We start from the raw sequence: 57671 nt of genomic DNA on the forward strand, positions 1-57671 counted from the left end.
CCGGAGGAGTCCCCCGGTGCCACGCGGAATCGAGAGCCCCAAGCATGCGGCGCCCACACATCGTCGTCCGCGACGTGGCCAAGACCTACCGCACGCCCTCGGGCCCGGTGCGCGCGGTCGAGGCGGTGTCGTTCGAGGTCTACGAGCAGGAGTTCCTGACGATCCTGGGGCCGAGCGGATGCGGGAAGTCCACCGTGCTGGGCATGCTGGGCGGGCTGGTCCGGCCCGATGCCGGCACGATCCTCATCGACGGGGTCGCCACCAACGGACCCGACCCCCGGGCGGTGGCCATGGTGTTCCAGGACCCGGGGCTCTTTCCCTGGCGCACGGCACTTCACAACGTCTGCTTTGGCCCCGAGGTGCGGGGGGTGCCACGCCGCGCGCGGGAGGAGGAGGCGCGCCGCCTGCTGGAGGCGGTGGGGCTCAAGGGGTTCGAGCACAAGTACCCCCGCGAGCTGTCCGGGGGCATGCGGCAGCGGGTGGCTATCGCGCGCGCGCTGGCGCTGGGGAGCCCGATCCTGCTCATGGACGAGCCGTTCGGGGCTCTGGACGAGCAGACGCGCCTGTTGATGGGAGAGTGGCTCGGCGAGATCCGCGCCCGGGCGCGGAAGACCATCGTCTTCGTCACCCACAGCATCCAGGAGGCGATCACGCTGTCGGACCGCATCGTGGTCATGACGGCCCGCCCGGGCCGCATCAAGGACGTGGTGCCGGTCGCCCTGCCGTTTCCCCGCGACCTGAGCGCGCCCGATGCCGTGGCGCTCCGCGCCCGGCTGTGGCAGCAGATCCGGGAGGAGTCGATGCGGGCCATGGCCGAGGGGCAGGGATGAGGCTGCTGCTGTGGCGGGCGGCGTTCCTGGCAGCGGCCCTGGGGACCTGGGAACTGATCGCCCGGCCCCTGAACCCTGTGCTGTACGTGACGCCGTCCGCCCTGCCCGGTGCCGTGGTACGGCTGCTCTCGCAGCCCGACCTGCCACCGTTGCTCGAGCACCTGGGCATCACCCTGCGCACCATCGCCGCCGCCTACGCGTTGGCAGTGGCCGTAGGCCTGACGCTGGGGTTCCTGATGGGCTTCTGGCCGCTCCTGGCGCGGGCGTACGAGCCCATCCTCGCGGGGCTGTATGCGGTGCCCAGCGTGGTCTGGTATCCGTCGCTGATGTTGCTGTTCGGGCTGGGGCCCGCTTCCAAGGTGGCGTTCGGCTTCCTGCTGGGGTTCTTCCCCGTGGTGCTGGCGGTGCTGGCCGGCATGCAGCAGACCGACCGCCACCTGGTGACGGTGGCCCGGGCGATGGGCGCCAGCCCGTGGGCGATCTACTGGAAGGTGATGCTGCCGGCCATGGCGGGCACGCTGGCCAGCGGCCTCCGGTCGGGGCTGGCGTTGTGCACCGTTGGGGTGCTGGCGGGAGAACTGCTGGGATCCCGCGCCGGCATCGGCTTTCTGATCAACCACGTCTACAACCTGCTGCGGACGCCAGAGTACGTGGCCCTCGCAGTCCTCATGGCGGCGGTGGTCGTGGTCGTCGACGTGGCGGCGGGGCGTCTCGAAGCCCGGGCGAAGCAATGGAGCGGGTGACGGTGCGCGTGCTGCAGGGCGCCACGCTGGCCGCCATCGGTCTCGTCTGGGAAGCGGCGAGCCGCCGCGGCGTCCTGGACCCGCTGTTCGTTCCACCGCCGAGCGCGGTGGCGGGGGCGCTGGGACCCGTCGCCGCGCTGGCGCTGCCCCGGCTGGGCGAGACCCTGCTGAAGACCCTGGGTGGCTACCTGCTGGCCGTGGTGTGCGGTGTGGGCCTGGGCCTGGTGGTGGGGTCGACGCGCACCCCGCGCGAGGTCGTCATGCCCTACGCCATGGCGCTCTACAGCCTCCCCAAGATCCTGCTCGTGCCGTGGATCGTCCTCATCCTGGGCGTCCGCCCGCAGGCGGCCGTGATCGGCGGCGCGCTCTTCGCGTTCTTCCCGATCATGGTGCAGGTGGTGGGCGCCGTCCGCGACGTGGAGGGGATTCTGCTCACGGTGGCCCGGTCCATGGGCGCCACGCGGTGGCAACTCTACGGCAAGGTGATCGTCCCGGCGGCGCTCCCGGCGATCCTGGCCAGCCTGCGCGTGGGCGCCGTCTTCGCCTTCGTGGGCGTGCTGTTAACGGAGATGTTCGCGGGGATCCGCGGCATGGGCTTTCTCATGCAGCAGCTGGCCCTGGCGTTCAACGCGCCGCAGCTGTTTGCCGCCACGGCCATCATCTCCGTGTTCTCCGTGGCAGCGGTGCTATGGCTCGAACACTGGAACCGGCGTCTGGGGGCATGGCGGTGACGCCAATCGCATTGAGGGGGTGGAGCGATGATCATGTGGACACGACGAGGGTTCCTCGGGCGGGTGGGGACCGCGCTGGCGGCCGCGACGGCACCGTGGCTGCGCATCGGCGTCGCCTGGGGCCAGCAGGCCGTCCCCTTCAAGCTCGGCCCGGTGGTGTTGGGCGATCTCGCGATCATGGCCCCTGTCCTCGTGGGGGTGGAGAAGGGGTTCTTCCGTGAGGCCGGCATCGCGCCCGAGGTGATCACCTTCACCGGCGGTCCGCCGCTCCTGCGCGGCGTGCTGGCGGGTACCGTCGACCTCGGGCTCACGGGCGCCACCGATGCGTTGGTGTTCCGGGCGCAGGGGGCGCCGATCCGGGCCGTGGCCGTGATCACCGAGAAGAACCACTTCACCCTGATCGCCGCGCCGGGGATCGCCCGCGTGGCGGACCTCAAGGGGAAGGCCATCGGCGTGACGGCGGTGGGGGCGACCACGTGGGTGTTCGCCCGGATGCTGGCCAGGCAGCAGGGGTGGGATCCGGTGCGCGACGTGCGCATCGTGGGCCTCGGGGGCTTGGATGCGCAGATGGCGGCCCTGCGGCGCGGGGAGATCCAGGCGTTCATCTTCGGCGACGCCGGGGCCCTGGCCGAGCACCTGGGGGTGGGGAAGATCCTCCTGCGCCTTGACGAGGTCACGCCGAAGTGGATCAGCGAGCTCGCCTACACCACCAGCGACGTGATCCGCAAGCGGAAGGACGACCTGCGCAAGCTCCTGCAGGGGTACTTCAGGGCCCAGCGGTTCTGCCGCGACAACGCCGACGAGACGATCCGGATTGCGGCCAAGGGCATCGGGTGGCCGGAGCCGGCCACCCGGCGCGCCTACGAGAACACGCGCCCGCTCTGGTCGATCGACGGCCGCTTCGACCTCGAGGCGCTGAAGTTCATGCAGGATACGCTGCTGGAGCTGGGCGTGCTGACGGTGCGCTGGCCGCTGTCGGATCACTACACCGCGGAGTTCGTGCCGGTCAAAGTCTGATCGTCATGCCGGGATCCGGGGGAGGCGACGCGCCATGCGCTGCTGGCTGTCATGCTCCTACGCCATGAAGTTGCTGGCGCGCGACCTGGAGACCGTGAACCTCGACGCGATGTTGCCGGCAGTGGGGGGGCCCACGCTGGTGCTCCATGGCGTGCACGACCGCAAGCAACGCTACGGCGGCGCACTGGCGCTGGCCCTCCGCATCCCCGGCGCGCGCCTGGTACCCTTCCACGAGAGCGGGCACAACCCGCAGCTGGAGGAGGCAGAACGGTTCAACCGGGTGCTGGTAGAGTTCATCGAGGAGACGACGGGGGCCGGGAGGCCGATCGCCGGCCTCCCGGCCGCCCCACCGGCGATCTGAAGGAGCCAGCGCCTAACGCCGCGGCACCAGGGCGAGCGGACGTACCGGGCTGCCGGTGCCGCCCTCGACTTTCATCGGCAAGACCACGAGCACGGCGCCCGTGGCCGGCAGCCGGTCGAGGTTGAACAGCGACGTCAGGCCGTACTTGCCGGCTCCGTGCATGATGGCGTGGTTGGGAAACGGCGGGTTCTCCTTGAACGCCTGGCCGGCATCGGTGCCGATGGTCTCCACGCCGACGCCCACGATGTCCCGTTCCGTGACCAGGAAGCGCGCGCCGGAGGCTCCCATCCCCGGCGTGTGCGGTCCGTCCGGTCCCACGTTGAAGTAGGCTTTGGGGTCCGCGTACTTCTTGGACCAGCCACTGCGCAGCAGGACCCAGGCGCCCTTGGGGATGCGTCCCCAGCGGCGCTCCCAGCCCAGCAGCGTCTCCCTGGTGACGACGAAGTCGGGGTTGGCCATAGCTTCCCGCGTGATGTCGACTACGGCGATGGGACCGACCAGGGTGCGCGGGTCGAGCCGGTGGAGGCAGGGCTTGTCCTTGCCGGTGACCCAGTGACATGGCGCGTCGAAGTGCGTGCCGACGTGCTCGCCGACCTCGTACCAGTACCAGGTCCAGGCCGGTCCCTTCTCGTCGAAGGCCGAGATCACGTGCTTCTTGAACCCCGGCGTGTTGGCAAACGGCGGCGGCAGCTGGATGACCGGCGTACTCTCCTTCAACGTCCCGCCCAACTCCACGACGTCGACGCGGCCGTCGCTCAGGGCCGCCAGCAAGTCGCCCAGCACGGCCCGGCCCCGCGCCCTGCGGGCGGCATCCGCCGCCGACACGGCGCTCGCCGCGACCAGCGCGGTGACCAGCACACCGGCCACCCACACTCCCAGCGCCACCCTCCTCGTGTGCCTGCGCATCGTCGCACCCCCCCTTGTGCGGGACGCTATTCGCCCACGGCGGGCCGGGTCCTGTGCGCGCGCCGGGTCGGACCGCAGGGCACCAGCTGCCGCCGGGCCGTCTGACGCCCGTGTAGCCGGCGCAGCGCCCCGATGCTAGACTGAAACCGACAGCGTGGTGCGATGGTTCGTCACCGGCCCGCGCCAGGAGGCAGCGCATGTTCGGTCGCCAGTCCGGTCCCACCCGGGAGCAGGTGCTCGAGGCCCTGCGCGACGTGCAGGACCCTGAGCTGCACAAGAGCATCGTCGAACTCGACATGGTGCGGGAGGTGGCCGTCCGCGACGGCGTGGTGCGGGTCGACGCCCTGCTGACCATCAGCGGCTGTCCGCTCCGGGAGACGATCGTCGACGCCATCCGCGATCGCCTGCGCGGCCTGCCGGGGGTGCGGGACGTCGAGGTGCACCTGGGAGTCATGACGCAGGAGCAGCGGCAGGCGCTGATCGCCCGGCTGCGCGGGGGGGAAGGCGCCGGGCAGCGCCGGTCGTCGTTCCTGACGCCGGAGGCGCCTACCCGCGTCGTGGCCGTGGCCAGCGGCAAGGGCGGCGTCGGCAAGTCGACGATCACCGTGAACCTGGCCGTGGCGCTGGCCGACGCCGGCCGCATCGTGGGCATCATCGACGCCGACGTCTACGGCTTCTCCATCCCGCGCATGCTGGGGGTCGCGGGCAGACCCACCGCCATCGACCAGATGCTGATCCCGCTGGAACGGGACGGCATCCGCGTCATGTCCATCGGCTTCCTGCTGCCCGGCGAGGACGAAGCGGTGATCTGGCGCGGGCCGATGCTGCACAAGGCGCTGGTCACCTTCATCCAGGAAGTGCACTGGGGCGACGACCTGGAGTACCTGTTCATCGACCTGCCGCCGGGTACGGGCGACGTATCGCTGTCGATCGCCCAGACCCTGCCCCAGGCCTCGATGCTGATCGTCACCACTCCGCAGCCGGCCGCGGCCAGCGTGGCGATGCGGGCCGCGAAGATGGCCGAGAAGGTCAACATGGACGTCGTGGGCGTCATCGAGAACATGGCGGGCTTCGTCCCGGCGCCGGGGGCCGCGCCCATCGACGTCTTCGGCCGCGGCGGCGGCCTGCGTCTGGCCGAGCAGCTGGGCGTGCCGCTGCTCGGCGAGATCCCCCTGGACGTGGCAGTGCGCGAGGGCGGAGACATCGGCGCACCGGTGGTGCGCAGCCGGCCCGACAGTCCGGCCGCGCAGGCGCTGCGCGAGGCGGCCCGGCGGCTGGCCGACCGGCTGCCCGTGGCCACCCGCGCGTAACGCGGTCCGGCGAGCCGCAGGAGGGGTGCACGGCGATGCTGGAGGTGCTGTCGGTCCCGCAGGGGCGCAACTACATCGCCGGCCAATGGGTCGACCCGGTCGGCGAGCGCATGCTGACCTCCGTGAATCCCGCCACAGGCGAGGTGCTGGGCGTGGCGCCCGACTCGACCGCGGCTGACGTGGACCGCGCGGTTCAGGCGGCTGCCGACGCCTGGCCGCGGTGGCGCGCGACCCCGGCGCCGCGCCGGGCCGAGATCCTCTTCCGCGCGGCGGAGCTGCTGGTGCGGCACAAGGAGGAGCTGGCGCGGCTGGCCACCCGCGAGATGGGCAAGATCCTGACCGAGACGCGCGGCGACGTGCAGGAAGCCATCGACATGACCTACTTCATCGCCGGGGAGGGGCGGCGCCTGCACGGCTACACCACGCCCAGCGAGATGCCGCGCAAGGCCGCGTACTGCGTCCGCCAGCCGCTGGGCGTCGTGGGCGTGATCACGCCGTGGAACTTCCCGGTGGCGATCCCGTCGTGGAAGATCGTCCCGGCGCTGGTCTGTGGCAACACGGTGGTGTTCAAGCCGGCGCCCGAGACCCCGCTGACGGCCGCAGCCTTCGTCGCGCTGCTGGTGGAAGCCGGCCTGCCGCCAGGCGTCCTCAACCTGGTCACCGGTGGCGACGAGACCGGCGCGGCGCTGGTGGACCACCCGGGCATCGCCCTGATCTCCTTCACCGGCTCCACCGAGGTGGGACTGCAGGTGGCGGCCCGCTGCCAGGCGCGCGGCGTGCGGGTCTCGCTGGAGATGGGCGGCAAGAACGCGGCGATCGTCCTCGACGACGCCGATCTCGAGCTGGCGGCCGACGCCCTGACCTGGAGCGCGTTCGGCACCACCGGCCAGCGGTGCACGGCCTGCAGCCGGATCGTCGTGACGCCGCGGGCGCACCGCGAGGTCGTCGAGCGCCTGGCAGACCGCGCCCGGCGCCTGCGCCTGGGCGATGGGCTGGACCCCCAGACCGACATGGGGCCCCTGGTGAGCGCCCGGCAGCGCGAGCGCGTGGAGACCTACGTGGAGATCGGGCGGCGCGAGGGGGCGACCGTCGTGCTGGGGGGCGAGCGGCCCCACCTGCCCGGCCTGGAACGGGGGTTCTTCTACGCGCCGACGATCCTGGATGGTGTCGCCCCCGGCATGCGGGTCGCCCAGGAAGAGATCTTCGGCCCGGTGGTGGGCGTCATCGACGCCGCCAGCCTGGACGAGGCCATCGAGATCGTCAACGGCGTGCGCTACGGCCTGTCGGCGTCGATCTTCACCCGCGACGTCTTCGCCGCGATGCGCGCGGTGGAGGAGATCCGCACCGGCATCGTCTACGTCAACCACGGCACGACGGGTGCCGAGGTGCACCTGCCGTTCGGCGGCACCCGGGCGACCGGCAACGGCCACCGGGAGGGCGGCCTGCAGGTGCTCGACGTGTTCACCGAGTGGAAGAGCGTGTACATCGACTACAGCGGCCGCCTGCAGCGTGCGCAGATCGACCGCGACTAGATGCGTGTCCCGATCGTGAGGCGGTGGCGTGCGTGGTGGGAGCGCCAGCGCGCAGGGGGGCGTCAGCGGGTGCTGCCGGTGCGCGGCGTGACGACCGGTGTCGCGGTCCTGCTGGCCTTCGCCGGGGTCGCGTCCCAGCCGGAGGTGCTGCGCGCGCACGCCGCGCCGGCGCCCGCCGTGCAGCTCACGGCTGGCGAGGTCACCCTCGACGCCGCCACCGGCGAGGGGGAGGCCGCCGGGGGCGTGCGCCTCACCGACGGCCGCACTACCGCGGTGGCCGCGCGTGCGCGGCTTGCCCGCCGCGCCGGCCTTGCGGTGCTGAGCGGCGGGGCGCGGGTAGTGGCGCCCCAGGGCACGCTGGCCGCCCGGGAGATCACGGTGGCTTTCACGCGCCAGACGATCACCCGGATCGTGGCCCGCGGCGAGGCCATCCTGGACGCTCAGGACCTGCGGCTCCGGGCGCCTGGGATCACCATCGTCCCGGCGCGCGAGGAGGTGACGGCGGACGGCGGTGTCGCGCTGGTCGTTCCGCCCGACGTCACCGCCACCGGGCAGCGCTTCGTCTATCGGCGCGCCGCGGGCGAAATGGTGCTAGACGGCGACGCCCGGGTGGTCACCCGCGACGGCAGCGTCACAGGCACGCGGGTCGAGGCGGACCGCCGGGTGCGCCGCGCGCGCGTCAGCGGTCCGGTGCGCGCTGTCTGGGGTCAGCTCGCGGTCGAGAGCCAGATGGCCCTGCTCGATCACCAGGCGCAGGTGGCGGTCTTCACCGGTCAGGTGCGCGCGGCTGACCCCCACCGCCGGCTGGCGACCGAGCGGCTCGTCGTCTGGTACACGCACCGTCGCCTGCTGGCCGAAGGGCCCACCCACATCGTGGTGGAGCCCGCCCCCTGACCGGCAGCACGACACGGGGAGGAGGAGGAGGCGACGACACGAGGAGGAGGCGACTGAGATGGTGATCGAGCGCGTCCGGCGTCCCGTGCTGGACGAGCTGCCGCTGGCGCAGGGCAAGCGCGCGCGGCTGTACCGGCTGCTGTACGCCCACGGGCCAGGCCACGGCACGATGCTGGTGCTGCCGGTGGACCAGGGACTGGAGCACGGCCCGGGCGATTTCCTGCCCAACCCGCCCAGCGAGCGCCCCGAGTTCCAGATCCGGCTCGCGCTGGAGGGTGGCTACTCGGCGATCGTCTTCCACTACGGCATCGCGGCACGCGCCCTGGCGCCGTTCGCCGGCCGCATCCCACTCATCCTGAAACTCAACGGGAAGACCAACATCCCGCCGGAGGACCGGCCGCTGTCGGGGCTGACCGGCAGCGTGGAGGACGCGGTGCGGCTGGGCGCCGACGCGGTGGGCTACACGCTGTACGTGGGCTCGCCGCGCCAGGACGAGGACATCGCCCAGCTGACCCGCGTGCGGCAGGCGTGCGACCGCTACGGGATGCCGCTGGTGGTGTGGGCCTATCCGCGGGGAGAGGCGATCGAGCGCAAGGGCGGCCGTGATAGCCTCTACGCCGTGGACTACGCGGCGCGGGTGGCGGTGGAGCTGGGCGCGGACGTGGTGAAGCTGAACCCGCCGGTCCTGGAGCCCCGGCGCGAGGGCCTGCCCAAGGCCTACGCCGAGCTGAGCCTGGATCCGCGGGCCGCGGTGGAGAAGGTGGTGCGCACTGCGGGGGCCGCGTTCGTGCTGTTCTCGGGCGGCCAGCGCCTCGACGACGCCGACCTGCTGGCCCGCGCGCGGCTGGTCATGGAGGCCGGCGCCACCGGACTGATCTTCGGCCGCAACCTGTGGCAGCGCCCCATGGCCGAAGCGCTGCGCCTGACCGCACAGATCCGCGAGATCATGCTCGCGACCGCCCAGTGACGGCCTCTGGCGCTCCGCACACCGCGACGAGGGGTGGGCCGCCGCCCTGGCTGGCGCCCCTGCAGGCGCTGGTCACCAACACGCTCCCCGCGCCCCGGGCCATGGGCCTGGCGGGCCTGATCGGCGACCACCCCTCGACGTACGCGCGCAGCCCGCGCATGTGGATGCGGGCGTTTGCGCTGCTGGACATCGACGCGGTCTACCTGCCGCTGGACGTGCCGGCGCACGCGCTGGCGGCCGTCCTCGACCTCGTGCGGCGCACCGACGGCGCCCTGGGCGTCAACGTCACGGTGCCCTACAAGGAAGCGGTGATCCCCCTGCTGGACGCGCTCGATCCCCAGGCTGCTCGCATCGGCGCCGTGAACACCATCACGCGCACCCGCAACGGCCGGTTGCTGGGCGCCAACACCGACGCCGCCGGCCTGCTGGAAGCGCTGCTGCACCCCGGCGATGGGCCGCCGCTCGTCGACCGTCTGGAGGGACGTACCGTGTTGCTGATCGGCGCGGGCGGCGCCGCGCGCGCGGCGGCGTTTGCGCTCGCCCCGCACCTGCGCGGCGGGCGGCTGCTGATCACCAACCGCGACATGGCACGGGCCGACGCGCTGGCCGCAGCGGTGCGCGCGGCCGGCGGCCCGGCCGAGGCCGTCGACGACGCCGCCCTCGACCACGTGCTCCCGGGGGTGCAGCTGGTGATCAACGCGTCGGTGCGGGGCCAGGCCGGCATCGTGCCCCGGGCCGGCGGGTGGACGCTCCTGGAGCCCTACTCGGCCCTGGCGCCCGCGTCGCCGCCGGTGCTGCCGGCAGGCGACGCCACGACGTTCCCGGCGGCGTTCCTGGCGCAGGCGGCCGCCGACATCGCGGCGAACCACGAGCGCTCGCAGGCGCGCATGCGGCTGCTGCCGCCCGGGGCGGTCGTCTACGACATGATCTACGCGCCGCAGGAGACCACCACGATGCGTCACGCCCGCGCAGCCGGGTTGCGCGCCGCCGGCGGCCGGTGGATGAACATCGCGCAGGCGGTCTGCGCCTGCCTCGATCACGTCTGTCGGGAGGCGCTGGCAGCCCGGGGCGTCGCGCCGGCGGCCGTCCGCCCCGCCGTCGCCCGCGCCATGGCCGACGCCTGGGGGCCGTGAGCCGATGCACGCCGTGCGCATGCATCAGCACGGAGGGCCGGAGGTCCTGGTCTACGAGGAGGCCCCCGACCCGCGCCCGGGCCCCCTGGAGGTGCGCGTGCGGGTGCGGGCCGTGGCCCTGAACCACATCGATCTCTGGGTGCGGCGCGGGCTGCCGCGCCTGCGCCTGCAGTTCCCCCACATTCTCGGCGCCGACATCGCCGGCGTGGTCGACGCCGTGGGCGAGGGCGTCGAGGGCGTCGCGGTCGGCGATGCGGTGGTGCTCGCGCCCGGGGTCTCCTGCGGGCAGTGCCGGTGGTGCATCGCCGGCGACGACACGCTGTGTCCCCAGTTCTCGATCTTCGGCGAGCACATCCCCGGCGGCTACGCCCAGTTCGTGGTGGCCCCGCGGGCCAACGTCCTGCCCAAGCCCGCCCGCCTCGACTTCGCCCGCGCAGCCGCCGTTCCGCTGGTCTTCCTCACCGCCTGGAACATGCTGGTGACCCACGCGCGCCTGCGCAGCGGGGAGACCGTGCTGATCTGGGGTGCCGGGAGCGGCGTGGGGAGCGCGGCGATCCAGATCGCCCGCCTGCACCACGCGCGCGTCATCGCCACGGCTGGCGCCGACTGGAAGCTGGAGCGGGCACGCGCCCTGGGCGCCGAGGCGGTCATCAACCACACCACCGAGAACGTCTACGACGCGGTGCGGCAACTGACGGACCGCCGCGGTGTGGACGTGGTGTTCGACCACGTCGGCGCCGCCAGCTGGGAGACCAGCCTCCGGATCCTGACCCGCGGTGGCCGGCTGGTGACCTGCGGGGCCACCACGGGCGCCCAGGCGCCCACCGACATCCGGTACATCTACGGCCGCCAGCTCAGCATCTTCGGCACCTGGGTGGGTGCCAAGCGCGAGCTCCTCGACGTCACGGCCCACGTCGAGGCGGGACGCCTGGAGCCGGTGGTGCACGCGGTGCTGCCGCTGCGCGAGGCCCGCGCCGCCCACGAGATGCTCGAGCGGCGCGAGCAGTTCGGCAAGGTCGTGCTGGCGGTGGCGGAGGAGGACGCCTGACGACGTGCCTGCCCGATCTCGCCAGCGCGGGAGGCGGTGAGGGCGTGTCGTGCGGGCCTGTGTGCGTGCGCCGCTAGGGCGACGGGTCGCGGGAGGTCGTGCTGGGAGCCGGAGGGTCCGGTGCCTGGTCCTCCTGGCCAATCCACTGCGCGCCGGTGGCCCACACCTCTTTCTTCCAGATGGGCACCGTCTGCTTCAGGGTGTCGATGGCGAACCGGCCGGCCTCGAACGCCTCGCGCCGGTGGGGCGCCGCCGCTGCGATCGCGACGCTGATCTCGCCGACGGCCAGCGTGCCGACGCGGTGCACCATGGCCACGCGGGCGCCAAAGCGCCTGGCGGCTTCGGTGGCGATCCGCTGCATCTCGGCGCGGGCCAGCGTCTCGTACGCCTCGTACTCCAGCCGCTGGACCTGCCGGCCACGCGAGTGCTCGCGGACCGTGCCCAGGAAGAGGACCACGGCGCCGGCGTCGCGGTGCGACACCGCCTCCAGGAGCGGGTCGAGGCGGATCGGGGTGGCAACGAGGTCGACGTGGACGACGGCCGCCAGCGCCGCGTCGGCGTCGGTAGATGGAGACGGGGCCGGTGGTTCGCCGGCGCCACCGCTCACCGGCGCCAGCAGCGCCACCTGATCGCCGGCGGCCAGCGGGTGCTCCGGCGGCCGCACGACGTCGTTGATGGCGACGGCTGCGGGCGCCGGCAGCCCGTCGAGCCCGGGGTAGGCCTGCCGCAGCAGCGTCCACACGTCGCCGGCGGTAGCGCCGTCGGGCATCTCGAGCACGAGCGCCGGCGTGCCGACGGCCTCGCGGTAGGCGGCGAAGAGACGGACGGTGATCCGCATGGACCGGATGGTGTTTCGGGCGCATCGTAGCACGGGCACCCGGCCCTGTAAAGGAACGACGGGCGTTCGCCGCCGGCGTGTCAGCTCACAGCGCAGGCGCCGTGGTGCAGGGCTCCTGACCGTCGGGCCGCGCTGCGGGGTCGTGGCGGTGCTGGTCCTGCTGGTCTGTCTGGCCTTGCCTGCGCGGCCGGCGCAGGCCGCGCTGATCAGCGAAGCCCAGGAGATCCGGATCGGGCGCCAGGCAGCGGCCGAGCTCGAGCAGCAGTATCCCGTAAGCCCGGATGCCGGCCTGCGCGCCCGCGTCACCGCCATCGGGGAACGGATCGCCGCGCGCTCGGCGCGGCCCGGCCTGCCCTACACGTTCAAGGTGCTGCGGGTCCGCGAGGTGAACGCCATCTCGCTCCCCGGCGGGTTCATCTACGCCACCGAGGGCCTGGTGCGGTTCGTGGAGTCCGACGACGAGTTGGCCTTCGTGCTGGGCCACGAGATCGGACACGTGGCGGCGCGCCACCACGTCCAGCTGCTGGAGCGCCATTTCTTCCTGGCGCTGGTGGCCCAGCTGTTGTTCGGCGGCGACCCCACCGCAGCCCAGGTGGCCGCCATCGTGCGCTTCTTCGTCCAGCGGGGGTTCTCGCGCGAGTTCGAGTTCGAGGCCGACCGCCTGGCCGTCGCCTATACCCACCGTGCCGGGTTCGACGCGTCGGCGGGCCTTGCGTTCATGCGCCGGCTCCGGGCCGCCGAGGGCCGCGACCCCAGCCAGTTCGAGGTGTTGTTCCGCACGCACCCCGGCCTGGCCGACCGCATCGAGCGCGTGCGGCGCGAGCTGCGACAGCTCGGCTACGAGGTGGGAGCCGACGGGCGCCTGCGCCGGAGCCTCAGGCGGCCGCCCGCAGACCGCCCGGGGGCACCGCGCGCGTGGGTGCGGGACCCGGCGGCCGCGTGATCCGGATCGCCGACCCCTACGCGGGCCCCGGGCGGTGGTGTCGTGCCCAGCTCCACTGCCACACCCACCACTCCGACGGCCGCCGCTCGCCGGCAGACCTGGCGCGGCGCTACCGCGATGCAGGCTACACCTTCGTCGTCTTCACCGACCACGACCGCATCACGCGCTGCGACGACCTCAACGACGCCACGTTCCTGGCGCTGCCGGGCGTGGAGGAGACCGTCACGTGGGGGATCTGGCCCCTGGGACCGCACCTGGGCCGGCTCCTCGTGGAGGACGTGCTCGGCGCCGGACCGCCGGAGGAACGCATCCGGCACACGCTGGCCTGTGGCGGGGTGCCGAGTCTGCACCATCCCTCGTGGACGGGCAACTTCTGGACCGGCGCCTGGACGGCGCAGGTGCTGGCGCGGTTGCCGACGCCGTTCCTGGTGGAGATCTGGAACCCACACTCCCACCCGGAGGAAGACCTCCGGCGCTGGTTGCACGCAGTGCGCGCCCATGGCCCCGGCGTCATGGTGGTCGCCAGCGCAGGCGACGACTACCACGTCGACGCGCAGTTCGACCGTGCCTGGGTGGTGGTCAAGGTGGACGCAGTGACCCCAACCGCCCTGCGCCGGGCGCTGTTGGGTGGGGCGTGCTACGCCTCCACCGGGGTGACCGCGACGTTCGGCGTCGAGGGCCCCGCGATCGTCGCCCACGCAGAGGCCGACGAGGTGCTCGTGCTCGATGCCGCCGGGCGCCTCCGCCGTCGCCTGGGATCAGGCGGCGGTACGTACCTGCCCGAGGGCGATGAGGGGTTCGTGCGGCTGGAGTGCCGCGCCGGCGTGCGCCGGGCCTGGAGCCAGGTATTCTGGATCAGCGCCGCGGAGGGAGAGGCTGGCCGTGCAGCACCGGTGGGCTAGCCGGCCTCGATCCTTGAGATCGGCGCCGCGCGGTGTGCCTCCCCCGGCATCCCCTCGAGTAGGGGAGGCGTCATGGCGAGAGAGGGACCTGCAGGTGCTCAGGGAAGAGGACACAAGGGAGGACACGAGGTGAGCATCACCCCCGCGGCCGCTGCGCGCGCGGAAGACGAGGCCGCAGCCTACGAGGCGTTCCTCGCCGCGTACCCGGAGTACGCCGACACGCGCCTGCTCGACGACCTGCGGGCCAGCGAGTACGCGCGGCTGGACGCTGTCGGGCACGTCTACCTGGACTACACCGGCGCGAGCCTCTACGCCGCCTCGCAGCTGACCGAGCACCACGCGCTGCTGCGCCAGCGCGTGCTGGGCAATCCCCATTCGCAGAACCCCGCCTCGGCCGAGGCCACCGCGCTGGTGGAGGAGGCCCGCCAAGCGGTGTTGCGCTTCTTCAACGCCCCGCCCGAGGAGTACGTGGCGATCTTCACGTCCAACGCCACGGGCGCCCTCAAACTGGTCGGGGAAGCCTACCCGTTCGGCCCCCAAGGCCGCTACCTGCTGACCTTCGACAACCACAACTCGGTGAACGGCATCCGCGAGTTCGCGCGCGCCCGCGGCGCGACGGTGACCTATGTACCCCTGGTGCTCCCCGACATGGGCGTCGACGAGGCACATCTCGAGGCGCAGCTGCGGGCGGGACCGGGCACCGCCGGCCTGTTCGCCTATCCCGCGCAGTCCAACTTCTCAGGCGTGCAGCACGCGCTGGCGTGGATCGACCGGGCGCACCACTACGGGTGGGACGTGCTGCTGGATGCGGCCGCGTTCGTGCCCACCAACCGGCTCGACCTCGGCCGGTGGAAGCCCGACTTCGTAGCGCTGTCGTTCTACAAGATGTTCGGATACCCCACGGGGGTCGGGTGCCTGCTGGCGCGGCGCGCGGCGCTGGCGCGCCTGCGCCGTCCCTGGTTCGCCGGCGGAACGATCACCGTCGCCTCGGTCCAGGGCGACCGGCACTACCTGGCAGAGGGCGAGGCGGCCTTCGAGGACGGCACCCCGGACTTCCTGGCGATTCCCGCGGTGCCCATCGGGCTGCGGCACCTCGAGCGCATCGGCCTCGAGCGCCTGCACACGCGCCTGCACTGCCTGACCGGATGGCTGCTCGACCAGCTGCAGGCGCTCCGGCATCGGTCCGGTGCGCCGGTGGTGCGGATCTACGGCCCCACGACCACGGTTGGCCGGGGCGCTACGGTCACCATGAACTTCTACGACGCCCGCGGGCGGTTCGTGGACCACCGGGCGGTCGAGCAGGAGGCCGCGGCGGCGGCGATCGCGCTGCGCACGGGCTGTTTCTGCAACCCCGGGGGCGGCGAGGTGGCCCTGGGCCTGGACCGCACCGAGCTCGTCGCCTGCTTCAGCCGGCCGACCGACCGGTTGACCATGGAGGACTTCCGGCGGTGCATCGATGGCAAGAGCAGCGGCGCCGTGCGCGTGTCGCTGGGGATCGCCAGCACCTTCGCCGATGTCTACCGGTTCGTGGCGTTCGCACGCGGGTTCGTCGACCGGGGCTGAGGGTGGGGGCACCGGCTGCCCCGGCGGGTGCGGACACGGCCACTCGCGGGTGCGGCGGGGCATGACGGGGCGTCATCCGTGACCCACCGCGCACGGGTGCGGTTCGAGCGCGGGTCGCTGCGGCTGGACTTGCCGTCCTCGGTCCGCATGCCGCCCTACTGCGTCTGGGACGCCCGCGTGGGCGCGTGGCGGACCGAGGCCATGCGCTACGGGCAGATCCGCGAGGACGCCCCACGGTACGGCCTCGACGTGGTGGACGAGGCGGCGCGGTTCTTCGACCTGCCGCCGCTCCGCCCGGTGCTCCCGTCGCTACGGCCCGACCAGCAGGCCGCCATCGACGCGTGGGAGCGCGCGGGCGGGCGCGGGGTGGTCGTCAAGCCCACCGGCACCGGCAAGACCGAGATCGCCCTGGCCATCGTCGCGCGCCGCCGCGTCTCGGCGCTGATCGTGGTGCCGCTGCGCGACCTGATGTACCAGTGGCACCGTCGGATCCGCCAGGGCCTGGGGGTGGATGCCGGGTTGCTGGGCGACGGCCACCGCGCGATCTTGCCGGTCACGGTCACCACCTACGACAGCGCGTACATCCACATGCGGGAGATCGGCAACCGCTTCCGCCTGGTGGTCTACGACGAGGCCCATCACCTGCCGGCGCCGGCGCTGCGGGAGAGCGCGCTCGACTGCCTGGCGCCGCTGCGGCTGGGGCTCACGGCCACACCCTGGCGCGCCGACGGCGCCGACCGTCTGCTGGAGACGCTGATCGGCCCCGTGGTCTACGTCGAGCAGATCCCCCAGGCGCGCGGCCGCACCCTCGCCGACTACACCATCGTGCGGGTCCCGATCTACCTCACCGACGCCGAGCAGGCCGAGTTCGACGCGCTCTCCCGCCGCATCCGCCGGTACGTCGCGCGCTGGCGGCAGGAGCAGACCGCCCGGCGCGCGGCCGGCGGCGGCGTCCCCGTCGACCCTCCCGCGCCGTCCGCCTTCGACTGGACGCGCGACCTCGCCGTGCGCGCGCGGACCGATCCCGAGGCGCACGCGATCCTGCGGGCTTATCGGCGCAAGCTGGCCCTCGTGCACCGCTCGGCGGAGAAGCTGCGCGTGGTGGAAGATCTCCTGCGTCTGCACCCCGACGAGCAGATGGTGATCTTCACCGCGTCCGCCCGCATGGCCCTCGACGTGTCGGCGCGGTTCCTCATCCCGGCGCTGACCACGTCCTCGCCGGCCGAGGAGCGTCGCCGCGTGCTCGACCTGTTCGGTCAGGGGCGCGTGCGGGCTCTTGTGGCGTGCGAGGTCCTCAACGAGGGGTGGGACGCGCCCGCGGTGAAGGTCGGGGTGGTGCTGGGCGGCGAGAAGGGGACCCGCGAGGCCGTCCAGCGGCTCGGTCGGCTGCTGCGGAAGACCGGCGACCGCCGGGCGAGGCTGTACGAGGTGGTCGTGCAGGAGTCGCCCGAGGTGCGCCGGGCGCGACGGCGCCGCCACACCGATGCTTACCAGACAGCACCGCATCTATCACTGGATCAGGCCCGGCAGGGCGATCTCTTCTGATCGCCTGGAGCCCGACTGCCTGCCGCACCTGGTGCGCGCCATCGCGGTGTACCGGCGGCTGGTCGGGCGGCCACGGGCTCAGGTACGGGAGGCCGCGCGTCACGCGCTGGCGGCGCTGCGGCCCGACCGCGTGGAGGCGCTGGTGAAGCTCCTGGAGGATGCGGCCACCTACGACTGGCCGCGGGGGCCCGAGGCGGCCGCACGCCGGCTGCGCCTCTTCGAGGCTGCCGCGCGCGAGCATCCCGTGCTCGACGCCGCACGCGCCGCCGCCCTGGTTGCGGACGTGGCGCAGGACTGGGCAGATGGAGGGGATGTGCGGTCGAGATCCGGTGTGCCCGCGCCGACCGGCGCCCGCGCGTCGAGCTCGCCGCGGACGCTGGTTTCCCTGCTCTACGCCGACTACCCCGAGTTCCACCGCCTGCGCGCCTTCCCTCCCGACTACACGCCCGAGGACCTGCGCGACGACTACGCGCTGGCCCAGGCGCAGGCCCTGCTGTACGATGCGGTGCGCGTTACGGTGGAGGCGACCGACGCCTTCGGCCACGTGGTGCGCGCTGTGCGTCTGGCGCGCCTGATCCACCAGATCGAACGGCTGCCGGCGGGCTACCGGCTGGTCCTCGACGGTCCCGCCTCGGTGCTGCGCCACACCCACGCCTACGGCGTGGACTTCGCGAAGTTCCTGGCCGCGCTGGTCGCGGTCTCCGGCTGGACGCTGACCGCTGAGATCACGTTGCGCAAGGGGTGGCGGCCGGTCCTCTTCGCCCTCTCCGACGCCCACGGGCTCCGGTCCCGCGTGTCCCCGCCGGCGCTGTTCGACTCGCGCCTGGAGGAGCGGTTCGCCCGCAAGTTCGGTGCGGCCCGCGACGGCTGGCGGCTCGTGCGCGAGGGCGCGATCCTGGCCGCGGGCGAGGCACTGCTCGTGCCCGACTTCCTGTTCCGCCACGAAGACGGCACGGAGGTCGCCCTGGAGATCGTCGGCTACTGGACCCCGGAGTACCTGGAGTACAAGTTCCAGAAGCTGAGCCGGGTGCGCGGGGTGAACCTGCTGGTGGCTGTGCGACCTCAGCTCGCGGCGCGGGCCGGCACCCTGCCCGCGACGGTGCTGTCCTTCCGCAGCGGCATCCTACTGCGGGACTTGCTGCCGCGGCTCGAGGCGTTCCGGCAGCAGGGCAGCCGGGCGGGGCTTGCGCAGGGACGTGCGGGTGATCCCGTAGGGTGACGTGGGAGCCGGCACCCCGGGTGCAAAACGGCTCGGTCACGCGGGCGTCTGTGGATCGTGCGCGACGCACCGCACCCCGTTGTTATGCCCTCTGGCGACACCGCCCGGCGCTATGCCGCGGGCGACGCTGTGCTGTGACTGGTGGGGGCGTCGGCGCCGCGTGGGCAACGGCGGACGTGACGTGGTGCCCCCGTCGGCGGTTACGGGAGCAGGTCCGCCACGACCAGAGGGCCCAGCGCACAGAGCGGCACGACACGGTCGTGCGCCCCCAGGCGCCGGATCGTGCGATAGGTGCCCTCCAGCGGGTCCCGGTAGACTTCGAGGACACGGTCGACCAGGTTGACGATCCAGTACTCGGGAATCATCGCCCGGGCGTAGAGCGCGAGTTTCCGGGTGCGGTCGAACTCGAGGGTGGTGTCGGCGACCTCGACCACGAGCGCAGCGGTGGTTGGGTGCTGCGCGGTGCGGCTCCGCGGGTCACCGGCGACGACGGCCAGATCGGGTTCTGGCTCAGAGTCGGCGCCGAGCGCAAGCGGCATCTGCACGCGGACCGCCTGCTCCGGCCCCACGAGACGCAGCAGCGCGCGTTGGACCAGCTCCACCGCCGCCGCGTGGGCGGCGCTCTGGGGTGTCATCTCCACGATCTCTCCCTGGACCAACTGCACCCGGCTGCCCGGGTCGAATGCGCCGGCGCGCACCAGCCGCTCGTACTCGTCGCGTGTCCAGACTTTGGCCCGAACGGTCACAGCCTGCCTCCGTACGTCCTCAACTATAGAACATAGCATGAGAACATAGCATGCGCGGTGGGCCGGCGCAGGCGCCCGACGTCACGAGGCCTTCCTGCCCGGACCCTCGCGGGCCATCTCTGCCAGTGCTGCGGCGATGCGCGCCGCCGCGCCCGGCGGTCCCATCAGCGCGCGGCCAGCAGCCCCGCGGCGTTCGCGTTCGGCCGGCGCGCGCAGCAGGCGCACCGCGGCAGCGGCAGCCTCCTGCCACGTGCGTGTCGTGATCAGCGCGTCGCCCAGCAACCGCGCCTGGGCCGCCAGGAACGCCGGCGAGAACTGCGGCCCGCGGCTGGGGAAGGCCACCACCGGCCGCCCCATGCCCGCGGCCTGCTCGTGCGCGGTGCCGGCGAAGCCCATCACCAGCGCCGCCCGCGCCACCGCGTCGGCGAAGGCGGTCGTCACGTGGATCGCCGGCGTCTCGGGCAGCCGTGCGCGCACGCCGTCTTCGGATATCGTCGGCGCCAGGACCATGAGGAAGCGGACCTCCGGCACCGCCGCCGCGACGGCGCGTGCGGCCTGCGCCAGCACCGCGGCGTTGTCCGGCGCATCGTGGCGGCTGCCTGGCAACAACGCCACCACCGGCGCGTCCGGGGGCACCGGGAACGTCGCGCCGCGAGGCCGGACCAGGTCCATCATCACGTTGCCCAGGCAGTCCGCGGGCACGCCCAGCCGCCGCAGGGCTGCTGCGGTCTCGTGGTCGCGGGCGAAGACACGCGCCGCGAACCGCCGCAACCCCACCCTGGCCAGGAACCCGAAGGGCGCGATGCGCACCGAATCGGCCGTGGAGACGAAGGCCACGCGCGGGGCGGCGGTGCTGGCCATCCACAGGCAGTAGGTGTCGCCGACGGCCACCACCAGGTCGGCGTGACCGTACCAGCGGGCCAGCGTGGCCCGCTGGGCGACCCACAGGCCGATCACGCCGGCGCGCAGGTCCGCGCCCAGCCCCCGCAACCCCGCCCGAAATGCGAACCCTGCGCTGGGCAGCGTCCGACGCGGGTCCAGCAGCCGGACGTCCGGAGGGTACGCGCCGGTCCCCACCAGCGGGTAGGCGGTGATCTCGGCGCCAGGCAGGTGCCGGATGATCTCCGCCGCGATCAGGTCCTCGGCGTAGCCGTTGCTGACGAAGAGCGCCCGCACCGCTGGGTTACTCCTCTTCACCACCTGGGTCGCTCCTCATCGTCACCGGAAGACGCCACCTGGCGCAGCGCCGCGAACACGCCCTCGTAGTACCCCCGCCACAGCAGGTGGTTGTAGCACTCGTTGAGGATCAGCCATCGCTGGCGACGCTCGGCCCACGGCCGCACGCGCTCGACCAGGACCGCCACCGGGCGCGTGCGGAAGACCAGCCACTTCAACGGGAGCAGCACCGGGTGCAGCTCCAGGTGGAACGCCAGCCACGCCGGGCCGCCGTGCTTGCGCCACAGGTAGACGGCTGCGCGGCCATTCTGACGCTGGCGGGCGGCGGCCGCCTCGATGGTCAGCGGGTGGGAGTGGACGCCCACCAGCCCCGGGTCGTAGACCAGGCGCCCGCCGGCGCGACAAAAGCGCAGCGCGTAGTCCACGTCCTCGAACCCGTAGCCCTGGAAGCGTTCGTCGAAGCCCCCGGCGGCCTCGTGGCCGGCGCGGGTGACCGACAGGTGGCGGCCGACGACGCGCAGCGGCGACAGGCCTCGCACCGACGACAGGCCTCGCACCGCCGACAGGCCCCCCGGCGACAGCCCGCGGACCGACAACAGGCGACGGCCCCGCCGGCCGAGGTGCCACCTGCCCGGGCCGTCGCGCGACAGGCTGCGCCCTTGGGTCGGTGGGATCAGCCCGTCGGCCGGCGCTCCCCTGCGGTCAGGCATCCGGTGGCTCGTGCGGCCAAACGGCGTGGCCAGCGTCACCGCATCGGGGACGGTGCGACCCTGTACCGCCAGCAGCGCGCGGCTGTCGGTGTGGTGCGCCAGGTGCCGGCGCACGAGGTCCGGGGCGGCGAGCACGTCGGCGTCGAGGAACAGGAGCACCTCGCCGCGTGCTGCTGCCGCGCCGGCGTTGCGCGCGGCGGCCAGCCCGCGGTGGGGCTGCGTCACGAGCCGCACGCGGGCCGGCCCGCCATGCGCGGCCGCAATGGCCGCGCTGTCGTCGGTCGAGCCGTCGTCGACGACGACCACCTCGAACGTGTCCGCCGGCACGTCCTGGGCATCCAGCGCGACCAGCACGTGGGGCAACGTCGCGCGGGCGTTGTGGCAGGGCACGACGACCGAGAGACGCACCGGCGTTCGAGGCACGTCAGCCAGCGACGGCGTCGTCGGACGCAGCGTCGCCGGCGCCAGCAGGCTCTGTGCGCCGATACCGGTCCAGCGCCCGCAGGTAGTGCCGGTTGAGCGCGCCCCGCGCGACCAGGAACGCCAGCGTCGCCAGCCCGCGCCCCCGCAGCCAGCGCGCCAGGCGCAGGGCATCGTCAGCCGGCAGGAGCCCGCCCGCAGCCATCGCGAAGTGCACCGCCCGCTGCACCGGCGTGTCCTGGACCAGCAGCCGCGTCCGCCAGCCAGGGTGCTTGCGCAGCAAGTAGACGGCGGTGCGCGCGCGTTCCTCTTCGCGCGCCAGCGCGGCTGCCAGGGTCTCGGGTAGGGGCAGCGGCTGCACGTGGAAGGCCACCGCCTCAGGGGCGAACACCCTGGGAAGCCCCAGCGCCTGCAGGCGCAGCCCCAGGTCGACGTCCTCCCACCCGTAGGCGCGGAAGCCCTCGTCGAAGAGCCCGGCGTCGAACACCGCCTGCCGGGGCACCGACGCGTTGGCCGTGTCGAGGAACGCCGGCGACGGGCGAACCATCGGAAGCCGCGCGGGCACCTCGGGACGCGGCACGAACACCACCGGCCCGCGGCCCACCACCGGCCGTCGCGCAGCCCGATGCAGGGCGAGGTGACGGGCCAGGAAGTCCGGCCGGACCAGCACGTCGCTGTCGATGAACACCACCAGCGGCGCCCGCACCGCCCGGAGCGCGGCGTTGCGGGCGGCGGCCCGGCCCCGGTTGGTTTCCAGACGCACCACCCGCAGGGGCAGGCGCGCCGCAGCCGCGGCCAGCACCGCGGGCGTGGCGTCGGTCGAGCCGTCGTCGGCCACCACCACCTCGAACGCCGCGCGCGGGAGCGTCTGGGCGGCAAGGCAGTCCAGCGCTGCGGCCAGCAGCGGGGCGTGGTTGTAGGTCGGGATGACGACGCTGAGCAGCGGCGCGCCCGTGGGCGGGGCGGTCTCCGAGGGCGTGCCAGCCTCGCCTGGAGCAGCCTCGCGTGGAGCCGCCTCGCGTGGCGACGTGGCCGAAGACCTCACCGGACGTCCTGCGGCGTCACGTGGCGCGGCCTCGGACGCATCGACGCGCCCCGTCCTTCCCCGGATCCCGCCACAGGCGCCGGTCGCCGCCACGCGCCGAACACGCCCTCGTAGTACGCGCGCCACAGCAGGTGGTTGTAGACCTCGCCCGCGACCGCCAGCAGGCCCAGGCGTTCTGCCAGCCGCAGCACCGGCAGCAGCGGCGCCGTGAGCAGCCCGCTGCGGTAGACCAGCCACTTGACCGGCAGCAGCACGGGCAGGATCTCCAGGAACAGCCCCAACCGCCACGCCCGCCCGTGCTTGCGCCAGAAGTACACCGCCCCGTCCCCGGCCTGGCGCATCTTCTCACACAGGTCGTCCAGCGTCTGCACGTGATGGTGGTAGGCGAGCGCCGCCGGCTCGTAGCGCAGCACGACCCCGTCGCGGACCAGGCGGTAGGCCAGCTCGATGTCCTCCCAGCCGTAGCCGCGAAACGCCTCGTCGAAGCCGCCGGCGCGATGGAACGCCGCGGCGTCGACGGAGAAGTTGCGGGTGACGACGTGGTAGGGCGAGAGGCCCTCGCGGCGGCGCCGCGTGGTATCGAGCGCCACGCGGTGGGTGGCGCGCATGAAGAAGGTCGCCAGGCTCGCCGGGTCGGTGGCCAGCCGTCCCTGTACCCCCAGGCCCGGGCGCCCGGCGTGGTGCGCCAGGTGCGCGCGCACCAGCCCGGGCGTCGCCAGGATGTCGGCGTCGAGGAACAACAGCACGCGGCCCCGGGCTTCCCGGGCGCCGTAGTTGCGCGCGGCAGCCCGACCGCGGGGTGGCTGCCGGACGACGCGCACGGGTGCTGGCCCCGCCATCCCCTCGAGGGAATCGCACGAGCCGTCCATCGACCCGTCGTCGACGACCACGACCTCGAACGTCCCCGGCGCAGCCTCCTGGGCCTGTAGCGCCCGCACCGCGCGGTGCAGTGTGGCCCCGGCGTTGCGGGCCGGGATGACCACCGAGAGCTGTGGCGCAGCCGGCGCAGGAACAGGGTCCGGGGCAGCCTGCGTGACCTGCAGGGAGGGGCGCGCCATAGCTACGGCTGGGACACTGCCGCACGCTCCACAGCCGGGAGGTCCAGCATCTGCAGGCGGAGCAGCCGGGCGTAGATCCCGTCGCGGGCCACCAGCTCGTCGTGGCGGCCCTCTTCGACCACGGTCCCCTGGTCGAGCACCACGATCCGGTCTGCGGTGCGCACCGTCGAGAGGCGATGGGCGATGATGAAGGTCGTACGGCCCCGGGTGATGCGCTCCATCGCCTCCTGGATGAGGGCCTCCGATTCGCTGTCCAGCGCCGAGGTGGCCTCGTCGAGGATCAGCAGGCGCGGGGCGTTCAGCAGCGCCCGGGCGATGGCCAGCCGCTGGCGCTGGCCTCCGGACAGCTGCAGCCCGTCGTCGCCCAGCAGCGTCTCGTAGCCCTGCGGCAGGGCCATGATGAAGTCGTGGGCGTTGGCCGCCCGCGCCGCCGCGGTGACCTCGTCCAGGGTGGCGTCGGGGCGGGCGTAGGCGATGTTGTCGCGCACGGTCCCCCGAAAGAGCACCGTCTCCTGCGGTACCAGCCCGATCTGCCGGCGCAACGACCGCACTTTCACCCGGCGGAGATCGTGGCCGTCGATCTCCACCGTGCCCGTGGTGGGATCGTAGAAGCGCGCCAGCAGGTTGACCAGCGTGGTCTTGCCGGCGCCGCTCGTCCCCACCAGCGCCACGCGTTCCCCCGGCCGCGCCTCCAGCGACACGTCGCGCAACACCCACTGCCCGGGCTCGTAGGCGAAGGAGACCTGGTGGAACCGCACGTGGCCGACGATGGGCGGCAGCGCCACCGCCCCGGGGGCGTCGCCGGGCGCTTCCGGTTCTTCCAGCAACGTCCGCACGCGCGCGAACGCGCCCAGGGCCTGGCGCAGGCCGGCGTAGTGGCGTACCAGCGCCTGCGCCGGCTCGATGGCCAGCGCCACGTAGGCCAGGAACGCCACCAGCGCGCCGGCGGTCAGGTGGCCTGCCGTGACCCGCTGCCCGCCAACCCACAGCACGATCAAGGCGCCGAACGCGGTGAGGAAACTGGTCACCGGGACCTGGATCGCGATCATCCGGGCGATCTTGAGGTTGGCGCGGAACGTCCGCTCGTTCACCTGGCGGAAGCGACCGATCTCGCGATCCTCGCTGGCGAAGGCCCGGATGATGCGGGCGCCGACGAACGCCTCCCGGATCAGCCCGGCCAGGCCCGCCACGTGCTCCTGCGCCCGGGTGGCCGTGCCCTGGATCTCGCGGCCGAACGCCCGGGCCAGCAGCAGCACCGCGGGAATGATCAGGGCGATCACCGCCGCCAGCTGCCAGTCGATCCACAGGAGCATCGCCACGATGCCCCCCAGCATGAGCGTCGTGCTCGCCGCGTCCACCACGCCGCCCAGCAGCTCCGTCTGCACCAGCTGCGTGTCCTGCAGGCTGCGGGCGATGGCGTCGCCCGACTGCCACACGGCGAACCGCGCCAGCGACCACCGCTGGATCCGGGCGAACAGGTCCTGGCGCAGGTCGGCGGTGATGCGGTGGCTCATGTAGTACGTGGCGTAGAGCTGGACGAACAGCGCTACGCTGCGGACCCCGAACAGTCCCAGCATCACCAGCGCCGCGCGGTTGAGCACCGCGAAGTCGCGCGTCGCGATCAGCCGGTCGATGAGGCCGCCGGCGTAGCTCGGGGCGACGAGGTTCGCAGCGGTCACGAGCGCCATGGCCACGAGCGCCGTGACCAGATGCCCCAGGTAAGCGCGCACGTAGCCGGCCAGGCACGCCAGATCGCTGGTACCTGCCGTGCCCGCGCCGCGGTGTGCGCTCACCGTGTCCTCCGCCTGCAGTCCCTCACGCCGTCCCCCACACCGGCCGCAGGGTCTCCACGATCCGACGCGACGCGCCCGCCTCTGCCGGGATCACCGTCAGGGCCTCGGCCAGCGCCTGCCGCGCCGCCGGGTCGCGCAGCAGGCGGGCCGCCTCGGCGGCGACCTGGGCCGGCGTCACGGCGCCGACCAGCTCGGGCATGATGCGTCGGCGCGCCCACATGTTGGGCAGCGCCACGTAGGGTGCCCGCCGCAGGTACTGCCGGGCCAGGAAGAGCTTCAACGCCGGGCCTACGGCCGGGATGCGGCTCAGCCACTCGATGGCGCCCTCGGCGGGAATCTGCACCGAGAACGTCGTGGGGAGCACGACGATGCTGGGAATGCGGAGCAGCGCCAGCTCCAGCGTGTTCGTCCCCGGCAAGGTCAGCACCAGGGCGGCACCCGCGATGGCCGCCCAGCCCGCGCCGTCGACGCGCACGCCGGCGGCATCCAGCCGCGGGCGGTACCGCGCGACGAGTGCGTCGCGCACCGCGGGCGAGACGAACGGCGAAACGACGATCACCGGCTCCACGTCCGGCACCTGCGCGCGCAACGTGGCCGCGGTCTCCACCCAGAACGGGAAGAACGCCGAGAAGACCGTGTCCCGGCTGCCGGCCAGGAACGCCACGCGCAGGCCAGACGCCCGCACCGACGCCAGACGGCCGCGCACGGCCTCCAGGGCGTCGCGGCGGGGGTCGCCGGTGATGGTGACCTTCGCCGCGGGCACGCCCCGGCGGCGCAGCCGGTCGGCGATGGCCTCGGTGGGCACGAAGATCCGCTCGTAGGCCCGATGCTGGCGGGCGATGTGCGCCCGCTCCACGAACGCGAACGCCCGGGCGCGCCACCGCCGCGTCAGGCGCCGCGAGTACCAGAAGTCGCCGCCCACATGCAGCACCGCCACCCGATCTGCAGGCCGCCAGTCGTGCAGTCCCAGGCCCAGGCGCAGCGTGGCCCGCGGGTCGAGCACGCGGTCGAACACGCCCGCCGCCGCGGCGGCCGCCGCCTCCTGCCCGCTGGCGAACTGGCACGGCGGCAGGCACAGGTGCACCGCCAGCGCACGTCCGACCGCCTGGGCCCAGCGCCGCGCCTCGGCGGCGATCGGCACGGCCCAGCCGGCCACTTCGCCGGGGCCGTTGCCCACGATCACCAGCGCGTGGCGCGCCCCGTTTCCAGACGCGTGCTCTTTCATGCTCCTCCGCTCATACTCCTCGACTCATCCCTCGGTTCATCTCCTCGGCCCATCCCCTCGACCCATCCCCTCGGCCCATCTCCTCGACCTATCTCCTCGACTCATACTCCTCGGCCCATATCCGCGCCTACTCCTCGCTCGTGCTCCTCGGCCAATATCCTCGCCTCGTCTTCCTGCGCAACATACCTTGCCAAGGTTCCTCCGCCTGACATGCCTCCACCCGGTATTCCTTCGCCTCATGCCCCTCCGGTCGCCCGTCCGCGGTCGGTGCGCCCGTGCGCTGGAAGCGGGCAACGCGCCGGCCCGTGCCACGGCCGCACGCGGCGTCTCCGTCTTTAGTGTCCGATCAGCCGGTCGCACCAGTGCGCCACGAACTCCGCATCCTCCAGCGCCAGGGCGGCGTCGTGTTCCCCGTAGAGGTCCTGGGGCGCCCTTGCGGTGGCTTCGTCGCCGTAGAAGCTCCGTTCGCGCTCGCGGCCCAGGCGACGAGAGATCGCGACGAACCGGTCGAGGTGCGCGCGAAACGCAGCGGGGAACCGGCTCTGGTGATCGACCAGCGCATCCCCGACGTCGCGGACTCCCGGGACCTCCACGCCCGCCCAGCGCAACGCCGCCTTGAGGGCCAGATCCACCGCTTCCTGCGCCCGGCGGACGACCAGGTTCCACACGCCCCGGGCGTGCAGGTCCCGTGCCTCGGCCAGGATGGCGCGCGCCTGGCGGAGGTGGGCTTCGGCCATCTCGTGGTTGGTCACAGCTCGAAGATCTCCCCCGGCCGAAAGTCGGGCTTGAGGTCCCAGTACCATGCCTGGCCCCTGCGGACGCGGCGGGCCCCCAACGCCGCAAGACGCTCCCGAAGCCGTCCGAGGACCCCCGCAAAGAAGCCGTCACGGTCGTACAGCAGGTCCGCGTCCTCCACCATGTCGAGGTAGAGGGGGGTGATCCGCTGCGCCTCCTCCGGCGTCTTGAGGATGGGACGGACGTCGGTCACGATCCCCTCGCGGCGTAAGCGCACGCGCTCAGGCTCGATGCACGCGTCGGCCGCCTGGAGCACGTCGTGGCGGGCCAGCTGGGAGGGCGGCAGTCCTTCGACCACGAGCAGCAGGTCGATGTCGGACACCGGGCCTGCCTCGCCCCTGGCCACCGACCCGAAGAGGACTGCCGAGACCAACGCCGGCCCCGCGCTCTCCTGGAGGGCAGCCACGTACAGCCTGGCCAGGTCGCGGAGCCGCTGCGCGAGCTCCGGACCGTGAGGGCGGGTCCCCGCGTGCATCGGTCTTACCATATCATACCCGCGTGAAGATACCCGTACTTCGTCTGCCGATGCCCGCACCCGCGTGACGATGTTTGCGCCCATGCAGCGGTGCCCCTCCGTGCCAGCCTCTCCCACCCGCGGTGGCTGCGATGGCGCTTCCCCGGCGCGTGCACGGCCCAGACCTCCGCCGCATGGCGGCACAACGCATCCGCGACGCCCCGTGGCGCGACGCCGCCGCGCAGCGAGGCCCCGCGCAGCGACGTCCCACACAGCGACGTCCCGTGCGGCGAAGCTCCCGCAAGAGTGCGCCGGTGGCAGGAACGACCCTCAGGCACCCGAATACCGCGAGAAGGTCGCGCGCGTAGAGCCCGCACCTGAGGACCACGGGACTGCGACCGCTCGGAGAGGTGTGGTGTGCGGTGGAGCCTGTTGCTGGCGCTCGGGCTGGTCCTAATCGTCGCCGGACGCGCCAGCGCCCAACCGATCCCGATCACGGTGGAGGCCGACGTCATCACCTATGACGCCGTCCAGCAGGTCGTCACCGCGCAGGGCAACGTTCGGGCCATGTTCCGCCGCTACCGGCTGACCGCTGACGCCGCCCGCGTGGACCTGCGGACCGGCGTGGTCACCGCGCGCGGCCGCGTTTTGCTGGTCGATGCCGAGGGCCGCCAGCTACGGGGCGCGGCGTTGACGTACAACAGCCGCACCGAGCAGGGCGTCCTCGAGCCGGTCGAGGGGCACTTCGAGCAGCGGGTGTACCTGCGCGGACAGCGGCTGGAGGCGGCGCCGACGCTGCTGGTGGCGCACGAGGCGACGGTGACCCCCTGCGACCCCGCGCAGCCGCTCTTCCGCGTGGTCGCCCGCCGCATCGAGATCGTCCCCGACCGCGAGGTCGTCGCGCATGACGCCAGCCTCTACCTGGGCACCCGACGTCTGGTGACGCTTCCCCGGTACGAGATCTCGCTGCAGCCCCCGGAGGTGCGCACGCAGTTCCCGGGTTTCGGGGCCAACGCCGTCGAGGGCTTCTGGGCCGACTACCGGTTCCCGTTGCGCGTCGGCGCCGCTCGCGGGCGCGTCCACCTGCGGGCCGGGACCCTCACGGGCCTAGCGGGCCTGGCCACGCTCACCTACGACGGGCCCCGCTACACCGCATCGTTTCGCGTCGGCCGCACCCAGACCGTGGACGACCGCCCGAGCTTCGATGGGTTGCGGTACGACGTGGCCGAGGTGCAGGTGGCCACCGCCAGCGCGCGCCTGGCGGGCCTGCCGTTCTCGTGGACCGCTACGGTGACCGGCGGCTGGTACAGTGAGCTCGCTACCGGCACCGCCACGACGCGCCTCGACGGCCAGCTTCGCCTGGTCACCGACGTCTTCCCGCTGGGCGAGCGGCTGACCGTGGCCGCCGTTGCGGGCATCCGCTTCTCCGCCTACGGCACCGGCGCGGTGCGGACCGTCGCCTCGTACGGGGCCACGCTGACCTACCGCCTCGACCGGTTCACGACCGCGACCCTGGGTTACGGCCGCGACGTGGTGCGCGGCGTCACGCCGCTCCAGATCGACGTCATAGACCCCGCCGACACTCTCAGCGTGCGCGTGGCTCGCGTGGTGCCCGACCGCTACCGCATCGCCGCCGGCGTCGCCTGGAACGCCGCCCTGGCCGAGACCAAGTACAGTGCGTCCGTGAGCGTGGTCGTGGCGCCCCGGTGGGAGCTGGGCCTGGCCGCAGTGTACAACACGCGGCTGGCCGCCTTCGAGGATATCGACTACACTGTCCGGTGGGTCTGCGACTGCGTGGACGTGGTGGTGGGCTACCGCCAGATGCGCCAGCAGGTCGTGCTCGAGGTCGGACTGTTCGGCCTGCCCCCGCGAGGCGACCCGTTCGTGCCCCGCACGCCGCTGCCCATGCGCACCTTCGAGCCCCAGCAATGACCGGTGGCAGTCCACCCGTCGTGCCGTCAGTCGGGATTCCGGCTGGTATCGTTGCAGCGGCGGGTACCGCCAGCAATGACCGGTGGAGTCCGCCCGTGGCGCCGCGGCGCCGTCGGTACGCCGTGATGGTGTCCCGTCGTTCGAGGCGATTTCGGCCGCCGGGAGCAGAGGGAGGACCGTGGTGAGGACGTGGCCATGAGCATCGCTGCCGAGATCTTCCGCGAGTACGACATTCGAGGGGTCGTCGGCACCGAACTGTCCCCCGAGGTCGCCCGGCGCATCGCGCGCGCCTACGCCGCCGAGCGCGGCCTGGCCGGGCAGGCGGTCGTGCTGGGCCGCGACAACCGCACCCACTCGCCCGCGCTGGCCGCCGCCGTGGCCGAGGGCCTGGCCGCCTCCGGCTGCCGGGTGCTCGACATCGGCACCGTGATCACGCCCACGTTCTACTTTGCCCGCGTCCACTGGGAGATCGACGGCGGGGTCATGGTCACCGCCAGCCACAATCCTCCCGAGTTCAACGGCTTCAAACTGGCCGGCGGGTTCGGCACGTTGTACGGCGACCAGATCCAGGCCATCCGGCGGCGGGCCGTGGAGGGACCGTTCGTCGACGGCGCCGGCACCGTGGAGTCCCGTGACGCGACTGGGCCGTACCGGGCGATGCTGCGCGAGCGCATCCGCCTGGGGCCGCGCCGGGTGAAGGTCGTGCTTGACTGCGGCAACGGCACTGCCAGCCTGGTGGCCCCGCAGGTCTTCGCCGACTGGGGCGTCGAGCTCGTCCCGCTCTACTGCGACTCCGACCCGCGCTTTCCCCACCACCATCCCGACCCCGTCGAGCCCCACAACCTGGCCGACCTCATCGCCACCGTGCGCCGCGAGCGCGCCGACGTCGGCATCGGCCTCGACGGCGACGGCGACCGCATCGGCGTCGTCGACGATCAGGGGCAGATCGTCTGGGGCGACCGCCTCATGGTGCTCTACTGGCGCGAGATCATGCCCCGCTACCCCGGCGCCCAGGTCATCGTCGAGGTGAAGTGCTCGCAGGCCCTGGTAGAGGAGGTCCAGCGGCTGGGCGGCCGGCCGTTCTTCTACCGCACCGGGCATTCGCTCATCAAGGCCAAGATGCGCGAGATCGGCGCCGTCTTCACCGGCGAGATGTCGGGCCACATGTTCTTCGCCGACGAGTACTACGGCTTCGACGACGCCGTCTACGCCGCCGGCCGCCTGCTGCGCATCCTCTCCCACACCGACCGGCCGCTGTCGGCGCTGCTGGCCGACGTGCCCCAGTACCCCGTCACCCCCGAGGTGCGCGTCGCCTGTCCCGACGACCGGAAGTTCGCCGTGGTGGCCGCGCTGGTCGAGCAGTTCAAGCGCGACCACCAGGTGATCGACGTCGACGGCGCGCGGGTACTGTTCCCCGACGGGTGGGGGCTCGTGCGGGCCAGCAACACCCAGCCGGTGCTGGTGCTGCGGGCCGAGGCGACCACTGAAGCGGGGCTGGCCCGAATCAAAGCGGCCATCGAGGAGGCGCTGCGCCGCTTCCCCGAGGTCGGCCGGCCGCGGTGGTGAGCGGTCTACCCGAGACCGAGCCCTTCTGCCTTTGCCGCTGCTGTCAGCTGGGCGTCGAACGACAGGACCCGCACTTCGGGCAGGTCTGCCTGGAGGGTCTTCGCGGTGGCGAGGTGCCACAGGTCAGCGCCTCGTAGCGGCCATCGCGTCGACAGGGTACGCACGAGCGCCCAGTCGGGCGAGGCACGCACACGCCGCCAGGGCCCACGTTCCAACACGTCGCGAGCTGCGGTGAGCAGGACGGGCGGCAGCGCACGCTCCCTGCTAGCTCTGCCGATCACCGCATGCGCCTCAGCCCACGCCAGACTCGACAGGAGGTGGAGCCCCGGCCGCTGGGCCCATCGGTGCGCCGCGACGCTGTGGGCGTCGCGAAACAGCGCCGCCAGCACCGCCGAGGTGTCCCAGTAGAGGACGACCTCGGTTGCGGATCTCACGGTGACCGCTCTCCCCAAAGCCGCCGTCGTGGCAGGTCCCACCGGGACCGCGCTTCCTGAAGCCACCGCAGCGCGAGCCCTCTTCGCAGCGGTAATGGCGGCGGCAGCGGCTCCGCGGGACGGGCAGGCTCGAGCACTCCGGCGTCCTCCAACTGCTTGATCCGCTGCGCGAGCGACAGCGATGCGGGCGTGACCGGCGCCAGCCTGGCCACCGGTTTGCCCCGCGCCGTGATGATCCACTCCCGGCCCCGGCTGACCTCGTCCACCAGTCTGCTCAACCGGGCCTTGGCCTCCCGAATCCCGACGGTTCTCGCGCCCATCGCGCTCCTCGGATATGGTATTGTGGTGCTGTGAACTACATAATTATTGTGATCCTCGAGACCACATCTGTCAAGCGCCGTCCCGGCGCCGCACGTGCCCTGCGCGCCCGGCATCCGCCGCCAGCGCCAGCAGGGCGAAGAAGCCAAACCCCAGGTGCACCGAAAGCACCGTGCCGTCGAACATCTGCGTCACCAGGAGCGTCACCAGGGCGGCCAGTACCGCGGTGGCCACAGTGCGCTCGCGCGAGCCCGAGGGACTGCGGACCGTCCAGCGCCAGGCGGCCCGAAGGCCTGCGCCGCAGAGCGTGACCAGGCCTGCCGTACCCACCACGCCAGTCTCCACGAGGAAGTTCAGCACCAGGTTGTGTGCAAACGGCGGCTCGGGTTCGGGCGCGTCGGGAGGCCGGTAGCGCGCGTAAGCGTGCTGGAAGGTGCCAAACCCGGTCCCGAGCACCGGATGCGCGGCGAACATGCGGACGGACGTGGCCCACAGCACCAACCGGTTGCGGTTGGCAGCCAGGTTCGGAATGGACGCCAGCTCCTGGCGCAACGGCGGCCACTGCCAGGCCGCGGCACCGGCCAGCGCCAGGACGAGCGCGAGTCCCCCCGCGAGGCGCCAGCGACGCCGCCGATCAGGAACCGCCAGGACGACGACAGCGCTGCCGGCTGTCAGCGCCGCCCAGGCGCCCCGGGCGTAGGTCGCGGCGAGCCCTCCCGCCAGTAGCAGCCCAACGCCCGCTGCAGCCCATCGCCATCGCGAGCGGTCGCCCACGGCGACGGCCACCGCCATGGACGCGGCCAGCGCCAGCGTCGTGCCCAGGCCGTTGGCTCCAAGGCCTGGTAGCGTCGCGGGGGTGCCCGGCCGGGACACCGCAGCCGCCAGGCCGGCGAGGGCCGCGGGTACCGCGCCAGCGATCCAGGCGGCCACCAGCGCCGCCACCGTCCCACCGCCTGCCCCGTAGGCTCCGGCCGCCGTCGTGGACACGAGCGACGTGGCCAGGAACAGGACGGTAGGTGCCAGGCTCGCTTCTCTCCATGGTGACGCCAGGGCTGATACGATGACGCCCGCGGCCAGGAAGACCAGGGGACGCCGCAGTGCACCGCCTCCCCACGTGCCGCGCGCGGCGCGGACGGGGAGGAGCACGGCCAGGAGCAGCAGCCCCGGCAGGGCGAGCCCGGCGGAGAACAGCAGCACGGTGCACAGCAGCACGCGGTCGAAGAGCCAAGCCGAGCGCACGGGAAGGCAGTTCTCGACCGACGGCAGCAACACCTGGACGAAAAGAACCTCGCCAGGGCAGCACCGCGACGTCTCCAGGCACAGTCCTCGGCAGGTGATCCTGCCACCCGGCGAGAATACAACGCCCGCAGGTGCTCATGCCCGAGTCGTACTCGTCGTCCGTCACGCCCACCGGGGTGCGCGCTGCCACGCCCCAGGCGCGGATCGCGGGCGCGAGGACGCTGGCTCTGCGGCTCTCCGAACGCAAGATCATCCTGTTCCTCGCCGACATGGCCGCCATCGTGGCGGCCTTGCTGCTGGTGCTCCACCTGCGGTTCGGCGCGCCCCTGTCGTGGACGACCGTGGCGCGCGACCGCGGGTGGTTCCTCTTGCTGGGCGGGCTGTGGGTGGTCTTCGCGTTCCTGCTCGACACCTACGACCTGCAGCGGGCGTCGCGCATCGCCTCGGGCGTCAGCACGGCTGGGGCGACCGCGCTGGCCACGACTGCCGCGTACCTGCTGATTCCCTACATCACGCCCCCGCTCCACCAGTCGCGCCTCACCGCCCTGTTGTTCGTCGGCGCGATGCTCGGGCTGGTCGCCGTCGGTCGTACCGCGTATGCGGGACTGTTGGTGCAACCCACCTTTCGCCACCGCCTCCTGATCGTTGGCGCGGGGCAGGCAGGCCGGACGTTGGTGGACGTAATCCGCGCCCACGCCGGCGTCGAGTACACGGCGGTCGGATTCGTGGACGACGCGGTCGGCCACCAGCCGGCCGCCGTGCAGGGGCTGCCGGTGCTCGGCACGTCGCACGACCTGGTGCGAGTGGCCGAACAGCACGGTGTGAGCGAGGTGGTCCTGGCCATCACGCAGCGGGACCGGTTGAGCCCGGCGCTGGTACAGGCCCTCATCGACTGTCGGGAACGGGGGATGCACGTCAGCGAGATGCAGGTCGTCTGCGAGCGGCTGACCGGGCGCGTCCCGCTCGCCCATGCCGGTACCAACCTGCACGTGGTCCTCCCCGTCGGCCACGGCAGCCACCGGATCTACGCCGTCGTGAAGCGGCTCACCGACCTCGTGATCGGCCTCGTGGGACTCGCGACGCTCGTGCTGGTGCTGCCGGCCGTCGCCTTGCTCATCCGGCTCGACGGGCCCGGCCCGATCTTCTATCGGCAGGTGCGCATCGGGCGGGGCGGTCGACCGTTCGTACTGACGAAGTTCCGGACCATGCGCGTCGACGCCGAAGACGACGGGCCGCAGTGGGCGCAACCCGACGATCCCAGGGTGACCCGCATCGGCCGGTGGCTGCGTCGGCTTCACGTCGACGAGCTGCCCCAGGCCCTCAACCTGCTCCGCGGCGAGATGTCGTGCGTGGGCCCCCGCCCCGAGCGCCCCGAGTTCGTCGCCGAGCTCGACCGCCACATCCCCTTCTACCGCGCGCGGCACGCGGTCCGGCCCGGGGTGACCGGGTGGGCGCAGGTGAACTACCCGTACGGGCGGTCGCTGGAAGACGCGCTGGTGAAGTTGGAGTATGATTTGTATTACGTCAAACACTGTTCGCCGCTGCTGGACGCGACGATCCTGCTACGCACGCTTGCCGTGGTGTTGAGCCTGCGGGAGCGGTAGGGGCGATTGCAGAGCAAGGCGGTCAGGACACCTGGAACCCTAGGCGAGGGGACGCGGCGTGCCGAAGGCATTGATTACGGGCATTACGGGCCAAGACGGCTCGTACCTAGCGGAGTTCTTGCTTGCCCGGGGTTACGAGGTACACGGCGTGATCCGCCGGGCTTCTACGTTCAGCACCGACCGCCTCGATCACCTGTACCGGGACCCTCATGAACCCGGTGTTCGATTGTTCCTACACTACGGCGATCTCACGGATGGCACGAACTTGCGGGTGCTGTTGGAGCGGATTCAACCTGATGAGGTCTACAATCTTGGGGCGCAGTCGCACGTTCGCGTGTCATTTGATCAGCCTGAGTACACGGCCAACGTGGTTGCTCTTGGAACCCTGCGTCTCTTGGAGGCCGTGCGCGACTACCAGCAACGTACGGGCCGGGCCGTGCGGTACTTCCAAGCAGGCTCTTCGGAGATGTTTGGTAATGCTCCTGCCCCGCAGAACGAACGCACACCCTTCGCTCCCCGCAGTCCGTATGCCGCCGCTAAGGTATTCAGCCACTACATCACCGTCAACTACCGTGAGGCATACGGATTGTTCGCGTCTAATGGTATCTTGTTTAACCATGAAAGCGAACGGCGCGGCGAGACATTTGTCAGTCGGAAGATCACACGAGCAGCCACTCGGATCGTCTTGGGTCTTCAGGAGAGACTGTACCTTGGCAACCTGGATGCGCAACGTGACTGGGGCTATGCCCCTGACTACGTGGAGGCCATGTGGCGGATCGTCCACCACGACGAGGCCGATGATTTCGTGATTGCCACCGGTGAGTCGCGGACTGTACGCGAGTTCCTGGACGCGGCTTTCGGCTTGTTGGGACTCGACTGGCGGGAGCATGTGGTGGTAGACCCCCGGTACTTCCGGCCGACTGATGTGGACCACTTGCAGGGTGATGCGTCCAAGGCCGCGCGCGTACTGGGCTGGCAGCCGAGGACGAGTTTTTCTGACATGGTCCGTATCATGGTCGAGCATGATCTTGAGCTTGCACGTGCCGAGCGGTCATTGCGCCAGGCGGATTATTCCGGGGATGTCCCACTACGGTTGATGAGACCACCCGTGAAGTGGCGCCGAACGCCCTGGGGAGATAGCCAGCTGTGACCTCGGTGGACTCCTGGCACGGGATGTCGGTTGTTGTGACGGGAGGCGGGGGCTTCCTCGGCAGGGTGTTGGTAGATCGCCTGCGGCGCGCCGGTGCCAGGGTGTGCGTCCCGCGGCGCGCCGAGTACGATCTCACCGATGCCACGGCGGCGGCGCGGCTGTTTGCTGAAGCGAACCCCGAGGTAGTCTTCCATCTTGCTGCTGCTGTGGGCGGTATTGGTGCCAACCGGGACAATCCGGGCCGCTTTTTCTACGAAAACATGGCGATGGGGCTAAACGTCTTGGAGCAGGCGCGACGCCACGGGGGCGTGCGTAAGCTCGTCCTTGTGAGCACAACGTGTGCCTATCCGGAAGATGCGGAGGTCCCGTTGCGTGAGGAGGACCTATGGCGGGGTTATCCGGAGCCCACCAACGCACCCTATGGCATCGCCAAACGCGCTCTGGTGGTCATGGCCCACGCCTATCTGCAGCAGTACGGCTTGCGGAGTATCACGCTCATTCCTGCCAATCTCTACGGCCCCGGTGACAACTTCGATCTCGAGACGTCGCACGTGATCCCGGCATTGATCAGAAAGTGTGTCGAAGCCGTGGAGCGAGGCGATGATGAGATTACTGTATGGGGCGATGGAACAGCGACGCGTGAATTCCTCTATGTGGACGACGCTGCGCGCGGCCTGTTGTTGGCTGCGGAGCGGTACGATGATCCTCATCCCGTCAATCTCGGAACGGGCGAGGAGATCAGCATCAAGGGTCTGGTGACCCTTGTTGCCGATCTTACAGGATTCCGTGGCCTGGTACGCTGGGATACGTCAAAACCGACCGGACAGCGCCGCAGGCGACTGGAGATCTCCCGGGCCTGGGAGAAGTTCGGTTTTCGGGCGGCGGTGTCCCTGCGGGAGGGTTTGCAGGCCACAATCAGTTGGTACCGTACCGAGGGCAGGCGGTTGCAAGCGCGGTCGCGTAGGCCCGGAACGAGGTATTGACGGTCTAGCTCAGGATGCCTGCGCGCGAGAAAATCTCTTGAAACCGATGCTCGTAGGTGTGCTCCGCAAGCACGCGGCGGTAGGCAGCTTCGCGCATCCGCTCGACGTCCGCGGGGTGCTGGAGCGCCCAGCGGATGCGTTCGATGAGATCATCCACGGTGTCGTATACGAGAATATCCCGGCCGAGTTCGTAGTAGTCGGCAAGCGCTTGCACGTGCTTCGTGATCAAGAGAGCACGACATGCGGGGACCTCGAAGTCTCGACCTTTCACTTGGTCCACACCTCCGACCGAGGCGTTAGACAGGTTGAGGTTTACTTCGGTCTCGTTGATGATCTCCACGGCCCGCCGCGTGGAGATCTTGCCACTCCGCCACCCGTACCCGAATGTCTTCACCGGGAGGCCGGCGGCACGCAGGCGCGCGATGACTTGCCGGCGGTTGCCGTGGGGCTGACCGATGAACGTTATGGGAAAGCGTCTTGGCCTGTCGAGCGGGCGGTAGAGCCTGTGGTTGACGCCCCACTGTGAACGAATCACCCGCGGCATGCCCGCGGCATGGTATTTCGGCACGGCCTGCGGATCGGTCGTGATCGCCCACGAGAAATGACGTGCCCAGCGTCGTGAGAATGAGTCAAATCGCCAGTGATCATCCGTGAACCAGTTGAATGTCACGCAGCCCAGGCGTTGGAGCTCTTCAACCGCGTCCGGCGGAAAGTCGTCTTTGAAAAGGACGAAGAATGCTATGTCCGGTCTTAGGCGAAATGCGGCCTCCACGAGGAGATCTCCCGCACGCTGGCGGCCGAAGGTGCGCACCAGTGTGAGGGAGTCGAGGCGTATGATAGCGAACCCTAGTTGCATTAGGACCGGCAGGAAGTGGTTTTCCTCGTAGGAGTAGCCACGTGCGGGATTACCATAGTCGAACCTGGGAGCCACGTACAACAGTCGGATGCCCGCGGCTCGACCGCCTGGCTGTTGAGGGATCACCGGAAGCACGCCGTGTGCGATCGTTCTGTCGAGATGTGTCTCAACGTGCATCTGGCGGGTAAGGCACTCTATGAGCTGCATGGCTGCGCGGCGCCAGTAGTACGGATGCGTGATGTAGCGCCTCATGGTTCCTACGCGTCAGAGTCTGCCGGGCATAAGCCGCCTATCGGAGCTTCTGGATGCCGCGAGCATGTGCTGTTATGCGCCGGGTAAGTGTGCCGACGGCTGCGTCCGCCGGCCCGTACGCCCGTGCCAGCATGTAGGCCCCGCAGGTCGCAGCCAGCGGCGGAATGGCCTCCCACCACCGCCCTAGGAGCCTGGCGGCCTCAAGCTGTGCGTCCAGGCGCGCACGCAGTGCCCACGCGCGTGGTCGACGGCTGTAGCTGTGGGGGAGGACTCTGTATGTGACCAGCACCCGGGGGATCACCGCTAGCTTCCACCTGCACGCCATTCGAATCCACAGTCGATAGTCCTCATTGGGCCCCTCCGGGTAACCTCCTGCTTCGCGGTACGCGGCATATCTGAACATCACGGAGCTGTGCACGAACGGGTTGTCCCACAGCAAATAACGTCGAAGACTGTGGTCCTGCGTCGGGGGTTGGAACTGGTATGTACGGCCGTCCGAGGTTTCTAGGCGGGCGTAACTTCCGACCAAGCCGACATCGGCATGTCGTTCCAGGTAGTGGACCTGCACCGTGAGGCGCTCTGGGTGAGCGACGTCGTCGGCGTCCAACCGCGCGACGTAGATCCCGTGCGCGTGGCTGCATCCCAAGTTTAGGGCCTTGGCCACGCCGCCGTGGGGTTGCCGGAACACACGGACACAGGGATTCTTGATGCGTTCTACAATGGCTACCGAGTCGTCCGACGACCCGTCGTCCACGATGATGATTTCCATCGGCCGCCAGGTTTGCTGCAGTAGGCTAGCCACGGCACCCTCGATGGTCGCAGCGGCGTTGTGCATGGGCACCACGACGGATACCAGGGGTGCACTCATGCGGAAGCCGACCATCTCGGTCGGTGCACCTGACATCCGGCAGCCAACCCCAGGAAGACCCAAAAGGTGAGGTTGTCAAACAGCACGTTGAAGGTGGCCCAGATCACGAACGCAGCCGCTAATCCCTTGATGCACAGGTCCCGGATGCGTTCCTTCGCTGGAGTGTCGGCCGCCAAGTGGCGCAGAAGCAACCAGCCCCACAGGGTCGTGAACCCAACGAAACCCAAAAGCCCGGCATCGAGCCACGCCTGCAAAAAGGAATTCTCCACGTGGTTAGCGGTCTTGGCGCGGAGATTGATGTCTTGCACGACCGCGGGCACTCGTCCTGGCCCAATACCGGTGAGAGGATGGGTGGCGATCTGTCGCGTTGCGAGCTCAAGTAACTTGATACGGTCTGGCACATTCTCTTCTCGATTTTCCAATCGCATCACAGTCATGCGTTTGTACAATCGCTCCTTGATGGTTGCTGGTTGATCGAATGGTAAAGTCGGAGATGTTACGGTGATGTCCGCAAGGAGAATTGCGAGAATTGCCGTGCAGCCGATCGCGAACAGCCGCAGGACGTCTCCACGGTGTAACAGCCTGTCCCGAGCGAGCCCCGCTAACACCACCGCCAGGCCAACTAGAAGGCTAAGCCAAGTGGCACGCGATTGGGAGAGCACGATAGCTGCCGTCGTCATCCCCGTCAGGATGGTCCATATCCAGACGGCCCGTGCCGCCACGGTCTTAGCAAAGAATATCAGGTGGAAAAACAGCAAGAGGAAATACAGTGCGTCGGCATTGCGGGTGGATGCCGTATACCGAATTCCAAAATACCCGAGCGCATGTTGGTCTGGCTCTCCGATTACACCGGTATAGAACCCTACGATCCCGTACGCCAGGAGCGCGAGCAAGGTCCCGGTAAGGCCGTTCCATACCAGTGCCCGGGGTGTGTGCGTGAGCGCCAGGGTGAGAACGGGTACTGCCAATGGCAGGAGGGCCGGCCGCCACGCGGCCTCGAGCGGGACCTTCCCGGCGTTGACGACATAACTCACCACTGTCCCAAGGGAAAGCAATGCGGGCGCGGCGAGGAATGCAACCGCGTCTGATGTGCTCACGTGCAGAGGACGGCGAAAGACTTGTATGGCCACCACAAGCGCGAGTGGTATAGCGAAAAGGTAGGGAAGCGGCGCGCCACTAGCCAGAGGTATTCTGATCTGCGGAACCGCATGCGTCCACAGGGACAGGATTAGTGCCACCGTAAGGCCACGCACGATGCGTGCTCTCCAGGCGCTGCTCGTCGTTACTTCGACCGCTGACGTGTCCATTTTAGAGGGGCTCCCCGCGGTCATGGATGCACCAAGGGGGTTGGGCGAGCGGCGGTCATAGACGGAGCAGCCTCGTTACGGCCGCCCGTTCGCCAGGGTGCAGGGTCCTCGCCCACGTCCACCAGATGAGCACGAGCAGCACTATGGCGATACCGACGACACGGTGAGTCGTCGGTACGGGCAGCCAGTAATAGACGATGCTCCAGGTCACACACGCGACTACTACCGGTACCGCCACGTGTTGCAGCGGACCTCGTAAGTCCATCCCCGCGAACAGGGGCAACCGTTTCGATAGCCATAATAGTATTGCAGTCTCAAGCACAAAACGGCCTGACCAAGCGGCTGCGGCTCCGTTAGCACCGGCCGCATGCACCAGCCAGAGCAACGCCACCACATAGAGGGGTGCCTCAACGACGTGCAGCTTGGCTGCCACCTCCGGAGAGCCGATGCCGTGAATCAGCGTCATCGGCACTACGCCTATTACTTGAAACGCCGCCCCCACCGCAAGCAGTTGCAGCACGGAAGTGCTATGGACGGCGACGCCAGCTCCAACCCATGCCTTGAGGAGATCGGGGGCCAACACCGCCGCCAACCCGAAAATTGGTCCGGTGATTAAGAGCCCCAGTCTTATCGCCCGGACAAACAGCAAGGCCAGCCGCTCCCGATCGTGGTTGCCGCTCAGGGCGCTGAATGCAGGAAACAGCACGGCGGCCATGCTCCCCGCTACCAGGCCCAGCCGCGCAATCAATTCGGCCGGTACTGCATAGTACGCCAGATCCGCCATCGGTTGCAGCGTCCCAATGATGACACGATCCCCATAAGTCAGCATGACGCTTGCAAGTCCGGAGATCATCACCCAGCGACCGAATCCCAGGAGACGCCCGATGTCCTTGCCTCGCAACGGACTCACCGGTACTGTGAGGGACAGCACCCGGACGGCCCCAACGAGAAGAGCGATGACCAGCGTCGCGCGTGCAGCCAGGAGAGCGAGCGTGATCGGAGGCAGGAGCCATCCGGCCGCGACGCCCATGACTGGAACCAGGAAGGACGACGCGCTGGAGGCAGCCTTGGCCAATGCGGCGATATCGAATCGCTGCGCGGCTTCGAGCGTTCCGCGAAGCGAGTTGGTGACGAACATCAGTGGAAGCAGGAAAGCTGCCAGTCTCAACGCCACGATAGCCTCAATCTGCATAGCGGAGGACACGCGCAGTACGTGTAGAACCAGCAGAGGCGTCAACAGCGCCATGATACCCGAGATGGCGAGCCCGACGAGGACCTGTCCAAAAACAGTCGTCCAGACCAGTTGCGACACGGCACGCGTATCACCGCGTCCCAGCGCCTCGGCGACGAACTTCGTCACTGCACTTGCCAGTCCCAAGTCGAAGATGGTCAGCGCGCCGGTTACCGTCCACAGAAAGACGAGGAGTCCAAAGCGTTCTGTCCCCAGGCCGCGGAGGATGATGGGCACACTGACCATGCCGACGACCAGGGGAAGCGCCTGACCAATGATGTTGAGAAGGCCGTTGCGCACGAGGAGTGCACCGCTGATTTCCACTGCCGGAGGAGCCGCACTGCGCAGTCCGGGTCGGTGCGGCGGCTGCTTCTCCGCCCCGGGGGCCGATAGCGTGGCGGCATGTCGAGGGGCGGTAGCATGAGGATTCTCCATACGGTTGAATTCTACCATCCGCGAGTCGGCGGTGCCGAGCGAGTGGTGCAGCGCATCTCCGAGGGATTGGCTGCCCGGGGTCATGAGGTAGTGGTCGCCACCGGCGAGGATCCCGATCGGTCGTTGGGTCGACTCAATGGCGTTGAGGTGGTCTCGTTTCGGGTTGCTGGGAACCTTGCCCGCGGCCTGCGAGGTCAGGTAGCTGAGTACCAGGAGTGGTTGCGACGCCAGTCATTTGACGTTGTGCTGAACTACGCGGCACAGGTCTGGCCTACAGATGCCGCACTACCGCTATTGCGGGACCTGCGGGCGGCGCGCGTGCTGGCACCGTGCGGGTTTTCCGGACTGCACGGTCCCCGGCGCATCGTATACTGGTCGTACTACCGCATGTTGGCCCGACAGCTGTGCGACTACGATGCGGTGATATGTCACAGCACGAGCACAGCAGACACACGGTTCTGTCGTCGATGGGGCCCTGTTATGCAGGCGGTGATACCCAACGGCGCCGACAGCGCAGAGTTCGAGAGCGCACCTGCAGGGTTCCGCCGCTGTCATAACATTACGACACAATATATGCTGCTACACGTAGGAAATCATTATCAAGTCAAGGGGCATGACGCTCTCCTGAGGATGTTTTCGTCCCTGCGAGCCGTGGACGCGACGCTCGTGATCATCGGCGGGCCGCCTCGGGGCGGTCGGTCGTGCTGGGAGACCTGCCAGCGAGCTGCAGCGCGTGACGGGCGCGTGCGTTTGCTGAGCGGTCTGTGTCGTCGTGAGGTGGTAGCCGCATACCGGGAGGCGGACGTCGTGCTGCTGACGTCGAGGTTTGAGGTTGCCCCTCTGACCTTGGTGGAAGCGATGGCGGCTGGCGTACCGTTTGTTTCCTACAACGTTGGCAACGCTACGGAATTAGCAGGAGGCCTCGTCGTGAACACGGCGGAGGAGATGGCGAGAATCCTTCGCGACCTCCTGGAGGACCACGATCGGCGGCGTCGCCTGGGCGAGGAGGGGCGGCAGGCCCATCGGCACATGTTCGAGTGGGAGCGAATCATCGACCGCTACGAAGAATTTTACAGCAGGGTGTGGGCCACGGCACGATCGTCGCGGGGAATCCGATGACCGTGCCGATGCCAACTCTCTCCGTCGTGATGGTTACATGGAACTCTGCTGGGTTTCTAGCGTCGGCCTTGTCAGCCCTAAGGCGCGAGGCCGCATCACTGGCGATTGAGGTTGTCGTAGTTGACAACGGGTCAACGGATGGATCGTTGACGGTGGCCGCGGCGACTCTGCCTGATGCCCTCGTCGTCCGTAACCCCTGGAACAAGGGCGTGGCGCGCGCTCGTAACCAGGGGTTTGCGATGGCACGCGGCCGCTATGTGCTCTTCCTAGACAGTGACGCCGAGGTGATGCCGGGGAGTCTGTCCGCTCTTGTCGCCTTCATGGAGGCACACCCCTCGGTTGGCCTCGCCGGCCCGAGACTGGTGTCGCCCGACGGCACCGTCCAGTGTAGCTGCCGGCGGTTTCCCACGTTGCCCGGCAAACTCGGGAGGCAGTTGCCATTGCGCTTGCAGCGCCGACTGCCCTGGGTAGTGCACGAGGAGATGCTGGACGTCGATCGCTCCACTTCCATGCCGGTGGACTATGTGGTCGGAGCCTGCCAGTTGATTCGGCCCGCTGTATTTCGCCGAGCCGGCGGCCTGGACGAGCGAATCTTCTACGGGCCAGAGGACGTGGATTTCTGCTTGCGCGTCTGGCAAGCGGGTTGGGAAGTGTGGTACGTGCCGCAGGCAACTGTCGTGCACCACGAGCAACGCGTCACACGGCGCCGTCCTGGCTGGCTGACCGGCCGGCATGCCGTGGCGTTGGCGTACTACTTCACAAAGCATCGCTATCTCTGGCGCCGACCCGATCGCGACACGTTGAAGGCATCGGCCGACCGTCGTCGACAGGATCCCGGGCATTCGGGCAGAAGAGACGAGTAGCCATGAAAGCCATCATCCCCGTCGCCGGCGTCGGGCGCCGCCTGCGCCCGCACACCCACACGCAGCCCAAGGCCCTCATGCACGTGGCGGGCCGGCCGATCCTCGGGCACATCCTCGACGAGCTGGTGGCCGCGGGGATCGACGAGGTCGTGCTGGTCGTCGGGCACCTGGGCGAGAAGATCGCCGAGTTCGTGCGCAGCCGCTACCGGCTCCGCGTCCACTTCGTGGAGCAGAAGGAACCGCTGGGCAATGGCCACGCCATCTACGTGGCGCGCGAGCACCTCGACGGCGACGGCGTGTTGATCGTCATGGGCGACACGGTGCTCAAGACCGACCTGCCCCAGGTCCTGGCCCTGGCGGAGTCGGCCATCGGCGTGCAGGAGGTGCTGGACCCCCGCCGGTTCGGCGTCGTCGAGGTGACCGACGGCCGCGTGCGCCGGCTGGTGGAGAAGCCCGAGCACCCCACCAGCCACCTGGCCATCGTTGGGGTCTACCTCATCCGCCACCCGCGGTTGCTGGCCGAGTGCCTGGAGCGCCTCGTGGGGGAAGGTCGCATGGTCAACGGCGAGTACTGGCTGGCGGACGCCCTGCAGATGATGGTCGACGCGGGCGAGGTGATGCGCACGTTCCCCATCTCCGGCTGGTACGACTGCGGAACACCGGAGGCCGTGCTGGTCGCCAACCGTGAACTGCTGGCCGCGGAAGGCATCGCCTCGCCCGTGCCGGCAGGGTCGGTGGTCATCCCGCCCTCCTACGTGGATCCCACTGCGCAGATCGAGGGCTCGGTCATCGGTCCCTTCACGTCCATCGCCGAGGGCGCCCGGGTTGTCCACTCGGTCGTCCGCGACAGCATCGTGAACGCCGCCGCCTCCCTCGACGGCGTGCTCCTGGAGCGGTCGATCATCGGGGAGAACGCCTCGGTCGTCGGTCGGGCGGCGCGGATCAACCTGGGCGATTCGTCGGCGATCGAGCTGGGGTAGCCCTCATCGTTGGCTGGTGCGCCCGAGGATAGGGCGACCGAGTGCAGAACCGCATGGCCTGAAACGTGTCTATTGCTGCCGGCGCTGCGCCGGTGACCCGGGGAAGCACCCCGCCGAGATCGAGGCGCACCAGTCTCCGTCGGTGCGCCTCCCGCGCGCCGGCGGGGTCATGCGGGGTCGGGAACATCAAGGGATCAAGGGATCAAAGGGATCAGGGATAATTCCCACTCCAGTGGGCAGTATTCTCAGTGGAGAGCAGCCTAGACTGACGCGCACCCCAGTACGCGCAAAGGAGACGCCGGTGCCGCGCTACCTCGTGACCGGCGGCGCGGGCTTCATCGGGGCGCACCTCGTGCGCGCCCTGGTGGAGCGTGGCCAGCCGGTCCGGGTCCTGGACAACTTCTCGACGGGGACGCCCGCCAACCTGGCGCACGTCCTGGGCCAGCCCGTGCCCCAGCCGGCGCCGGGCGACCGCGTGCGCGTGGGCCCGGTGGAGATCCTCCACGGCGACGTGCGCGACCTGGAGGTCTGCCGGCAGGCGTGCGCCGGCGTGGAGGTGGTCTTCCACCAGGCGGCGATGCGCTCGGTGCCCCGGTCGGTCGACGATCCGCAGGGCGCCCACGCGCACAACGCCACGGGCACCCTGCACGTGCTGCTGGCGGCCGCCCAGGCCGGCGTGCGGCGGGTCGTCTACGCCTCGTCGTCGTCGGTCTACGGCGACGACCCGACGCTGCCCAAGCGCGAGGACCAGTCCCCGGCGCCGGTCTCGCCCTACGCGGCCTCGAAGCTGGCCGGCGAGGCCTACTGCCGGGCGTTCGCCCGGGTCTACGGGCTCTCGACGGTGTCGCTGCGCTACTTCAACGTCTTCGGTCCCCTGCAGGACCCCCGCTCGCAGTACGCCGCGGTCATCCCCCGGTTCATCACGTGGACGCTGCGGGGCGAGCCCCTCGAAGTGCACGGCGACGGGTTGCAGTCGCGCGACTTCACCTACGTGGACAACGTGGTGGACGCCAACCTGCGCGCCGCCGACGCTCCCGACCTGCGGGGCGAGGTGTTCAACGTCGGCTGTGGCGAACGGCTGACGCTGCTGGACGTGGCCGCCGCCATCGAACGGGCGGTGGGGCGCGAGGTGGCGCGCGTCCACACCCCGCCCCGGCCCGGTGACGTGCGCCACACGCTGGCCGACATCACCCGGGCCCGGGCGCGGCTGGGCTACGAGCCGCGCATCCGGTTCGCAGAGGGTATCGTCCGCACGGTGGCGTACTTTGCGGGTACGGTCATGGCGCAACAAGATGCGCCTCCTTGAGGGTGTGGTCGACGACCAGCTTGCGAGGGATTCCCTCGTCCGCCCGGGCGGTCGTCACTGTCGCCCAGCACTCTTCGCCTTGACATCCCCAGGATGCGCCCGATAGACTACGCCTGGTCCGCAGGTGGCCTGTGCGGTCCCCGCGTCCCTGATGCAGACGATGAAGACCTTCGTGGCACGCGAAGCGGAACTGGAGCGCACCTGGTATCTCGTCGATGCCGACGGCCAGGTGCTGGGGCGGCTGGCTGCCCGGGTGGCCACGCTGCTGCGCGGCAAGCACAAGCCCACGTTCAGCCCGCACCAGGACGGCGGGGACTTCGTGGTGGTGGTCAACGCCGCAAAGGTGCGCCTGACGGGCCGCAAGCTGCAGCAGAAGCGGCTGTACCGCCACTCCGGGTATCCCGGCGGGCTCAAGGAGGTCCCCTACGAGGTGCTGCTGCAGAAGGCGCCCGAGCGGATCATCGTCGAGGCCGTCAAGGGGATGCTGCCCAAGAACCGGCTCGCCAGCAGGCTGCTCCGGCATCTGAAAGTGTACCGCGGGCCGGACCACCCGCACGCGGCCCAGCGGCCCGTGCCGCTGTCCCGCGGGTAACCTGCCGCGCAACGCCGGGGCGGTGCGGCGGCCCATGCAGGGCGGGGAGAGGACGGAGGAGGGGTCGTGACGACGCAGGTGCTGGCGCTCACCTCAGGGGCCCGGAAGGAAGCGGTGGCGCGGGTGTGGCTGCTTCCCGGCACGGGGCAGATCCTCGTCAACGGCCGGCCCATGGAGCAGTACTTTCCCACCATCCCGCTGCAGGTCATGGTGCGCGAGCCACTGGTGGTGGCCAACGTCGAGGGACGCGTCGACGTCCACGCCACCGTGACCGGCGGCGGCATCTCGGGGCAGGCGGGGGCTGTCCGCCACGGCATCGCACGGGCGCTCGTGCGCATGGACGTGGGCCTGCGCGCGGCGCTGCGCCAGGCGGGCCTGCTGACCCGCGATGCGCGCATCAAGGAACGCAAGAAGTACGGTCACAAGCGCGCCCGCAAGGCCTTCCAGTACAGCAAGCGCTGACGGCTCCCCCAACGTCCCTCACCCTGGTACGCCGGCCGACCGGGCCGAGGAGGTGAGGTGTTGAGGGTCCTGGTGACGGGAGGGGCGGGGTTCCTCGGCTCCCACACCGTGGATGCTCTTCTCGCGGCGGGGCACGAGGTCCGGATCCTCGACAGCTTCGCTGCGCCCGTGCATGCCAGCGGGCGTCCATCGTACCTTCCCCGTGACGCGGAGGTCGTCGAGGGAGACGTCCGCGACAAGCGTGCGTGGGCACGCGCGCTTCCCGGCGTCGACGCGGTCGTCCACATGGCCGCCTACCAGGACTACCTTCCGGACTTCAGCACGTTTTTCCACGTCAACAGCGTGGGGACCGCGTTGCTGTACGAGGTGGTGGTGGAGCAGCGCCTGGACGTGCAGCGCGTGGTCGTGGCCTCGTCCCAGGCGGTCTACGGGGAAGGACGGCACCGGTGCCAGAACCCGTCCTGTCCCGGCGCAGCGGCGGGGCGTGACTACTATCCCGACATCCGTACCGACGAGCAGCTGGCCGCAGGCCGGTGGGACCACCAGTGTCCCGAGTGCGGCGAGGTACTGGTTCCGGTCCCGAGCGACGAGCAGCAGCGGGTCAACCCGCAGAATCAGTATGCGATCTCCAAGTACACGCAGGAACTCATCGCCCGGAGCCTGGGGCAGCGCTACCGCATCCCGACCGTCGTGGCGCGCTACTCCATCGTGCAGGGGCCGCGTCAGTCGTTCCACAACGCCTACTCTGGCGCGTGTCGCATCTTCAGCCTGAGCTACCTGCTCGGCCGTGCGCCCAGGGTCTACGAGGACGGCCAGCAGCTGCGAGACTTCGTCAACATCGAAGACGCGGTGACGGCCACCATGTTGCTCCTCACGCATCCCAACGTCGTCGACGGGGTGTTCAACGTGGGCGGGAGCCGACCGTACACGGCCCTGGAGTTCGCGGAGATCGTGCGGACGGTGGTGGGCAGCGACCTGGCCCCCGAGCTGGCCGGGGACTACCGGTTCGGCGACACCAGGCACATCGTGTCGGACATCACGCGGCTTCGGGCGCTGGGATGGACGCCCCGGCATCCGCCGGAGAAGAGCGTGGCCGACTACGTGCACTGGGTGCGGTCCCAGCAGGGCTTCGACCGCGTCCTCGACGAGGCCGAGCAACGTCTGCGCGCGCTGGGCGTCGTGCGGCGCGCGCGCCGGGGGTCGCCATGAACCGTACCCCGGCGGGCCCGCGCCCTGCGCTCTACGTGCTCCGGCATGGCGAGACGGCGTCCAACCTCGTCGGCCGGTACGCGGGACGCAGCGACGAGACGCTCACCCTGCAGGGCGAAGCGCAGGCGGCGCAGGCAGGCGAGCGGCTGCGGGCCCTGGGGATTGCGGCCGTCTACACGAGCCCGATCGTGCGGGCGCGGCAGACCGCCGAGATCGTCGCCCGGGCGCTCGGGGTCCCGGTGCGGATCGAGGACGGGCTGGCGGAGATGGCCATGGGGCCGTGGGAGGGGCTCCTCGAGGACGAGGTGGCGGCCCGGTACCCGGTGGAGTTCCAGCTCTGGCGGACTCGTCCAAGCCTCCTGCGCCTACCGGGGCGTGAGTCGCTGGTCGACGTCCAGACGCGTGCGCGGCACGCGGTGCAGCGCATCATGCGCCAGGCCGCGGGACGCCCGGTGGCTGCGGTGACCCACGTCGCCCTCGTCCGGTGCCTGTACCTGTGGGCTCGCGGGCTGCCGTTGGACGACTACCCGACCGTCGGCGTCCCCAACGCCTCCATCTTCGTGCTCGCGGCGGCGAGCGACGGCGTGACGATGGTCCGTCTGGACGAGCACGACGGGCCGCAGGCGTCCTGATGACCACGACCGCGCCGGCGAGAGTCCCTCCGGGCCGCAAAGCACGGGCAGCCGCACCCGATGACCACCACCGCACGGGCGAGCGGCGACGCAGCGTACAGGCCCGGGGCCCGACAGCGCGGGCACGCCCGGCGCAGTCTCCGGACAGGGAAGGGGCTGCGGGACCGGCGCCGCGGGTCACGGGTTGCGCGGCGCCGCGGTCGTGCGCGCCTGACCCCGGACGCGGCCGCGGCGGACCTCGACCTCGACCGTGACGCCGCCATCGGCAGGCTCCACGGTGAAGCCGACGACGCCGGTGGCCACCATGCGACTACCCTGCTGGACCATGCGTCCCTGGGCGTCGGCCGTGTAGCGCTGCCGTAGCACCTCGCCGCGACCGCGGCGGAACACGTAGACGATCCATTCGCCGCTCGCCTCCGGTCCGGCGGCCGGCATGACCGCCAGGACCGGCTCACCGTCGTCGACGGGCACCCGCGGCTGTACGATCACGCCCGGGGTCTGACTGGCGTTGCGCACGTCCCGCGCCACCGCGTCGACGAGGACGGCAGCATGCGCCTGGGCTTCCTGGAGGTCGCGACCGCGGCGCCAGATGTTGAGGCCGGCCACCAGCAGTGACCCGACCAGCCCGACCACCACCGCGCCGAGCGCCACGGCGATGACGATCTCGAGCAGGGTCAGGCCGCGAACGCCGGCACCCCATGCCCTCCCACCCGCCGCCCGGGTCGGCGTCGCACCGCTCGCGGATCGCGTCCGGCCGAGGGACGACGGCGTCACTGCCCGACGAAGTCGCAGGCCGCCGAGACGTGGCGGAGCGTGGTCAACGTCACGGTCCGTGGCCGGCGGGCCTGGGTCCAGGTGACGTGTACCGTCAGTTCCCAGAGGCGAGAGCCTACGCGCTGCACGGTCGTCCGGCGGTGGAACCGCAGGCCATGCAGTTCCACGTCAGACGGCACCTGCGCGTGGAACGACGACCCACAGGGTGCCGCCGCCAGCGTGGCCAGTGCTTCTTCGGCCAGGCTCGTGGCGGTGTGCAGACCCGATGCCAGGGCGGCCGCGCGCAGCGCGACAGCGAACGCGGAGAACACCAGTACCGCGGTCGCCCCAAGGAGCATGACGGCGATGAGCACCTCTAGCAGCGTCATGCCGCGCGGACCGGCGCGCTCAGGCATAGATCACCCCCTCGGCACATGAGTTGTCCTGTCGCCGGGGATTTCCCTGTTCGTCCGACGACGTGCAGGCACCCGCCGGCTGGGCGTAGGGAGTCTGAAGGCGGCACGACGGGGGTACAGTTCTCATGACACTGCAGAGTACCGGAGGTCGCGTACGCCCACGCCTGACCGTTACCCCGTTCCCTGGTCGGCCCGCTCCGTCGAGGCGGCCGCACGACGCGCAGCCGCAGGTTGCATGTGCGCCCCTTCGAAATCGGCCGGGGACCCCGCGGGTGGATGGCGTCGGGGGTGTCGGTTCGCGATGCTCGCAGCTGGAGCGACCGTCCTGGCCGTCACAATGGTTGGTGCGGTGGCCCCGGCGCTGGCGGCGCCTGGCGACAGGGCGCCTCGGGTGCACGTGGTACAGCCCGGCGAGACCGTCTACCGCATCGCACGCCGCTACGGCGTCACGATCGATGCGCTGGCCGCTGTCAATGGTCTGGCCGATCCCACCAGGATACGGGCAGGCCAGCGCCTGCGGATTCCCCCGGCGGGGGGCATCGTGCCCAGCGGGGGCCGCACGCACACCCGGTCGCCGCGGAGGGGCGATACGGTAATCCCGGCCGGGGCAGCGCCCTCGCCCCCAGCGGTGTCCAGGGCCCCGGCGCAGGCGCTGCAGGTGTCGGCGCCTGCAGTGCCGGTGGAGATCTTGCTGGGTCCGCCATCCTCCCTTCCCGCACCAGGCGACGGCGTGTGGCAACCGCCGCCCGGGGCGCCCACGCCGCAGGACCGTGCGGTGCCCGTCCATGCTCGCCAGATCGCGGCGGCCGCCCGTCGGCTCGTCGGCGTGCCGTACACGTGGGGTGGGAGCTCGGCACAGGGTGTCGACTGCTCCGGGCTCGTATGGCTCCTGTACGCGCCGGTGTGGCCCGGCTTGCCCCGCACGTCGTTCGCGCTGTTCGCCGTAGGCGCGCCCGTCGACCCCGCCGCCCTGCAGCCGGGCGACCTGGTCTTCTTCACGACCTATGCGCCGGGCGCCTCGCACGTGGGCGTCTACGTCGGCGACGGACAGTTCGTGCACGTGTCATCGTCTGCCGGCCGCGTGGTCTCCAGCCCGCTGGCCGATCCCTACTACGCCGCGCGCTTCCTGGGCGCCCGCCGGCTGGTGCCCTGACGCGGCCGCCGGTTGGGCCGTGGCATGCCCGGCTGCGGGCGACACGGCCGGTATAGTATCATGCTGGCATGATGCGCTCGTTGGCGTGTACGCTCCCATGACCCTGCGCGGCCGCGACTACCTCTCGGTCGACGACCTCAGCCCCAGCGAGCTGCGCGCCGTGCTCCGGTTTGGCGCAGACCTCAAGGCGCGCTTCCAGGCCGGCGACCGCCCGCCCCTGCTGGCGGGCAAGACCCTGGCCATGGTGTTCGAGAAACCGTCGCTACGCACGCGCGTCAGCTTCGAGGCCGGGATGTTCCAGCTGGGCGGGACCGCCATCTACCTGGGCCCGCAGGACATCCAGCTGGGCGTGCGCGAGTCGGTGGCCGACGCGGCCCGCAACCTCGAGCGGTTCGCCGACGCGATCATGGCCCGCACCTTCGCCCACGCCACCGTGGTGGAGCTGGCCGCGAGCGCCCGGTGTCCGGTCATCAACGGCCTGTCCGACCACGAGCACCCCTGCCAGGCGCTGGGCGACCTGCTCACCATCGGGGAGCGCTTCGGGCGATGGGAGGGCGTGCGCGTGGCCTGGATCGGCGACGGGAACAACGTGTGCCACTCGCTGCTGCTGGGCGCGGCCAAGCTGGGGATGACGGTGCGTGTGGCCACCCCGCGCGGGTACGCGCCGGCCGAAGCGGTCGTGCAGCGGGCGCGCGCCATCGCCGGGGCCACGGGGGCCACCATCGAGCTGCTGACCGATCCCGCCGCAGCGGTCGCCGACGCCGACGTCGTCTACACCGACGTGTGGACGAGCATGGGCCAGGAGGTCGAACGGGACGCACGGGCGCGGGTCTTCCGCGCCTACCAGGTCAACGCGGCGTTGCTCCGCGGGGCGAAGCCGACGGCCGTGGTGATGCACTGCCTGCCGGCCCACCGGGGCGAGGAGATCACCGACGACGTGCTCGACGGCCCGCAGTCCATCGTCTACGATCAGGCTGAGAACCGCCTGCACGCGCAGAAGGCGCTGCTGGCCCTGCTGCTGGCGTGAGCCGACGATGCCCCAGGTGCACGCGCGCGACCTGCTCGACATCGCCATCGTCACGCTGCTCGTCTACCAGGTGCTCTGGCTGATCCGCGGGACCCGCGCGGTGCAGCTGGCGATGGGCATGGCCGTGCTCTTCGCCGCCTACGTCGCCAGCCGGGTGCTGCAGTTGACCACCCTGCAGTGGATCCTCTCGTACCTGGGGGTGGTGATCCCCATCGCGATGCTGGTGATCTTCCAGCCCGAGCTGCGGCGCATGCTGGAGCAGCTCGGGCGCGGGGGGGTGTTCGCCGCGCGCTTTGGCGGCGAGCTGGGGCGCGAGGAGACGATCCGCTTGGTCAACGACGTGGCGCGGGCGTGCCGGGTGCTGTCGGGGCGGCGCACCGGCGCCCTCATGGTGCTGGAGCGCCGCACCGGCCTCAACGACGTGGTCGAGTCGGGCATCAAGCTCGACGCGCAGGTCTCGGTGCAGCTCCTCATCACGCTCTTCTTCCCCAACACTCCTCTGCACGACGGCGCCGCCGTCATCCGCGGCAACCGGCTGGTCGCGGCAGGCTGCCTGCTCCCCCTCTCGGAGAACCCCCACCTGAGCCGGACACTGGGCACCCGCCACCGCGCCGCGCTCGGCATCAGCGAGGCCACCGACGCCGTGGCGGTGGTGGTGTCGGAGGAGACCGGCGTGATCTCCCTGGCGCAGGACGGCCAGCTCACGCGTGGGCTCTCCGAGGAGGAACTGAAGGTGGCGCTGCTGGGGTTGCTGGCCCAGCCCGCCCCCCGCGCGCCGGCCCTGTGGCCGTGGCGACGCGCCTCCCGCTCGGCATGAGGCACTGGCGGGCAGCCGTCCTCTCGGAGCGCATGCGGCTGCTGGCCCTGTCGCTGGTCATCGCCGTGACCATGTGGTACTACGTGAGCACGACCCTGGGGCCGGCGGCGCAGGCGCCGCTGCGGGTCGTGCTGGTGCGCAACGTCGACGTGGTGGTCTCGGGGCTGGCTCCCGGGTGGACGGCGGCCGTGACGCCGGCCCGGGTCGACGTCGAGATCCGTGGGCCGGAGCCGTTGCTGGTGCTGCGGGTGGCCGACGTCCGGGCCATCGCCGAGGTGGGTGCGCTCGGGCCCGGCGTGCACCAGGTGGCGCTGCGGGTGCAGATCCCCGACGGTGTGACCATGGTGCGGGTCACGCCGCCGGCCGTCCAGGTCACGCTGACGCGGCCCTGACCCATGGCGCGGCTGTTCGGCACCGACGGGATCCGTGGCGTGGCCAACGCCGACCTGACGCCGGAACTGGCCTTTCGTGTGGGGCGGGCGGCCGGCGCGGTGCTCGGCGGCCAGGTGCCCGTGGTCATCGGCCGCGACACCAGGGTCTCCGGGCCGATGCTGGAGGCTGCGCTGGCCGCGGGCCTGTGTTCGGTCGGCGTGTCTGCGGCGCTGGCGGGGATCCTGCCCACCCCGGCGGTGGCGTACCTGGCTCGCGCCCAGCAGCGCAGCGGCGTGGTCGTCTCGGCATCTCACAACCCCGTGGAGGACAACGGCATCAAGCTGTTCGGCGCCGACGGCTTCAAGCTGCCCGACGCGGTGGAGGAACGCATCGAGGCGTGGCTCGCGCGGGACGACCTGCCGCGGCCCACGGGCACGGGGCTGGGGACGGTGGTGCCGTTGCCGGACGCGGAGGATCGCTACCTGGGCTACCTGCTGGGCCTGGCGGGTGGCCGGCTCGACGGCGTGCGCGTGGTCGTCGACTGCGCCTATGGGGCCGCCGTGCGCGTAGCACCCCAGCTGTGGCAGGCGCTGGGCGCCACCGTCATCGCGCTCCACGCCGTGCCCGACGGGGCGCGCATCAACGTGGGGTGCGGCTCGACCCACCTGGCGCCGCTCCAGGCCGCCGTGCGCGCGCACGGTGCCGACGTGGGCTTCGCACACGACGGCGACGCCGACCGCGTCCTGGCCGTGGACGAGCGCGGGGAGGTGGTGGACGGCGACGCCCTCATGGGGATCTGCGCGCTGGACCGCTGCACGCGCGGCTTGCTGCCGGGTGCCGTGGTCGTCGCCACGGTGATGAGCAACGCCGGGCTGGAGGACGCCCTCCGCGCAGCGGGGGTGCGGCTCGAGCGCACGCGCGTGGGCGACCGCTACGTCCTCGAACGCATGCGCGAGGTCGGCGCCGTGCTGGGCGGCGAGCAGAGCGGCCACCTGGTGTTCCTGGACCGCGCCACGACCGGCGACGGGCTCGTGACCGCGCTGGAGGTCGTCAACGTGATGCTGCGCACCGGCCGGCGGCTGTCGGAGCTGCGGGCGGCGATTCCGCGGTACCCGCAGGTCCTGGTCAACGTGCGCGTGCGCCGGCGCGACGGCGTGCTGGAGGCCCCGGAGGTGGCGGCGGCGATCCGGGCCGCGCAGGGGCGGTTGCGCGACGGCGGCCGCATCCTCGTGCGGCCGTCGGGGACCGAGCCGGTGATCCGCATCATGGTGGAGGCCACCCGACAGGATCTGGCAGAGGCGCTCGCCGCCGAGGTCGCCGAAGCGGTGGCGCGCGCTGCGGGAGGGACGCCGTGACCGCGGTCGTCCAGAGCGCGCCTGCGCCGCCGCGGCACGTGCTGCTGGGCACCGGCGTGCACGCGGTGACGCTCGCCGAAGCGCTGGCCTGGATCGACGCCGCCATCGCCCGCCGGCAGCCCGTCTACGTGGTGACGCTGAATGGCGCCATGCTCGTCCAGGCGGCCCGGGACGCGGCGCTGCGGGCGCTCGTCAACGGCGCAGGCCTCGTCACCGCCGACGGGGTGGGCGTGCTGCTGGCCGCGCGCATCCTCGGCGCGCGGCTCGCGCAGCGGGTGGCCGGGATCGACCTGGCGCTGGCGCTGTGCGAGCGCGCCGCGCAGACCGGGTGGCGGGTCTTCCTGCTGGGGGCCGCACCGGGCGTGGCGGCTGAGGCGGCGGCGGCCCTGCGCGCCCGCTTTCCCGGGCTCGCGATCGCCGGCGTCTGGCACGGGTTCTTCACGCCGGCGGAAGAACCCGCCGTGGTGGAGGCGATCCGCGGGGCGGCGCCGGACGTGTTGCTGGTGGCCATGGGCGTGCCCAGGCAGGAAGCGTGGATCGGCCGCTGGCACCACGTGCTGGGCGTGCCCGTCTCCATGGGCGTCGGCGGCGCGCTGGACGTGATCGCGGGACGCCTGCCCCGTGCCCCGCGCTGGATGCAGCGCCTGGGGCTGGAGTGGCTGTACCGGGCCCTGCGCGAGCCGCGGCGCTGGCAGGTCGTGCGCACCATCCCGCCGCTGTTCTGGCTGGCCGTACGTGAGCGGTGGCGGCGCCGGTAGGCCCCTCCCGTGCGTGGGACGGTGTGGCCCGCCGCGCGCCGGCCGCTGTTCCGGACGCGGGCAGGAGCCCCGGAGCGTCACCGCGAATGCGACGGCTGACCCAGCGTGCCGCACGGGGTGCGGCACCCCGCGGGAGAAACGCAGAAGGGGAGGAGGTGAGCGAGTCTCGTCGCGTGCCGCAAGCGCCTGAACCCGACGTCCGTCGGGTTGACGAGGGAGGGGAACTCGGAGCGTTCGGCGGGTGACCCTAGGCCCGGTCCGGGCCTGCACCACCTCAGCGCATCGCCTCGCGCCTGAGGCAAGGCCGCCTACAAACCCCGGAGGCGACTCCGGCCCAAAGGGCGGACCAGGACACGCCAGGCACGTCTTCGCTGCCCGGTCCCATGGGACTACCGGGAAGTGTCGCCGGTTGCCGGCCAGACCGGGCACCCCAGGTTCACCGCTGGAGGGTGCACACATGTGCGGCATCATGGGGTACGTGGGCACACGTCCGGCGCTGCCGATCCTGCTGGACGGTCTGCGCCGGTTGGAGTACCGGGGCTACGACTCCGCAGGCGTGGCCGTGCTGGAGAACGGACACATCGCGATCCGCAAGGCGGCGGGCAAGCTGCAGCGGCTCGAACAGGTGGTCAGCGTCGCTCCCCTGGGCGGCTCGGTGGGGATCGGGCACACCCGGTGGGCCACCCACGGGCAACCCACCGACGCCAACGCCCACCCGCACAGCGACTGCACGGGCCGCTGCGTGGTCATCCACAACGGGATCATCGAGAACTACCTGTCGCTGCGCGAGGCGCTCCAGGCGCAGGGGCACCGGTTCGCCTCCGACACCGACACCGAGGTGCTGGCGCACCTGATCGAGGCCGCCTACGCCGCGCTGCCGCCCGGCACCCCCGGACGGTTCGAGCTGGCCGTGCGTCAGGCGGTACGCCGGGCACGTGGGGCCTACGCCATCGTGGTGATGCTGGCCGACGAGCCCGACCGGATCGTCGCCGTGCGCATGATCAGCCCGCTCATCGTGGGCATCGGCCAGGGCGAGATGTGGCTGGCGTCCGACATCCCCGCGCTGCTCCCCTACACGCGCGACGTCCTGGTGGTCAGCGACGGCGAGATGGCCGTCATCGAGCCGCATCGCGTGCGCCTGCTGGACCTAGAGGGCCGGCCGGTCGACCGCCGTCCCCAGCACGTCACGTGGGACGCGGAGATGGCCGAGAAGGGCGGGTACCCCCACTTCATGCTCAAGGAGATCTACGAGCAACCCCGGGCGTTGCAGGACACGATGATGGGCCGCCTGGACCTGGACGACCGGATCGAGCTGGACGGCGTGGTCTTCCCCGACGGTTTCGTCGAGCGGCTCGAGGGGATCTGGCTCACCGCCTGCGGCACCGCGTACCACGCCGGGCTGGTGGGCCGGCGGCTCATCGAGCAGCTGGCGCGCATTCGGGTGGAGCCCGACCTGGCGTCGGAGCTCCGCTACCGCGACCCGCTCATCCAGGGGACGACGCTGGCGGTCGCCATCAGCCAGTCGGGCGAGACGGCCGATACGCTGGCGGCCGCGCGGGAGGCTCGGGCCCGCGGCGCCCGGCTGCTGGCCGTGACCAACGTGGTGGGCAGCACGCTGGCCCGCGAGGCCGACGACGTGCTCTACGTCCGCGCCGGTCCCGAGATCGCCGTGGCGTCCACCAAGGCCTACGTGACCATGCTGGTGGCGATGCAGCTGCTGGCGATCGACCTCGGCCTGCGCCGCGGTGTGCTGGCCCGCGACGTGGCGCGGCGGCTCG

56 protein-coding genes (1 of these 56 cut by a window edge) are annotated in these 57671 nt (G+C 71.0%); 36 read left to right on the forward strand and 20 right to left on the reverse strand.

The window, feature by feature from the left end; translation table 11 throughout:
• Positions 1–44 precede the first annotated feature (44 nt).
• From QN157_10180 to QN157_10200, 5 genes are read left to right on the forward strand one after another with little or no spacing between them, the layout of a single operon-like run.
• Positions 45–830: an ABC transporter ATP-binding protein gene (locus tag QN157_10180; GenBank protein ID MDR7555963.1), complete on the forward strand. Its 786-nt coding sequence runs from the start codon at positions 45–47 to the stop codon at positions 828–830.
• The gene (locus tag QN157_10185; GenBank protein ID MDR7555964.1) at positions 827–1573 is read left to right on the forward strand and encodes an ABC transporter permease subunit; all 747 of its coding nucleotides are present in this window, start codon (positions 827–829) and stop codon (positions 1571–1573) included. The genes QN157_10180 and QN157_10185 overlap by 4 nt, the downstream gene beginning before the upstream one ends.
• 2 nt (positions 1574–1575) lie before the next feature.
• A complete protein-coding gene (locus QN157_10190; protein ID MDR7555965.1) occupies positions 1576–2304 on the forward strand; it encodes an ABC transporter permease subunit in 729 nt (242 codons plus the stop codon).
• Positions 2305–2337: 33 nt separating this feature from the next.
• Positions 2338–3321, forward strand: coding sequence for an ABC transporter substrate-binding protein (locus tag QN157_10195; protein MDR7555966.1), 984 nt, complete (start codon positions 2338–2340; stop codon positions 3319–3321).
• Between the two features lie 34 nt (positions 3322–3355).
• Entirely contained in the window at positions 3356–3682 is a 327-nt protein-coding gene (locus tag QN157_10200; protein ID MDR7555967.1) for an alpha/beta hydrolase, read from the forward strand.
• A 12-nt stretch (positions 3683–3694) separates the two neighbouring features.
• Here QN157_10200 and QN157_10205 read toward each other — a convergent pair whose 3' ends face one another.
• Positions 3695–4588, reverse strand: a complete 894-nt coding sequence (locus QN157_10205; GenBank protein MDR7555968.1) for a cyclase family protein — start codon at positions 4586–4588, stop codon at positions 3695–3697.
• A 197-nt stretch (positions 4589–4785) separates the two neighbouring features.
• Here QN157_10205 and QN157_10210 point away from each other — a divergent pair, with 197 nt between their 5' ends.
• Genes QN157_10210 through QN157_10235 form a run of 6 tightly spaced genes read left to right on the forward strand, consistent with a single transcriptional unit; the run spans position 4786 to position 11472 of the window.
• The gene (locus QN157_10210; protein MDR7555969.1) at positions 4786–5898 is read left to right on the forward strand and encodes an Mrp/NBP35 family ATP-binding protein; all 1113 of its coding nucleotides are present in this window, start codon (positions 4786–4788) and stop codon (positions 5896–5898) included.
• Positions 5899–5933: 35 nt separating this feature from the next.
• Positions 5934–7430, forward strand: coding sequence for an aldehyde dehydrogenase family protein (locus QN157_10215; GenBank protein ID MDR7555970.1), 1497 nt, complete (start codon positions 5934–5936; stop codon positions 7428–7430).
• A 15-nt stretch (positions 7431–7445) separates the two neighbouring features.
• A complete protein-coding gene (locus QN157_10220; GenBank protein MDR7555971.1) occupies positions 7446–8324 on the forward strand; it encodes a hypothetical protein in 879 nt (292 codons plus the stop codon).
• Positions 8325–8382: 58 nt separating this feature from the next.
• Entirely contained in the window at positions 8383–9291 is a 909-nt protein-coding gene (locus QN157_10225; GenBank protein ID MDR7555972.1) for a fructose-bisphosphate aldolase, read from the forward strand.
• On the forward strand, positions 9288–10424 hold the full coding sequence (locus QN157_10230; protein ID MDR7555973.1) for a hypothetical protein: 1137 nt from the start codon (positions 9288–9290) through the stop codon (positions 10422–10424). The genes QN157_10225 and QN157_10230 overlap by 4 nt, the downstream gene beginning before the upstream one ends.
• 4 nt (positions 10425–10428) lie before the next feature.
• Positions 10429–11472 carry a zinc-binding dehydrogenase gene (locus QN157_10235; protein MDR7555974.1) on the forward strand — a complete coding sequence of 348 codons (1044 nt, stop codon included), beginning with the start codon at positions 10429–10431 and terminating at the stop codon, positions 11470–11472.
• 73 nt (positions 11473–11545) lie between these two features.
• Here QN157_10235 and QN157_10240 read toward each other — a convergent pair whose 3' ends face one another.
• Positions 11546–12310 carry a molybdenum cofactor biosynthesis protein MoaE gene (locus tag QN157_10240; protein MDR7555975.1) on the reverse strand — a complete coding sequence of 255 codons (765 nt, stop codon included), beginning with the start codon at positions 12308–12310 and terminating at the stop codon, positions 11546–11548.
• Between the two features lie 142 nt (positions 12311–12452).
• Between QN157_10240 and QN157_10245 the strand changes: the two genes are divergently transcribed.
• From QN157_10245 to QN157_10265, 5 genes are all read left to right on the forward strand, one after another.
• Positions 12453–13253 (forward strand): M48 family metalloprotease, encoded by an 801-nt coding sequence (locus QN157_10245; GenBank protein ID MDR7555976.1) that lies wholly within the window; start codon positions 12453–12455, stop codon positions 13251–13253.
• Positions 13250–14155, forward strand: a complete 906-nt coding sequence (locus QN157_10250; protein ID MDR7555977.1) for a CehA/McbA family metallohydrolase — start codon at positions 13250–13252, stop codon at positions 14153–14155. The genes QN157_10245 and QN157_10250 overlap by 4 nt, the downstream gene beginning before the upstream one ends.
• 129 nt (positions 14156–14284) lie before the next feature.
• Positions 14285–15718 (forward strand): aminotransferase class V-fold PLP-dependent enzyme, encoded by a 1434-nt coding sequence (locus tag QN157_10255; protein ID MDR7555978.1) that lies wholly within the window; start codon positions 14285–14287, stop codon positions 15716–15718.
• Between the two features lie 78 nt (positions 15719–15796).
• Complete coding sequence (locus QN157_10260; GenBank protein ID MDR7555979.1) at positions 15797–17263, forward strand: DEAD/DEAH box helicase family protein; 1467 nt, start codon at positions 15797–15799, stop codon at positions 17261–17263.
• The gene (locus QN157_10265) at positions 17202–18482 is read left to right on the forward strand and encodes a DUF790 family protein (protein ID MDR7555980.1); all 1281 of its coding nucleotides are present in this window, start codon (positions 17202–17204) and stop codon (positions 18480–18482) included. The genes QN157_10260 and QN157_10265 overlap by 62 nt, the downstream gene beginning before the upstream one ends.
• 200 nt (positions 18483–18682) lie before the next feature.
• On the opposite strand, the gene QN157_10270 is transcribed toward QN157_10265, so the two are convergent.
• The 9 genes from QN157_10270 to QN157_10310 all read right to left on the reverse strand — a co-directional run bounded on the left by QN157_10270 (position 18683) and on the right by QN157_10310 (position 27925).
• Positions 18683–19228: a Uma2 family endonuclease gene (locus tag QN157_10270; GenBank protein ID MDR7555981.1), complete on the reverse strand. Its 546-nt coding sequence runs from the start codon at positions 19226–19228 to the stop codon at positions 18683–18685.
• 81 nt (positions 19229–19309) lie between these two features.
• Positions 19310–20425, reverse strand: a complete 1116-nt coding sequence (locus tag QN157_10275) for a hypothetical protein (protein MDR7555982.1) — start codon at positions 20423–20425, stop codon at positions 19310–19312.
• Positions 20422–21537, reverse strand: a complete 1116-nt coding sequence (locus QN157_10280) for a glycosyltransferase (protein ID MDR7555983.1) — start codon at positions 21535–21537, stop codon at positions 20422–20424. Before QN157_10280 ends, QN157_10275 begins: the two co-directional genes overlap by 4 nt.
• Before the next feature lies 1 nt (position 21538).
• Positions 21539–22579: a glycosyltransferase gene (locus QN157_10285; GenBank protein MDR7555984.1), complete on the reverse strand. Its 1041-nt coding sequence runs from the start codon at positions 22577–22579 to the stop codon at positions 21539–21541.
• Complete coding sequence (locus tag QN157_10290; protein ID MDR7555985.1) at positions 22576–23637, reverse strand: glycosyltransferase family A protein; 1062 nt, start codon at positions 23635–23637, stop codon at positions 22576–22578. The genes QN157_10285 and QN157_10290 overlap by 4 nt, the downstream gene beginning before the upstream one ends.
• A gap of 2 nt (positions 23638–23639) precedes the next feature.
• On the reverse strand, positions 23640–25430 hold the full coding sequence (locus QN157_10295) for an ABC transporter ATP-binding protein (GenBank protein ID MDR7555986.1): 1791 nt from the start codon (positions 25428–25430) through the stop codon (positions 23640–23642).
• A gap of 22 nt (positions 25431–25452) precedes the next feature.
• Positions 25453–26655, reverse strand: coding sequence for a hypothetical protein (locus QN157_10300; GenBank protein MDR7555987.1), 1203 nt, complete (start codon positions 26653–26655; stop codon positions 25453–25455).
• A 335-nt stretch (positions 26656–26990) separates the two neighbouring features.
• Positions 26991–27407 (reverse strand): HEPN domain-containing protein, encoded by a 417-nt coding sequence (locus QN157_10305; protein ID MDR7555988.1) that lies wholly within the window; start codon positions 27405–27407, stop codon positions 26991–26993.
• Positions 27404–27925, reverse strand: a complete 522-nt coding sequence (locus QN157_10310) for a nucleotidyltransferase domain-containing protein (protein ID MDR7555989.1) — start codon at positions 27923–27925, stop codon at positions 27404–27406. Before QN157_10310 ends, QN157_10305 begins: the two co-directional genes overlap by 4 nt.
• A 396-nt stretch (positions 27926–28321) precedes the next feature.
• On the opposite strand from QN157_10310, the gene QN157_10315 reads away from it, so the two are divergent.
• On the forward strand, positions 28322–29836 hold the full coding sequence (locus QN157_10315; protein ID MDR7555990.1) for a hypothetical protein: 1515 nt from the start codon (positions 28322–28324) through the stop codon (positions 29834–29836).
• A gap of 195 nt (positions 29837–30031) precedes the next feature.
• Positions 30032–31402 (forward strand): phosphomannomutase/phosphoglucomutase, encoded by a 1371-nt coding sequence (locus tag QN157_10320; protein ID MDR7555991.1) that lies wholly within the window; start codon positions 30032–30034, stop codon positions 31400–31402.
• Positions 31403–31407: 5 nt separating this feature from the next.
• Here the strand turns inward: QN157_10320 and QN157_10325 are convergent, their stop codons facing one another.
• From QN157_10325 to QN157_10335, 3 genes are all read right to left on the reverse strand, one after another.
• Positions 31408–31836 carry a type II toxin-antitoxin system VapC family toxin gene (locus QN157_10325; protein MDR7555992.1) on the reverse strand — a complete coding sequence of 143 codons (429 nt, stop codon included), beginning with the start codon at positions 31834–31836 and terminating at the stop codon, positions 31408–31410.
• Positions 31833–32156 (reverse strand): type II toxin-antitoxin system prevent-host-death family antitoxin, encoded by a 324-nt coding sequence (locus tag QN157_10330; protein MDR7555993.1) that lies wholly within the window; start codon positions 32154–32156, stop codon positions 31833–31835. Before QN157_10330 ends, QN157_10325 begins: the two co-directional genes overlap by 4 nt.
• 70 nt (positions 32157–32226) lie before the next feature.
• Positions 32227–33426 (reverse strand): O-antigen ligase family protein, encoded by a 1200-nt coding sequence (locus QN157_10335; GenBank protein ID MDR7555994.1) that lies wholly within the window; start codon positions 33424–33426, stop codon positions 32227–32229.
• 104 nt (positions 33427–33530) lie between these two features.
• Here QN157_10335 and QN157_10340 point away from each other — a divergent pair, with 104 nt between their 5' ends.
• Genes QN157_10340 through QN157_10350 form a run of 3 tightly spaced genes read left to right on the forward strand, consistent with a single transcriptional unit; the run spans position 33531 to position 37130 of the window.
• Positions 33531–34997, forward strand: a complete 1467-nt coding sequence (locus tag QN157_10340; protein ID MDR7555995.1) for a sugar transferase — start codon at positions 33531–33533, stop codon at positions 34995–34997.
• A gap of 58 nt (positions 34998–35055) precedes the next feature.
• The gene (gene gmd / locus QN157_10345; GenBank protein ID MDR7555996.1) at positions 35056–36147 is read left to right on the forward strand and encodes a GDP-mannose 4,6-dehydratase; all 1092 of its coding nucleotides are present in this window, start codon (positions 35056–35058) and stop codon (positions 36145–36147) included.
• Entirely contained in the window at positions 36144–37130 is a 987-nt protein-coding gene (locus QN157_10350) for a GDP-L-fucose synthase (GenBank protein MDR7555997.1), read from the forward strand. The genes gmd and QN157_10350 overlap by 4 nt, the downstream gene beginning before the upstream one ends.
• A gap of 4 nt (positions 37131–37134) precedes the next feature.
• Here the strand turns inward: QN157_10350 and QN157_10355 are convergent, their stop codons facing one another.
• From QN157_10355 to QN157_10370, 4 genes are all read right to left on the reverse strand, one after another.
• Positions 37135–38238, reverse strand: a complete 1104-nt coding sequence (locus QN157_10355) for a glycosyltransferase (protein ID MDR7555998.1) — start codon at positions 38236–38238, stop codon at positions 37135–37137.
• 37 nt (positions 38239–38275) lie between these two features.
• Positions 38276–39121, reverse strand: coding sequence for a glycosyltransferase (locus QN157_10360; GenBank protein MDR7555999.1), 846 nt, complete (start codon positions 39119–39121; stop codon positions 38276–38278).
• Positions 39103–40203: an O-antigen ligase family protein gene (locus tag QN157_10365; protein ID MDR7556000.1), complete on the reverse strand. Its 1101-nt coding sequence runs from the start codon at positions 40201–40203 to the stop codon at positions 39103–39105. Before QN157_10365 ends, QN157_10360 begins: the two co-directional genes overlap by 19 nt.
• Positions 40204–40468: 265 nt before the next feature.
• Positions 40469–42163 (reverse strand): flippase, encoded by a 1695-nt coding sequence (locus QN157_10370; protein MDR7556001.1) that lies wholly within the window; start codon positions 42161–42163, stop codon positions 40469–40471.
• A gap of 489 nt (positions 42164–42652) precedes the next feature.
• Here QN157_10370 and QN157_10375 point away from each other — a divergent pair, with 489 nt between their 5' ends.
• The 8 genes from QN157_10375 (at position 42653) to QN157_10410 (ending at position 49242) form a co-directional block, all read left to right on the forward strand.
• Entirely contained in the window at positions 42653–43198 is a 546-nt protein-coding gene (locus QN157_10375; GenBank protein ID MDR7556002.1) for a glycosyltransferase family 4 protein, read from the forward strand.
• 8 nt (positions 43199–43206) lie between these two features.
• The gene (locus QN157_10380; GenBank protein ID MDR7556003.1) at positions 43207–44061 is read left to right on the forward strand and encodes a glycosyltransferase family 2 protein; all 855 of its coding nucleotides are present in this window, start codon (positions 43207–43209) and stop codon (positions 44059–44061) included.
• 2 nt (positions 44062–44063) lie between these two features.
• The gene (locus tag QN157_10385) at positions 44064–45041 is read left to right on the forward strand and encodes a sugar phosphate nucleotidyltransferase (protein MDR7556004.1); all 978 of its coding nucleotides are present in this window, start codon (positions 44064–44066) and stop codon (positions 45039–45041) included.
• Between the two features lie 301 nt (positions 45042–45342).
• Entirely contained in the window at positions 45343–46347 is a 1005-nt protein-coding gene (locus tag QN157_10390) for an SDR family oxidoreductase (protein MDR7556005.1), read from the forward strand.
• A gap of 160 nt (positions 46348–46507) precedes the next feature.
• A complete protein-coding gene (rplM, locus tag QN157_10395; protein ID MDR7556006.1) occupies positions 46508–46939 on the forward strand; it encodes a 50S ribosomal protein L13 in 432 nt (143 codons plus the stop codon).
• Between the two features lie 66 nt (positions 46940–47005).
• On the forward strand, positions 47006–47401 hold the full coding sequence (rpsI, locus tag QN157_10400; GenBank protein MDR7556007.1) for a 30S ribosomal protein S9: 396 nt from the start codon (positions 47006–47008) through the stop codon (positions 47399–47401).
• A gap of 57 nt (positions 47402–47458) precedes the next feature.
• A complete protein-coding gene (locus QN157_10405; GenBank protein ID MDR7556008.1) occupies positions 47459–48610 on the forward strand; it encodes an NAD-dependent epimerase/dehydratase family protein in 1152 nt (383 codons plus the stop codon).
• Positions 48607–49242: a histidine phosphatase family protein gene (locus QN157_10410; GenBank protein ID MDR7556009.1), complete on the forward strand. Its 636-nt coding sequence runs from the start codon at positions 48607–48609 to the stop codon at positions 49240–49242. The genes QN157_10405 and QN157_10410 overlap by 4 nt, the downstream gene beginning before the upstream one ends.
• Positions 49243–49419: 177 nt before the next feature.
• On the opposite strand, the gene QN157_10415 is transcribed toward QN157_10410, so the two are convergent.
• Both QN157_10415 and QN157_10420 read right to left on the reverse strand, forming a co-directional pair.
• Positions 49420–49893: a hypothetical protein gene (locus QN157_10415; protein ID MDR7556010.1), complete on the reverse strand. Its 474-nt coding sequence runs from the start codon at positions 49891–49893 to the stop codon at positions 49420–49422.
• Between the two features lie 119 nt (positions 49894–50012).
• Entirely contained in the window at positions 50013–50411 is a 399-nt protein-coding gene (locus QN157_10420) for a type II secretion system protein (GenBank protein MDR7556011.1), read from the reverse strand.
• A 391-nt stretch (positions 50412–50802) separates the two neighbouring features.
• Between QN157_10420 and QN157_10425 the strand changes: the two genes are divergently transcribed.
• The 7 genes from QN157_10425 to glmS all read left to right on the forward strand — a co-directional run.
• A complete protein-coding gene (locus QN157_10425) occupies positions 50803–51564 on the forward strand; it encodes an NlpC/P60 family protein (protein ID MDR7556012.1) in 762 nt (253 codons plus the stop codon).
• 97 nt (positions 51565–51661) lie between these two features.
• Complete coding sequence (gene argF / locus QN157_10430) at positions 51662–52591, forward strand: ornithine carbamoyltransferase (GenBank protein ID MDR7556013.1); 930 nt, start codon at positions 51662–51664, stop codon at positions 52589–52591.
• 7 nt (positions 52592–52598) lie between these two features.
• Positions 52599–53408, forward strand: coding sequence for a diadenylate cyclase CdaA (cdaA, locus tag QN157_10435; protein MDR7556014.1), 810 nt, complete (start codon positions 52599–52601; stop codon positions 53406–53408).
• Between the two features lie 32 nt (positions 53409–53440).
• Positions 53441–53800 carry a hypothetical protein gene (locus tag QN157_10440; protein ID MDR7556015.1) on the forward strand — a complete coding sequence of 120 codons (360 nt, stop codon included), beginning with the start codon at positions 53441–53443 and terminating at the stop codon, positions 53798–53800.
• A gap of 3 nt (positions 53801–53803) precedes the next feature.
• The gene (gene glmM, locus QN157_10445) at positions 53804–55135 is read left to right on the forward strand and encodes a phosphoglucosamine mutase (protein MDR7556016.1); all 1332 of its coding nucleotides are present in this window, start codon (positions 53804–53806) and stop codon (positions 55133–55135) included.
• Positions 55132–55893 (forward strand): WecB/TagA/CpsF family glycosyltransferase, encoded by a 762-nt coding sequence (locus QN157_10450; GenBank protein MDR7556017.1) that lies wholly within the window; start codon positions 55132–55134, stop codon positions 55891–55893. The genes glmM and QN157_10450 overlap by 4 nt, the downstream gene beginning before the upstream one ends.
• A gap of 457 nt (positions 55894–56350) precedes the next feature.
• On the forward strand, positions 56351–57671 hold the 5' portion of the coding sequence (gene glmS / locus QN157_10455; protein MDR7556018.1) for a glutamine--fructose-6-phosphate transaminase (isomerizing). 527 nt of this gene lie beyond the right edge of the window; the window shows 1321 of its 1848 coding nt (coding positions 1–1321); it begins with the start codon at positions 56351–56353; its stop codon lies beyond the right edge, outside the window.

The sequence above is a fragment of the Armatimonadota bacterium genome (genome assembly GCA_031459855.1).
GTDB lineage: Bacteria > Sysuimicrobiota > Sysuimicrobiia > Sysuimicrobiales > Humicultoraceae > Fervidifonticultor > Fervidifonticultor primus.

What these genes read in the sequence shown, in the direction of transcription:
- QN157_10180 (MDR7555963.1), top strand. Translation starts at nt 45, where the DNA reads ATGCGGCGCCCACACATCGTCGTCCGCGACGTGGCCAAGACCTACCGC.
- QN157_10185 (MDR7555964.1), top strand. Translation starts at nt 827, where the DNA reads ATGAGGCTGCTGCTGTGGCGGGCGGCGTTCCTGGCAGCGGCCCTGGGG.
- QN157_10195 (MDR7555966.1), top strand. Translation starts at nt 2,338, where the DNA reads ATGTGGACACGACGAGGGTTCCTCGGGCGGGTGGGGACCGCGCTGGCG.
- QN157_10200 (MDR7555967.1), top strand. Translation starts at nt 3,356, where the DNA reads ATGCGCTGCTGGCTGTCATGCTCCTACGCCATGAAGTTGCTGGCGCGC.
- QN157_10205 (MDR7555968.1), bottom strand. Translation starts at nt 4,588, where the DNA reads ATGCGCAGGCACACGAGGAGGGTGGCGCTGGGAGTGTGGGTGGCCGGT.
- QN157_10210 (MDR7555969.1), top strand. Translation starts at nt 4,786, where the DNA reads ATGTTCGGTCGCCAGTCCGGTCCCACCCGGGAGCAGGTGCTCGAGGCC.
- QN157_10215 (MDR7555970.1), top strand. Translation starts at nt 5,934, where the DNA reads ATGCTGGAGGTGCTGTCGGTCCCGCAGGGGCGCAACTACATCGCCGGC.
- QN157_10225 (MDR7555972.1), top strand. Translation starts at nt 8,383, where the DNA reads ATGGTGATCGAGCGCGTCCGGCGTCCCGTGCTGGACGAGCTGCCGCTG.
- QN157_10235 (MDR7555974.1), top strand. Translation starts at nt 10,429, where the DNA reads ATGCACGCCGTGCGCATGCATCAGCACGGAGGGCCGGAGGTCCTGGTC.
- QN157_10240 (MDR7555975.1), bottom strand. Translation starts at nt 12,310, where the DNA reads ATGCGGATCACCGTCCGTCTCTTCGCCGCCTACCGCGAGGCCGTCGGC.
- QN157_10265 (MDR7555980.1), top strand. Translation starts at nt 17,202, where the DNA reads ATGCTTACCAGACAGCACCGCATCTATCACTGGATCAGGCCCGGCAGG.
- QN157_10290 (MDR7555985.1), bottom strand. Translation starts at nt 23,637, where the DNA reads ATGGCGCGCCCCTCCCTGCAGGTCACGCAGGCTGCCCCGGACCCTGTT.
- QN157_10300 (MDR7555987.1), bottom strand. Translation starts at nt 26,655, where the DNA reads ATGAAAGAGCACGCGTCTGGAAACGGGGCGCGCCACGCGCTGGTGATC.
- QN157_10310 (MDR7555989.1), bottom strand. Translation starts at nt 27,925, where the DNA reads ATGCACGCGGGGACCCGCCCTCACGGTCCGGAGCTCGCGCAGCGGCTC.
- QN157_10320 (MDR7555991.1), top strand. Translation starts at nt 30,032, where the DNA reads ATGAGCATCGCTGCCGAGATCTTCCGCGAGTACGACATTCGAGGGGTC.
- QN157_10330 (MDR7555993.1), bottom strand. Translation starts at nt 32,156, where the DNA reads ATGGGCGCGAGAACCGTCGGGATTCGGGAGGCCAAGGCCCGGTTGAGC.
- QN157_10340 (MDR7555995.1), top strand. Translation starts at nt 33,531, where the DNA reads ATGCCCGAGTCGTACTCGTCGTCCGTCACGCCCACCGGGGTGCGCGCT.
- QN157_10355 (MDR7555998.1), bottom strand. Translation starts at nt 38,238, where the DNA reads ATGAGGCGCTACATCACGCATCCGTACTACTGGCGCCGCGCAGCCATG.
- QN157_10360 (MDR7555999.1), bottom strand. Translation starts at nt 39,121, where the DNA reads ATGGTCGGCTTCCGCATGAGTGCACCCCTGGTATCCGTCGTGGTGCCC.
- QN157_10370 (MDR7556001.1), bottom strand. Translation starts at nt 42,163, where the DNA reads ATGACCCCGGGCAGCCAATCCCTCGGAGATGCGCTGCACCACTCGCTC.
- QN157_10375 (MDR7556002.1), top strand. Translation starts at nt 42,653, where the DNA reads ATGCTGCTACACGTAGGAAATCATTATCAAGTCAAGGGGCATGACGCT.
- QN157_10380 (MDR7556003.1), top strand. Translation starts at nt 43,207, where the DNA reads ATGCCAACTCTCTCCGTCGTGATGGTTACATGGAACTCTGCTGGGTTT.
- QN157_10385 (MDR7556004.1), top strand. Translation starts at nt 44,064, where the DNA reads ATGAAAGCCATCATCCCCGTCGCCGGCGTCGGGCGCCGCCTGCGCCCG.
- rplM (MDR7556006.1), top strand. Translation starts at nt 46,508, where the DNA reads ATGAAGACCTTCGTGGCACGCGAAGCGGAACTGGAGCGCACCTGGTAT.
- QN157_10410 (MDR7556009.1), top strand. Translation starts at nt 48,607, where the DNA reads ATGAACCGTACCCCGGCGGGCCCGCGCCCTGCGCTCTACGTGCTCCGG.
- QN157_10420 (MDR7556011.1), bottom strand. Translation starts at nt 50,411, where the DNA reads ATGCCTGAGCGCGCCGGTCCGCGCGGCATGACGCTGCTAGAGGTGCTC.
- argF (MDR7556013.1), top strand. Translation starts at nt 51,662, where the DNA reads ATGACCCTGCGCGGCCGCGACTACCTCTCGGTCGACGACCTCAGCCCC.
- cdaA (MDR7556014.1), top strand. Translation starts at nt 52,599, where the DNA reads ATGCCCCAGGTGCACGCGCGCGACCTGCTCGACATCGCCATCGTCACG.
- QN157_10440 (MDR7556015.1), top strand. Translation starts at nt 53,441, where the DNA reads ATGCGGCTGCTGGCCCTGTCGCTGGTCATCGCCGTGACCATGTGGTAC.
- glmM (MDR7556016.1), top strand. Translation starts at nt 53,804, where the DNA reads ATGGCGCGGCTGTTCGGCACCGACGGGATCCGTGGCGTGGCCAACGCC.